This window comes from Flavobacterium procerum, assembly GCF_042431625.1.
GTDB lineage: Bacteria > Bacteroidota > Bacteroidia > Flavobacteriales > Flavobacteriaceae > Flavobacterium > Flavobacterium procerum.
Window position 1 is genome coordinate 398,664 of record NZ_JBHLYW010000007.1, and the last position, 57,671, is coordinate 456,334.

Here is a 57,671-nt window from a genome sequence, read left to right on the forward strand (position 1 = left end):
CTGCTAATGAATTATTCACATTCGTTTCTGAAATGGCACCAACAATTTGAAAATCAGAGATAGATGGAGAAACATTTTGTGTATAATAACTCTTCAAATCTTCTATTGAAATACTATTTACAGAATTTTCAGTTCCTATATTATTGTTGGACAGAATAGATTCTTCTCCATTAATTAATTTTCTGAATTCATTTTCTCCAATACTAGCTGGATTTGCTTTTTGCTGTAGAATTGCGCTTAAAGTGCTTTGTTTGATCAAATCAAATTCCTTTACATCCCAGCGAGGTTCGAGTAATATTTCCTGTACAAGCTGTATTGTTTTTTCATAGTTTTTGGTTAAAGTATTTCCTGTGATAAAAATGGCTTCATCAGTGGCATAAGCGTTTATGTTCGCTCCCAGACTTTCTATAGCATTTTCTAATTGTTCAGGAGTTTTGTTTTTTGTTCCTTTTGTCATTAATTGAGCTAGCATATTAGAAACACCAATTTTATTTGCTGATTCCAGAAGCATTCCGCCTTTGATTTCTAATTGAAACTGCACCAGTGGCACTTCATGATTCTCAATGCCAAAAAGGTTTAAACCAGACGATAATTTCTTTTTCCATACTACAGGCAATTTTACGTCAGGTGCTTGCCCATAAGGAGGTTCTGTACTTCTGTCAAAAGTTGATGGTGTTTTTTTGTAAGTTCCCGCTATGCTGGCATCAAAAGATTCTTCTTTGCCATCAATTATTTTTTCTTCAACAACGGTCGCTAAAGTTGCGCCTTCCAAAGCTAAATTTGCCTCACCTTTTGGAACAAAACTAGTTGCTACAAAATGTTTATCTTTTATATATTTATTATAAACTCGCATAACATCTTCGGGAGTTACCGTAAGAATATTTTTTATATCCTGATTGATATAATCTGGAGTTCCCGCAAAAATCTCGTATTGAGCTAATTGAAATCCTTTTCCAACAACACTTGTCAAACCATTATAAAATGCAGTTTCCTGCTGGGCTTTAATTCTATTTAAATCCTCTTGCGAAATTCCTTGAGCTTCAAAATTTTTAAATGCTTCGCTTATCCCTTTGCTAACCTCATTTAGATTTATTTTGTCGAAAGCAGTAATTTGTAATGTAAACTGACCAGCAATTTCACTGTCATATTGATACATTTCTACCGCATCGGTTAACTTTTTGTTTTCTACAAGTGTTTTGTATAAAGGTGCTTTTTTACCTATTGAAAGATAATTTGCCAAAACTTCTAAGGCATAGCTGTCAGGATGATATTTGTAAACAGTGGGCCAGGTAAAATTTAATTGTGGTACACGGGCAAAATTATCTTCATAATAAAGATTTTTATTTTCTGTTAATGTTACAAGCTGTTTTTCAATATTCGGAATGTCCGCACCGCGTTTTATTTCGCCAAAATATTTTTCTACCCATTTTTTTGCCTGTTTAGTGTCAAAATCTCCAGCAATGGTAAGCGTAACATTATTTGGTACGTACCAGCGGTTGTAGAAAGTTTTCACATCATCAAGTGTTGCATTTTGCAAATCTTCAAGAGAACCAATAACTTCCCAATTATACGGATGTGAAGCAGGATATAAATTTTTATCAATTACAGATAAAGTATGTCCATAAGGTTTATTATCGTAACTCTGTCTTTTTTCATTTTTAACGACCTGTTTTTCTTTGGCAAGAACAGGATCAGTAACGGTATTAATGAAATAGCCCAATTTATCAGCTTCTGCCCAAATCATTTTTTCTAAAGCATCTTTTGGTACCGTTTGATAATAATTCGTTCTATCTCTATTGGTCGAACCATTCGCGCCAGATCCTCCAATTCGGGCACTCATTTTGTCTAGGCCTCCTTTACCTAAATTTTCTGATTCGAGAAAAAGCAAGTGTTCAAACAAATGGGCAAAACCAGTTCGGCCAACAGTTTCTCTGGCTGAGCCAACGTGGCAAGTCAAAGCCACAGCAACAACGGGGTCAGATCGGTCAATATGAAAAATTACATGAAGTCCATTTCCTAATTTGAATTGTTCAAATTCTACTTTAAATTCTTCTGATTTGCCTGTTTTATTTTGAGAATATGAAAATCCAGTATAAAGGATGAACAACAGGACTAAAAGTGAGTTTGGTTTCATGTTTTTTAAATTTGAAGTTGGAGTCGTTTCGAGAATGAATGTTTTTGGACGACAAAACGAAATTAAGAAAATAAAGATTAGAATTATTGAATGTTAATAAGTTAAGGTTTGTTAATATCTGCTTCAAAATTTACATCGATAGTCGATTTGGGAAACCTGAATTTTTAAATTTTAAATAGTAATTTTTTAAAAGCATATTTTATTGTAATTTTCTAAACAAAAGTTACATTTTTAAATTTCCAAAACTAATCTAACTATGAGGTTATTAATACTTTTCTCATTGCTCATTTACAGTCAGTTAATTAGCGCACAAAAAATCGTGACAACAGAAATTAATGAACCAGTAGATTTTGTAAATCCGCTTATTGGAAGCGATTCTAAGCCAAGTCTTTCAAACGGAAATACTTACCCCGCAATAGCACTGCCTTGGGGAATGAATTTCTGGACGCCCCAAACCGGAAAAATGGGAGACGGATGGATTTATACCTATTCGGCAGATAAAATCCGCGGATTCAAGCAAACACACGCACCTTCGCCATGGATGAATGATTACGGCCAGTTTTCTATTATGCCCGTAACCGGAAAACTTGTTTTTAATGAAGACGAAAGAGCAAGCTGGTTTTCGCATAAATCAGAAATTTCAAAACCTTATTATTACAGCGTTTATCTTGCAGATTACGATGTTACAACAGAAATATCTCCAACAGAAAGAGCTGCTTGTTTTCGCTTTAGTTTTCCTGAGACAGATAAATCTTATATAGTTGTCGATGCATTTGATAAAGGATCATATGTAAAGGTTATTCCCAACGAAAGAAAAATAATTGGCTTTACAACCAAAAACAGCAAAGGTGTTCCGTCAAATTTTAAAAACTATTTTGTGATTGAATTCGATGAACCTTTCACAGAAATAAATACTTTTAACGGAAAATCACTTCACAAAAGCAACGAAATGACCAGCGATCATGCAGGTGCGGTTGTGCGATTTAAAACCACTAAAGGAAAGGTTATTATAGCAAAAACGGCTTCGTCATTTATTAGTATTGAACAAGCAGAATTAAACTTAAAAGAACTGGGTTCTGATGGTTTTGAAACAATAAAAAGCAAAGGAAGAGAAATTTGGAATAAGCAACTCAGCAAGATTATTACAGAAGGAGGAACATTAGAACAAAATCGTACTTTTTATTCGTGTTTGTACCGCACAATGCTTTTTCCAAGAAAATTTTTTGAGTATGATGAAAAAGGAAATGTTGTTCATTACAGCCCTTACAACGGAAAAGTTCTTACGGGTTATATGTTTACAGATACAGGTTTTTGGGATACTTTCAGAGCACTTTTTCCATTGTTAAATCTAACGCAGCCTGCTTTGAATGCGCAAATCCAAGAAGGTCTAATAAATGCTTACAAAGAAAGTGGCTGGCTTCCGGAGTGGGGAAGTCCGGGCTTGCGAAATGTTATGGTTGGAAACAATTCGGCTTCGGTAGTGGCAGAAGCTTATCTGAAAAACAAAGAAACCTATAAATATGATATCGAAACCCTGTATCAGGCATTAATTAATGGAGCAAATAACGAAGGCCCTCTGCACGCCGTTGGGAGATATGGTGCAAACTATTACAATAAACTGGGTTATGTTCCTTACGATGTTTCTATAAATGAAAGCGCTGCTCGTACTTTAGAATATGCTTACGATGATTTTTCAATTTATAAACTGGCGAAAGCATTAGGAAAGCCAAAAGATGAAATTGAATTGTACAGAAGAAGAAGTTTGAACTATAAGAACCTTTTTGATCCAGAAACAAAATTGATGCGTGGAAAACTTTCAAATGGAAAATTTATGAGTCCGTTTAATCCTTTTAAATGGGGAGATGCTTTTACAGAAGGAAACAGTTGGCATTATACCTGGTCGGTTTTTCATGACATTGAAGGTTTGATAGATTTGATGGGAGGAAAAAAACAATTTGTAAAGAAACTGGATGAAGTCTTTTTGCTCGAACCTATTTTTGATGAAACGTATTATAAAAGCGTCATTCATGAAATCCGTGAAATGCAGATTGCCAATATGGGGCAGTATGCACAAGGAAACCAACCAATCCAGCATATGATTTATTTGTATGCGCATGCAGGAGCGCCTTGGAAAACGCAGTATTGGGTGCGCGAAACCATGAACAGGATGTACAAGCCAACTCCCGATGGTTATTGCGGAGATGAGGATAATGGACAGACGTCGGCTTGGTATGTTTTTTCGGCTTTAGGTTTTTATCCGGTTTGCCCTTCTTGTAGCGAATATGTTGTTGGAGCTCCGTTGTTTAAAAAGATAACACTCAATCTAGAAAATGGAAAACAGATTGTAATTAATGCTCCAAATAATAATACAGACAATAAATATGTCTCAAATATTTTTATGAATGGACAAGAATATGATAAAAATTATTTTACGCATCAGGATTTAAACAATGGTGCCGTAATTGATTTTGAAATGAACAATACTGAAAATAAAGATCGTGAGAACAGAAAAAACGAAGTTCCGTTTTCACTTTCCAATGAAAAATAATCACATATAAAAAGATGAATAATAAAAACACGACAAAGCGTTTAGAAGCTTGTAAAAAAATTGTGATGTTTGCCGTTTTGCTTGCCAGCAGTTTTCATACCGCTTTTGGGCAACAACGCAAAAACCTGATTCAGTATGTAGATCCAATGATTGGAACGGCAAGAATGGGACACACGTATCCGGGAGCTACAGTTCCGTTTGGGAGCGTTCAATTGAGTCCTGAAACCGATACAATTGCTTATGGCTTGAACGGAAAATACAACGGTGAAGTTTATAAATATTGTGCTGGTTATCAGTATGAAGATAAAACTATTGTTGGTTTCAGTCATACACATTTCAGCGGTACTGGACATTCGGATCCGGGAGATTTTCTAATCATGCCGACGACAGGAAAACTGCAGTTAAATCCTGGAGTTGCCTCAAAGCCCGAATCAGGTTATCGTTCGGTGTTTTCACATAAAACCGAAAAAGCCGAACCTGCTTATTACAGCGTACTATTAGAGGATCATAATATTAAAGCAGAACTTACGGCTACGACCCGTGTTGGAATGCATCAATACACTTTTCCAAAATCTGCTGATGCTCATATCATTTTAGATTTAACAGCCGGAATTTACAATTATGACAAAAAAAATGTTTGGACTTTTGTACGGGTAGAAAATGACACTTTAATTACGGGGTATCGTCAGACCAATGGCTGGGCAAGAACTAGAACGGTTTATTTTACTATGTCTTTTAATAAACCTATAAAAAGTTATGGTCAGGCTGCACAGGAAAAAAATGTTTACGGAGGGTTTTGGAGAAAATTTGACCAGACCAAAAATTTTCCAGAAATGGCTGGGCAAAACTTGAAATTGTTTTTTGATTTTGACACCAATGAAGGCGAAAAAATTAAAATAAAAATGGCGCTGTCTCCCGTTAGTTCTGCAGGAGCTTTAGAAAACATGAAAAAAGAAACGCCAGATTGGGATTTCGAAAAAGTAAAAAAACAAAGTCAGGAAATCTGGAATAACGAATTGAACAAGATTCAGGTAGAAACCATTCAGAAAGAAGATTTAGTTAATTTTTATACGGCAATGTATCATGCATTTCTAGGTCCGACAGAATATATGGATTTAGATAAAAATTATAAAGGTTTGGATATGAATGTCCACAAAGCAGAGAATTTTACAAACTACACTAGCTATTCGCTTTGGGATACATATCGTGCTCTTCATCCTTTTTTCAATATTATACAGCCAAAACGAAATGCCGATATGATAAGTTCTATGATGGCACACGCAGATCAGAGTGTTCATAAAATGCTTCCAGTTTGGTCACATTATGCAAATGAAAACTGGTGCATGATTGGTTATCATTCGGTTTCTGTTGTAGCAGATGCAATTGTAAAAGGAAATATTAGTTTTGATGCCGAAAAAGCACTTCAAGCCTGTGTTAATACCGCAAAAGTTCCTTATTACGATGGTTTGGAGTATTACATGAAAAAAGGCTATGTTCCTGAAGACAAAAACGGTTCATCGGTTTCTAAAACATTAGAGTATGCTTATGATGACTGGGCAATTGCGCAGGCTGCAAAGAAATTGGGCAAAACGGAAACTTATAATGAGTTTATCGAAAGATCTAAAAATTATAAAAACGTTTACGACGAGAAAACAGGTTTTATGCGTCCTAAATTAAACGACAGAACTTTTAAGAAAGAATTTGATCCACTGGATACACACGGGCAAGGTTTTATTGAAGGAAATTCATGGAACTACAGTTTATATGTACCGCATGATCCCGCCGAAATGATTAAAATGATGGGCGGCAATGAGCAGTTTAAAGTTCGTTTAGATTCGTTATTCAATATGCATCTTCCAGATAAATATTTTGAAAATACGGAAGATATTACCAGAGATGGAATCATTGGGAATTATGTTCACGGAAACGAACCGTCGCACCATGTTGTGTATCTGTACAACTGGACAGACGCGCCTTGGAAAGCGCAAGATAAAATCAGAATGATTTTAAAGAAAATGTACCGAAATGGAGCTGATGGTTTAGGAGGAAATGACGATTTCGGACAAATGAGCGCTTGGTATATTTTCAGCAGTTTAGGTTTTTATCCAGTTGCGCCAGGTTCTGATGAATATGCTTTGGGAAGCCCATTGGTTAAAAAAGCTGTTTTTAATCTAGAGAACGGAAAAACTTTTGAAGTCGAAACCGTAAACCAATCCGATAAAAATGTATTCGTGAGCAAAGTTTTATTGAATGGAAAACCATTGGATAAACCTTTCTTAAAACATGCTGATGTAATGAATGGCGGAAAGATTACTTTTTATATGAGTAATAAACCTAACAAAAAGAAATATTAGGTGCCAAGATTCTAAGTTGCTAAGAATATTAAATCAGTATAATTCGTGAATTCTTGGCGAATAACAAAAAAACTTTACGAAATTTGCACATCAAATAAAGAAAACGAAATATGAAAATAAATTTAAAATCAGGAATTGATAAACTGCTTTTCGGAATGAAGCAGAACGATGTTACAGCGGTTTTAGGTAAACCTGATAAAAATTATAAAGACGAAGATGACAACGTAATTTTTGTTTATAATGCATTAAAATCAAGGTTGACATTCTATCAGGAAGAAGATTTGAAATTAGGCTATATCGTAACATCTGGAAGTGATTTAGAAGTTTTCGGTTTCAAATTAATCGGAAGAAATATTGCTGATGTGAAAAAAGATTTTGACGCCAAAGGAATTACAAAATACACTCAGGAAACTTTTGACACTTTTGAAAATTACTTTAACGAAGATAACTGGTTTATTCTTCAAACCGAATTTAATGAAGTGGTAAAATTTGAAATCGGAGCGATAATCAACAGCAAAGACGAATTTGACTGGAAATTTCCTGTAAAGAAATAGTATAAAAAACTTTGACAAAAAGTTTAGAAAGCATAAAAAAACCGACAAATAATTGTCGGTTTTTTTTATGTCGTAAAGGAGAAATTACCCTTTTAGCCATGCATTTTTAAGCTTGTCTTTTGAAGCGTCTACCGCTTTAAAAGTTTCAGATTCTTCAGATGGTAATTTTACAGTTCCTTTAATGGTTTCTTCTTTACCGTTACGTTTAACTTTTAAAGTAATTGGATCATTTTCTTTCCAGTTTTCGCTTTCTGTAATCAAATCGTAGATGTTGTCTAGATTATAAGATTTATTGTTTACAGCTAGAATAATGTCATTACCTTTAAGATTTAAGTTTTTAAAGAAATCATTTATTTCGATTTCAGGACGAACAGCGATTTCCTTCGTAGCTTTGTCCACTTTGATATAAGGAGTTTGTCCTTTCAAGAACGGGTTTCCAGTTTTTTTCTCTTTAGCTTTAGCGACACCCACTTTAGCCAAATAAAAATCGTAAGGAATTGGAGTTGTTCCGGCAACATATTTAGTTAAGAATTCGCCAACTTCAGGATAAGTCAATGAAGTTATTTTTGCAAAAAGCTCCTCGTCGTTAAATGGTTTTTCAACGCCATATTCGTTCGATAATTTATGCATCAAATCAAGGATTCCTTTTTCGCCATTGCTTTTTTCTCTAATGATAATGTCAATGCACATTCCGATTAAAGCGCCTTTCTGATAAACATTCAGATATTGGTCTTTATACGGTTGCTCCAAAACATTTTTACTCATCAAAGTAAACGACATCGTATCATTTAAACCTTTTGCTTGCTCGATTTTATCTGCAATACGAGTATAGAATTCAGCTTCGTCGATCAAACCTTGATTGATTTGGAAAAGATTGGCAAAGTATTCTGTTACACCTTCATACATCCATAAATGCTCAGACATTTTTGGATCATTATAGTCAAAAAATTGAATTTCTTTTGAATGTACTGTTAATGGAGTCACAATATGAAAAAATTCGTGCGAAACAACGTCTTTCATCGATTCAACCAATTTTTCTTTTGGCATTGATTCTGGTAAAACAACCGTTGTAGCTGTAGGATGTTCAAGAGCTCCAAACCCATGTGCATCGTCTTTTGCCATAGTTGAAAGATACAATAAGACTGTATATTTTTTAGTAGAATTAACTTTTCCTAAAAAGTTTTTCTGAGCAGTCATCATAGTTTTCATCTCTGGCGTAATGCTTTCTGCGGTAAATTTTCCAGTCGGAGAATAAACAGCAATAAGGATATCCATTCCGTTTACATTAAAAGTAGTGTAATCTGGTTTAGAATACATGATCGGATTTTCGACCAAAATAGCATAACGTGAAGTTTTAAAAACATCAGAAGTTTTACTGTCATCCTCGTCAGTCATTGATGTTGCGCCCCAAAGTGTTTCTGGATGCGTAATGGTTACGTTATAAGGAACATCTAATTTGTCTTGAAAATAACCTACAAATCCATGCGTATTGACCAAAAAGTTCACACCCGCATTGATGTTTGTTCCAGCAGGAGAAAATACATCATCATTTCCGAATCCTGTTCCTTTTTCAGTATCAAATGTATCGTTTACCAGATACGTTATTTTGCTTAAAGTTTTTGCATTTGAGATAGACCAAGAATTATCATTAATTCGTTTTACAGTCAGAGCATTTCCTTTAGCATCAAAAGCTTTAAAATCTTCTGAATATTTACCGTAATTATCGGTCGAATAAGTTCCTGGAACTGTTTTAGGAATACTGTAAACCACTTCATCAGTCTTAATGGCCGGTGGTGTAACCGTAACTAAGACCTTATCGTCTTTAACATCTGTTAAGTTAATATTGACTTCGACTACTTTGCTTTTTGCAGTACTGGAGCTTCCGGTTTTACAGCTCCAAAAAGTAACTGCTAAAGCCAGGGTGTAAAGTATTTTTTTCATTTGTTTGTGTTTAGATATGTGTATTTGACTATGAAAAAGAAAAAAAGTTACATGAAACTGAAAATAAAAAAACTCCTGAAAACAGGAGCTATAATTTAATCAAATTTATTTTTAATATAATATTTTCCATCCAAATCTTCATCAAAATCATCTATTTTTATTGGTTTTGGTTTTGGTTTATTTGCAACTGCCTTCTTTTTCCACATCTCAAATTTTTCAAGAGGCATTTTCTTTTTCATAATTTCCAGAACTTCTTTTTCTGACAATCCAAATTCTTTTTTGATACTTTCAAATGGATTTTTTTCTTCTAGAGCCAACGAAACAAGTTTTTCAGTTTGCTCCCAAGTTAATTCTTTACGGTTACTCTTTTTCATCTCGTGAAAATTAATTCAAAATAGGGGGTTAATGATTAATAGATTGATTTTCAATTTCTGTATCAATATTAAAAAAAAAAATAATAAGTTGTTTCGGCAGAGTAGCTTTTTTTTACTGATTTTTATTGTTTTTTATGGATTTTGATTTTTGGAACGGAATTTTTAGCAAATTCTTTAATTGATTGTTTTCTTCCGCACGCATATGTGTGTCTACTCCGTATATAAGCTGGTCTTTCGGAAGATAGGTAAAGGTCCCGAAGATTCTGTCCCAAATCGAAAAAATGTTTCCATAATTACTGTCGGTGTAAGGAAGTACATAATGATGATGGACTTTATGCATATTTGGAGAAACGATAAAATAGCTTAAATAAGAGTCCAGCTTTTCTGGAAGCGAAATGTTTGCATGGTTAAATTGCGAAAAAACAACTGATAAAGACTGATACAGAAAAACCATCCACATCGGACTGCCAACAATCAAGACGCCTAGAGCGGTAAATACAAAGCGCATTACACTCTCACCAGGATGGTGCCGGTTTGCGCTTGTAGTGTCAATCCAGGTATCGGTATGATGAATTAAATGAAAACGCCATAAGAACTTCACTTTATGTTCTATTAAATGCACTAAATAGGCACCTATTAAATCCAGCATTAATAAGCCGATTATTGCATAAAGCCAGACTGGCATTTCTGGAAGCAATTGCAGGATTCCAAAATTATTTTTTGTGGTCCATTCTGCAGTAAAAATTAAAATAAAGGCTAAAATAAAATTTACCACAATCGTCGTAAACGTAAAAAAGATATTTATGCCTGCATGATGCCACTTTCTATACTTCATCTGAAACAACGGAAAAGTATTTTCTAGTAACCAGAAAAGTGTAATGCCGCCAATTAGAATAAGGCTTCTATGAGAAGACGGAATAGTACTGAAATAATTTACAATCTCATTCATAATAATGCTGTCTTTTGAATCAAATTTAGGTAATTCAATAAAATGATGTGGTTATTTCTGTTAAAGTTGTAACAAGAAGCGTTATTTGTTATGATTCTTTATTTAAAAAAAAGAGAAAAGTTCAAAATAGACTTTTCTCTTTTTCGGTTATTCATTATTTTGAACTATTTTTTTATTAGACTGATGACAAACAGCAACAACCAAGCTCCTCCAGCGGCAATTAAAATCTGCCAGACAATTCCGCCTCCTCCAATACCTAATTTTCCGGCAATCCATCCGCCAATTACACCGCCGATGATTCCAACAATGATGTTACCAATTAAGCCAAAGCCTGCTCCTTTCCAAATCTGACCTGCTAACCATCCAGAAATTGCTCCAATAAGTAAGAAATATAAAAATCCCATTTTTTTAATTTTTTAAAGGTTGTAAATTATTTAGTTTATTTATTTAAGTTGGTTTTATGCTTCTGCATGATTTTGAAGTAAGGTCTTGTACAGAAATCCTGCAGCGAGAGCACCAAGAATAGGGGCAGTCCAGAAAAGCCAGACTTGCGATAATGGTTCGCCACCAGTAAAAATAGCTTGAGATAAAGATCTTGCAGGATTAACCGACGTATTGGTTATAGGAATACTAATCAGGTGGATTAATGTAAGTCCGAGGCCGATTACAATACCGCAGAAACTGGTATTTGCAAATTTATCTGTTGCACCCAGAATAATTAATAAGAAAAACAATGTTAGTACAAATTCGGCTATAAAAGCTGCTTGTAGACTGTATCCATCAGGAGAAAACGCTCCAAAGCCGTTTGAAGCAAAAGCTCCCGCCTTTGTATTGTCTATAACAAAACCAGCTTTTCCTGAAGCAATTGTGTACAATGTTCCGGCAGCGGCAATTGCGCCTATACATTGCGCAATAATGTACGGAATAAGATCTTTTGCTGGAAATCTGCCTCCTGCCCATAAACCAAATGAAACCGCCGGATTAAAATGTCCGCCAGAAATGTGGCCAACTGCGTAAGCCATTGTAAGAACGGTTAAACCAAAAGCTAAGGCAACGCCGGCAAAACCAATGCCTAATGTAGGATATGCGGCTGCAAAAATAGCGCTTCCACAACCTCCAAAAACGAGCCAATAAGTCCCGAAGAACTCAGCAAACAATTTTTTCATAATAAAATAATTTTATGGTTAGTGTTAGAATGTATAGAGGTACGCCCAATACATCAATATTAATTGTAAAGGCAAACGTACAAATAAAATCCAATTAGGTAATCCAAAACTTACTTTTTTATTTTGAAACATGTATAAATTGGCAGGAAAGACAGCAATTAAAAGTAATATAATTCCCCACGCAGCAAAAGGGCTTGTAAAAGGAAAGACAAGGAGGACACTTAAGATTATTTCGGCTCCTCCGCTTAAGTAGTTTAGTAGTTTAGGGTTTTTAAATACAGGGGGAATGATTTTGATGTACATTCCTGGTTTTCTAAAATGATTAATCCCGGCAAGTAAATAAAGTAACGCCATTAAATACAGATGCCAAGGTAAAAACATGATAATTAATTGTTTAGCACTAAATTATAAAAAAAATACCATTATTTTGTTACAATTTTTATTTTTTGAATGAAGATTTTTAGCGTTGTTTTCTTTTGAAATTTAAATTCATAATAATTATTGCCAAGATAATGAGAACAATTCCAATCCATTGTGATAAAATTACTTTTTCATTAAGAAGAATATAAGCCATCATTACTGAAACAGGAAGTTCAAGAGCAGAAACGATGCTTCCTAAACCGATACCAGTAAGAGGAAAACCAGCATTCATAAGCATTGGTGGAATAATTGTTCCAAACAACGCTAGAACGATTCCCCATTTCATAAAAATGTCAAGATTGAATGGAGCAGTTTGTGTAAAGAATGCAAACGAAAAAACAATAACAGCGCCTCCGGAAAGCATATATAAGCTTCTTTGTGCTGAAGAAATGCCTGTAGCTACACGATTTGCTGTAAACATTGTGGTTGTAAAAGAAGCTGCAGCAAAAAAGCCCCAGACAATACCGCGCCAATCTAATTTTATTTCATTATTAAGAATATTGGTTGCGAGGACTGTTCCAAAAAGAACAATACATACAGCAATAACTTTTTGTTTTGAAGGCAGTTTTTTTTCTAAAATCATTTCTAAGATAACGCCCATCCAAACAGTCTGCATCAATAAAACAATACCAATAGAAACGGGAATATATTTTACCGCCAAATAATAAAACAAGCTGGTCATTCCGAGAGAAGTTCCCGCAAGCATTAGACTGAGAATGTTTTTTGGAGTTGCTTTGGCGCTCGTATTTTTGTTCTTTATTTTCTGAAAAGCATTAATTAGTAAAATTCCAATTAGTCCATAAACAAATTGAGAGGTTGTTACTTCTGCAGTTGTAAATCCTTCAGAATAAGCTATTTTTACAAAAGTAGCCAGCATGCCGTAAGTTGCAGCTCCAATGGCAACCAGAAAAACCCCTTTTAATACATTGTTTTGAGACGTCATAATTTGTTTGTTTTTAAAAAATTTAAGCCGGCAAAGATAGTCTATTTTATTTAGGATTTAATGCGAAATAGATGGCTGTATTGTTTTTATGGGTATTTGGAATGTGTTTTAAAAACTTTTTTTAAGGATTTGACAAATAATGGTAAAATAAAAAACCACCAAAGCAATTTGGTGGTTTTTGATATTTTTTTCAAACGATTATTTTGTTGGTTGTGTTTGATAAGTTTCGATTTCAAAAATTAAAGATGCATTTGGAGGAATTACGCCTCCAGCGCCTCTTTCTCCGTAAGCTAAGTTTGAAGGAAGGAAGAAAATAGCTTTTTCGCCATCAGTCATCATACCTAATGCTTCTATAAAGCCTGGAATCATACCGTCTTTTTTGCCTACTGTAAACGGAAACGCCTGATATCCTTTTTGAGAATCTCTCGCAGCGTTATATTGTCCGTAAATTTTTGCTATGCTTGTTATGCTGGTATCAAACAAATTTCCGTCTTCAAAATATCCTGCATAATGAAAGTAGATAGTAGAGCCTTCAGCACCTTTTACTCCAGTTCCTTTTTGCGTTATTAGATATTTTAATCCTGATGAAGTTGTCGTCGCTTTTGCCTTTGCAGCTGCAAAATAAGCAGCTTTGTCGGTAATGACTTTTTTATCATCATTCAAAACTTTTACAGCATCAAATTTTTTAGCGGCTGAACCTTTACGGGTAATGGTGATTTTTGTCATAACATCATCCTGAACAATTTTATTTACATTGTCCATTCCAGAAACTACATGGCCAAAAATAGTGTGTTTTCCATTCAACCAAGGAGTGTCTTTATGAGTGATGAAAAACTGGCTTCCGTTTGTTCCAGGACCTGAGTTGGCCATTGCCAGCACACCACCTTTGTCAAAATGCAAATCATCAACAAATTCATCTTTAAAAGAATAACCTGGACCTCCAGTTCCATTTCCTTCTGGATCACCTCCCTGAATCATGAAATCATTGATTACACGGTGAAATTTCAATCCATCATAAAATGGTTTTCCTTTTAGTCTTTCTACCTTTACATATGGGTTTTTCCCTTCGGCTAAAGAGATGAAATTAGCCACAGTTATAGGCGCTTTTACATATTCTAATGAAAGAACAATATCTCCTTTAGTAGTAGAGATAGTTGCAAAAATGCCCTCATTTGAATCTGTTTTCACAGCTGCTTTCGTTGCAGCAGGTTTAGGTTTGACAGGAGAAGGTTTTTTAACCTGTGCCTGAATGTTTATAAACGCTAAGCAGAATAAAAATAGAAATTTAAATTTCATCGCTTTCAAATTTAAGTCTTTAATAAATGTGTAAAATTAAGGTTTTTCTAAAAGCTGTACCTCGAAAATAATATTAGCATTTGGCGGAATTACACCTCCAGCTCCTGTTTCTCCATAAGCTAAATGTGATGGAATAAACAAGATTGCTTTATCTCCAAATGAAAGCTGTTCGATTCCTTCGATAAAACCAGGAATCATGCCGTCTTTTTTGCCTGCTTTAAATGGAATTGGCTGATATCCGTTTGCTTCAGCTCTTCGTGGATCATATTTTCCAAATGCTTTTGCGACATCCTGAATGCTGGCATCAAATAATGTTCCGTCTTCTAAGAAACCTGCGTAATGAATGTAAATCTGAGTTCCGATTGCAGGTTTTTTTCCGCTTCCTTTTTCAGTAATTACATATTCTAAACCGCTTGTTGTTTTAGTTGCTTTTGCTCTTTCAGTAGCATAGTAAGCCACTTTTTCTTTTTGAACCGCTGCATTTTTGCTTTGCTCTTTAGCGATGTCAGCAAAATAATCATGAAAAACTTTTACAGCGTCAAATTTTTTAGCAGCCTCGCCATTTCTGATGATAGTTACTGCAACGATATTGTCTCCTTGAATAACACTATTTACAACATCCTGTGTTTTTTGGTCCACAACATGGCCAAAAATAGTATGTTTTCCTTCTAACCACGGAGTTTCTACATGTGTGATAAAAAATTGGCTGCTGTTTGTTCCAGGACCATTGTTTGCCATTGCAAGAACTCCGGCTTTATCAAATTTTAAATCTGAAAATTCATCTTTAAATTTATAGCCAGTATCTCCTGAGCCAGTTCCAAGAGGGTCACCACTCTGAATCATAAAGTCAGCAATAACTCTGTGAAATTTCAGACCGTCAAAAAAAGGTTTCTTTTTAAGACTTTCGTTTGTTACGAATTCATTTTTACCTTCTGCAAGAGTTACAAAATTGGCAACCGTAATAGGTGCTTTTTTATAATCAAGTTCAACGATAATGTGACCTTTGTTGGTTTCAATATCGGCGTATAATCCATCAGGTAAATTGTTGTGGTCGTCTTTACAAGAATAAAAAGAGCTAATGGCTATTAGTACAAGTAAAATAATCTTTTTCATTTTAAAATGCTTTTTTTATGGAGTTAATGTGTCTTTTTTTGCTGTTGTAGCTGGTTTTGTAGTGGGTTTAGCCACTGCTGGTTTTGGATTTTGAACCGCTGGTGCAGTGTTCGCAGCTGGAGCAGTTGTGGCTGCCGGAGCTGTAGTTTGAGAATTTGGATCGGGAACAAAATTTCTTAATGTAACTTTACAAATCAACGACTGATTTGGACCGATTTTTTTATTGTCGCCGTGATATCCGTAAGCCATATGAGACGGAAACAAAAAGGTTACAACCTCATTTTTGTGCATTCTTTTTATACCATCTCGAAGTCCCATCATGATATTTTCTTTGTCGATGTAATAGGTCTGAGGGCCTAAATCGGATTCAGAATAAATGACATTTCCGTCGATATCTTTTATTTCAAGGTTAAAATAGGCAATATCTCCCTTTCTTGGTGATGCGGTTTCGTTCAGATTTCTTTCGTCATAGCAAAACCAGTACCCTTTTGGAGTAGCATAATATTTTACTTTCGGATTGTTTTTGATGATTTTTTTGATAACATCTTCTTCATTTGCAACAAGCTTCTTGTTTCTGTCGATAGATTTTTTCATGAAACTGCCTGAAGAAACATTTTTAGGTCTTCTGGCTTCTTCAGGATGCTTGCAGCTTATTATAAAAACTGTCAGCACAAAAATAGAAATACTAAATTTCAAATAGTTTTTCATTGGGGTTAGATTTTTAGTTTAGTTACTAAATCTTCAAATTTTTTCACAGTTTCTTCCATAGAACTTTCAGATCTTCCTCCTGCGGCATTACTGTGGCCGCCACCGTTAAAATGATCTCTTGCAAACTGGTTTACATCAAAACCACCTTGCGAACGGAAAGAAATCTTAATGATGTTTTCGTCTTTATTTTCAATAAAAATAGCGGTAAAAACAATTCCTTTTATACTTAAGCCATAATTAACAATTCCTTCAGTATCGCCTTTTTCATAATTAAACGAATCTAATTCTTCCTGAGTCAGCGTCATATATGAGGTTTTGTGCTCTTCGAAAATTTTCAGATTTTGTAAAGCGCGACCTAAAAGCTGTAATCTGCTGAATGAACTGTTGTCGAATAATAATACCGGAATTTCAGTGTTTTCTACTCCTAAATCAATCAATTCACCGATAATTCTATGTGTATTTCCAGTAGTTCCTGGAAAACGGAACGAACCTGAATCGGTCAAAATACCTGTATAAATGCAAGTTGCAATGGTTTTATCAATATCTTCTTTTTTGTTTAAGAAATTGATAAAGTTATAGACCATTTCGCAGGTAGATCCATAAGAAGTATCAGAATAAGTGTAAGCTGCATAATCATCAGGTTTTTGATGATGATCAATCATAATAAACGGAGCGGTAAGCTTTTTAAGCGCTTGTTCCATCATTTCGCCTGTACGGTGAAAAGCATTAAAATCGAGTGTAAAAATTAACTCTGCTTGTTCTAGAAGTGTCGTACAGGTTTCAGTGTCTTTTTCGAATATCTTTACCGTTTCTGATCCTGGAAGCCAAGCCAAAAAATTAGGAAAATCATTTGGAGCAATGACAGTTGCCTGATGATTATTTTTTATTAGAAAGTGATATAAGGCTAATGTTGAACCCATCGCATCGCCATCTGGTCCTCTGTGCGGAATGATGACTATTTTCTTTGGGGTTGCGAGTAATAATTGAATCGCTTGAATGTCTTGTATTTTCATAGTGTGCGAATTTACATTTTTTAATGTAATGCTGAAAACATTTTAAAGATTAACACGCTTTTAGGAAACAAGGTTAATTAGTAGCTTTTTATTTGAGTCATGAAATTAATTTGGAGTTTGTGCCTTTTTGATTTTGTGCATTATACTTTGGATTTGAAAATTTAAAGCAACCATTTGCTCATCATATAAAGTGCTTTGTTCTGCTATTTTTTTGTATGCCAACTCATATTGTTTAATTCTTAGTCTGCAATACTCAATCAATTTATTATTGTGTTCATGTATTTCTTTTGGAAGATATAAGTTGTCTAATTCTGTAATTAGGGTAATATTTTCGTTCCAATAGTAAATGCCTCTGTCTTTAATCATATATAAAGCATTATTTCTGCTTTCCTCATCAAAATAACTGGTGTAAGCTTCTAATGCCATTTTTTCCATATCTGTAAATTCTGGAATCCTTTTTTCATATTCCATTACCTGGTAGATGTAAACTTTAGAATTTTTGAAATTTATAAATAAGCCGACTATAATAATTGTGGCGACAGTAGAAATAGATGCTAAGCCATAATCTTTCTTTTTGTTGGCCAAAGAAAGCGCCAGGCCAAAAAGAATTCCTGATGCAAAACTCGCTAACTCAGCTGTACAATTGATTTTATTTATAAAATTATAGCCAAGATTTAGCGCTAATAAAACAACAATAGTGAAGATAATTCTTAAATTGATTTTGGTATTGGTTCTTTTAAATAAAAATGCAATTATGACAATACCGTATAAACCAAAGAAAGCACCCGCTGCACCTGAACTCACAAAATCTTTATTCCAGTACAAACTGCTTAACGATCCAATAATTCCGGATAATAAATAAACAGCGAGAAATGGCCATTTTTTAAGATAAGACTCTAAGAGCAATCCAATGTAAGCTAAGGCCAGAGAATTAATGAGTAAATGTAAAAAACCGTTATGGATAAAACGACAAGAAAGCAATCTCCACCATTCGTTTTCATAAATCATTGGTCCGTAGTTTCCTCCCCAATCAACAATGTCTTGAGGGGCAGGTTTGAAAAAATGAACTCCTGAATAAGTCATAATTATAAAAATCAGAAGATTTAAATAAATTAAGATTGGAGTAAATAAATAATCTTTAGTAGGAATAAAAACGGAAAAAATAGAATAAAATCTCGAGATGTTTGTGGGGCTAAGATTTTCTTTGGATGCGGAATTTTCCTTTACTCTTTTGATTTGTTCTTGAAATTTAATTTCATCCGTTCCAGAATTTGAGATAGATTTTAGTTCTTCAAAATATAAATCTAAAAAAAGTGCGGTATTCTTTTTATTTCTTCCACAATCATAAATTTGATTTCCATTTGAATAACTTGTGATTTTGGCCGTATTTTCATCAAAATCAATCGAAATGGTTTCGTTCCAAGTGTTTTTGTTGTTTTGTGTAATAATTTTTAAAAGATTTTCGTCTACGTTTACAATATGCCAATTTAGTTTTTTGCAAATTGAAATTGCATGTAAAAGGAAAGTGGTATGAGATAGATTATTTAACGGTATTAATTCAGAATACTGCGCAGGAAATCCAAAGGCCATTTGTAGTTATGTTTTAATTTAGGAAAAACAATACTACAAAAAAAGAGGTAATAATTGTAAAATATTTTATTATAGATTCTCGAGTTCTTTTTTATGAAACCTTTGGTACAATTTGTATTTCGCTCCTCGTACAATCTGAGATTTATAAGTACCAACAGAACCCGAAGAAAAATAAGCAATGGTACAGGCAATTGCAATGAAGATTCCAGGAGCAATTCCGAATAATTCCATTCCCATAATGGTGCAGGCGATAGGAGTGTGGGTTGCGCCCGAGAAAACAGCCACAAATCCGATTCCAGCCAAAAGCGCAATCGGCATCGGAATTATGATTGATAATGCGCTTCCTAAAGTTGCTCCAACAAAGAATAAAGGCGTTACTTCTCCGCCTTTAAAACCAGCTCCTAAAGTAAATCCGGTGAAAAGAATTTTAAGCAGAAAATCATACCATTGGTTTGGATTCGAAAAAGAATCGACAATAATCGGAACTCCTAATCCGGAGAATTTTGTAAATCCAAAACCAGCAATTGCGATGGCCAAAACAACTCCTCCAATTACTGGGCGAAGCGGTGGATATTTGATGTTTTTTGAAAAAAGCGAACCCCAAAAATGAGTGCTTCTAGAAAATAACAAAGCCGCAAATCCGGATAAAACACCAACAATTATCGTGAAAATAATATTATTTAAGCTAAGCTCAGGAATTAAGGGAATAGTATAATGTGTATGTTTTATTTCCCAAAATTCTACGGTGAAATACGCCGCATAAGCCACCAAAAATGAAAGAAGAATGCTTTTAAAATTGATTTTGCTGAAATATAAAACTTCCAAAGCGAAGATAGCTCCGGCCAATGGAGTTCCAAAAACAGAAGCAAAACCCGCACTGATTCCGAGAATGATTAAAATTCGGCGTTCAGAATTGTCGAGTTTGAAGATTTTTGTGAATTGATCTGCGATAGCGCCTCCCATTTGCACCGCAGTTCCTTCACGACCTGCAGATCCTCCAAATAAATGAGTGAGAAGAGTTCCTATAAGTACCAAAGGAGCCATTTTAAATGGAATGACTTTCTTGGGCGTTTCGTATTCTTCAAGTAAAAGATTGTTTCCTTTTGTAACTGATTCTCCCCAATAATAATAACTCAAACCAACCAATAATCCGCCGAAAGGCAAAAGCCAGACAATCCAGTCGTGCTCAATTCTAAATTGCGTTACCCATTCTAAAGAAACTAAAAAGAAAGCAGACGCAGAACCTGAAAGTATGCCGATTAAAGCACAAATAAGAATCCATTTTGGAAGAGAAATCAGGAGTTGTTTTGGATTTTGGAAAGTCATTAATGATTACTGAAATAGTTTTGCCACGAATTTCACCAATTTTCACCAATTATTTTCTTTAGCCACAGATTAAATGGATTTAAAAATGATTTTTTTGAAAATTCGTGAATTCGTGGCTGATATAATTATTGCACGACTGCAGTAAATTCGATTTCAACCAAATATTCTGGCGCCACCAATTTACTTATTTCGTAGAATCCTGTTGTTGGTTTTACCTCTTTAAAGAAAGCAGCATGTGCTTTGGCAACTTCTTCGAAAGTAGAAATATCGGTGGTAAAAATTCTCGTTCTAATCACATCTTTCATACCTACGTTCAAATCTTCCAAAACTTTTTCAACTCGCTCCAAAATGTTATAAGTTTGGGCATAAGCATCATCTGCTTTAACTTTTTCGCCGTCAACTATAGCAACAGTTCCAGAAACTTCGATGATATTGCCAATTCTTACCGCACGGCAGTATCCCATTTTGTCTTCCCAAGGAGATCCCGTTAAGATGTTTTCTCTTTTCATTTTTTAGTTTTTGTGAATTTGATTATTGAGTTTTAAAAGCAAATTCAGGTTAATTAAGATGTCGCAATTTAAGAATAATGCTTTTGCCAGCCATTAAAAAAAGCTTGAAATCAAATCGGAAATCAAGCTTTTTTGTGATATTAGTCCCTTTGGTTTTCTTCGTACAAACGAAGTTTATTCTGCGCCGTATTAAGATTTTGCTGTAATGTTTCAATTTTGCTGAGCAAATGCGCAATAGCATCTAGTCCTTCAAAATTTATATTTAAATCATAATGCATTCGAATCATTTTTTCTACTGTTGGGAGCTGTTGCGGTTCAAGATATTCTTCGTTTTCTTCAACAATAATCTGAATCAAGCCGTAATTGTTTAACTCTGTTATAAAAGTGTTTTCAATTTCATGATACACACAAAACTGTTTTATTTGAATTAGATTTTTACTTTTCATGATTTCTTAGTTTTGCCAGTTCCTCAAATAATTCTTTTTCTTTATCCGACAATTTTGTTGGAATTTTTATGGAATAGGTGATGTATAAATCTCCAAACTCATTTTCTTTTTTATAAATAGGAAATCCTTTTCCTTTCAGTTTGACTTTGGTGCCGGGCTGTGTTTCGGCAGGGACCTTAATTTTTACTTTTCCGTCAAAAGTATTAATATGCGTTTCACCGCCCAAAATGGCTGTGTACAAATCAATTGGAGCATCGGCATATAAATTATTTCCTTCGCGTTTAAAATCGGAATTGTTAGAGATTAAAAAAGTGATGTACAAATCACCATTCGGTCCTCCGTTTACTCCAGGACCTCCATGATTCGGAATTTTGATAATTTGCCCGTTTTCAACACCTGCAGGAATCGTGATTCTGATATTTTTACCGTTTACAGTCAGATTTTGTTTGTGCGTAGTGTAAGCGGCTTTAAGATCCAATTCCAATTCGGCGTTAAAATCCTGTCCTCTATATTTAGATTGTGATCGGCTTCTTCCTCCGCCATACATTGAATTGAAAAAATCTGAAAAATCACTTCCAGAAAAATCTTCTCCAAAACCTGAGAAATCGCCTCCAGAATATTGAGAACTGCTTTGCTGTTGGTTCGGATTGTATCCCGTTTTTTCAAATTCGTCAGCGTGTTTCCAGTCTTTTCCGTACTTATCGTATTTTTTTCGGTTTTCGGGATTGCTTAAAACTTCGTTGGCTTCATTGATTTCTTTAAACTTTTTTTCGGCTTCTTTATCATTCGGATTTAAATCTGGATGGTATTTTCGAGCTAATTTTCGATATGCTTTTTTGATTTCTGCTTCAGTAGCAGATTTCGTAACATCTAAGACTTTATAATAATCGATATAATCCATTTTTTCCGGTTTTATAAATGGTAAAATAAAGTCTTGAAGTTAAGAATAAGTTGCTAATTATCAAAATTATGAATTGTTTTTAAAAGCAAAAAATAAAGGATTTAAGGCGAAGTTTTTGACTTTTGAATTTAAAAATTTTTAAATTTATTTTTTGCAAAGTAAAAAATCTTGGCAGGTTTTTTGATTCCAAAAATTACTATAATTTAATGTTATAAAACTCCTAAAGTTGCAGCACCTAACGAAATTATAGTATTTTTGTGTGGTTAGCCAGCCGTTTTTATACAATAAAACAGTCGTTTGATAATACTTTCCAGATGAAGCATTTTTTATTTTTTATGTTGTTTTTTACAACCCTGATGGTGTCAGCTCAAACGGAGCTTGGTACTAAATATAAGCCTATTCCAGCACCTAAATTTGGAGCAAAACCTAAAAAGACGCCAGTTCCAGAAGTTAAAGATCCACAGGCTGAAAGTTTGGACATTCCGAGCATAAAAACACCAAATGTTTTTGAAAACAAAACGATAACCACTCCTTCTAAATTTCAGATTGGAGAAGAGAAAAGCAAATTCAGCATGTCTACAGAAACTGATTTTGCCAATCCAGGCGATCGTTATGTGGATAAAATGGAAAAAGATTTGAATAAAGCTCTAAAAGATGCCGGTTTGACAGAAGATCAGCAACCATTGGTTATGAAAGATGTTAGTTATGGCGATATAAGAACAAAATCGCCTTATTTTGTTATCAAGTGTCGTGACTATGGAGCTATTGATGGAGATTTAATAAAAGCTGTTTTAAATAAAGACGTTATAAAAGAGAGACTTTTGCTAAGAGCAGATTATCAGGAATTCAGGATATATCTTGCTGATGGAATTAATACTTTCGAAATGATTGCACTTAATAAAGGGCAATACGGAGGAAATACGGGGCAGTTCCAAATATATGATGCAGAAGGCAAGTTTATTTTATCTGATTTATGGCAGAATTTTAATACCGGTGTTCAGGCTAAGTTTATTATCGTAAAAGAAGATGATAAAGTAAAGAAGTAAAAGCTAATTTGTAATTTCGTATAAGAATTAAAATCAAGAAAGGTTCAAAGAAACAAAGTTTTACACTCTGTTTCTTTGAACCTTTGTCACTTTGAAGCTTAGAACCTTAAAAAAAATTAAAACGGATCTGCAGTAACTCTAAACTTCATATCTGCTTTTACGGTTACATCTTTGGTCAGCGTTTCTTTTAAAGTAACCTGTGTTCTTATTTTATAGCTATCGGCTTTGATATATTCGTCCAATCTTTTATCTGTGCATATCAAATCAATTTCATTTGAAGAAGAGTTGATGTTTTCCTGATAAGCTAATTCTATTTCGTTTGAATCTGTTGTCGAAATATAAATATGTATCGACTTTAAGAAAGTGAAGGTTTTGTCTGAAGGATCAGAGATTAATAACTTCAATGATCTTATTTTTACATCTTTTACAAGACTAGCCTTTGTTTTGTTGTTTTCAAATTCTGATGATGAATTCGTTGTAACTTCTGGAGTAATAATTTCTGACGGAAGATTAATCGGCGAAGTACTTTTTATTTTTATTGAAGCATTGTTTGAGATTGTAAAGCTCAGCAAATCATCAACAGTATCGCAAGAAGTAAAAGCGAAAGACAATAAAAGCGTAAGTGCAATAAATTTTGATTTCATAGTTTGATTTAATTGGGTTTTTCTTAGATACGAAATAATTTAGTTTTTGGATTTACTTTTTCTAGGTTCAAAGATGCAAAGTTTCAAAGAGACAAAGCAAAAAAAACTTTACGTAAAAGTATAAACCTCTGAACCTTTGTTGCTTTGAGCCTTTGCAACTAAAAATCGAAACGTTGAAAAAAAAAATTTATTTTTTCAACGTTCCGATTTTTCAATTTCGAATATAAAAAGTATTTTTGCGCATGCAACACAACGTACTTATTTTAGATTTCGGATCGCAATATACTCAGCTTATTGCGCGTAGAGTTCGCGAATTAAATATATTCTGCGAAATTTTTCCTTACAATCACATTCCAAGTGATTTATCAAGTTATAAAGCCGTAATTTTAGGAGGAAGCCCTTTCTCTGTTAGAGGAGAAGATGCGCCACATCCTGATTTATCGCAAATTAGAGGTAAAATGCCTTTGCTTGCCGTTTGTTATGGAGCGCAGTATTTAGCGCATTTCAGCGGTGGAGAAGTAGCTGCCTCAAATACAAGAGAATACGGTAGAGCAAACTTATCTTATATTAAAGAAAACGAAACTTTCTTTGAAGGAGTTTCAGAAAACAGCCAAGTTTGGATGAGCCATAGCGATAGTATCAAGGCGATTCCAACAAATGCCGTAAAATTGGCAAGTACACACGATGTAGAGTACGCAGCTTACAAAATTGAAGGCGAAACTACTTATGCAATCCAATACCATCCAGAAGTTTATCACTCTACAGATGGAAAACAGATGTTGGAAAACTTCTTAGTAAAAATTGCTGAAGTTCCTCAAAACTTTACTCCAAATGCTTTCGTTGATGAAATGGTTAGCGAGTTGAAAGAGAAACTAGGAAATGACAAAGTAGTTCTTGGTTTATCTGGAGGAGTAGATTCTACGGTCGCTGCCGTTTTATTAAACAAAGCAATCGGACAAAATTTATACTGTATTTTCGTTAACAACGGACTTTTACGTAAAAATGAATTCCAAAGCGTATTGGATCAATACAAAGGAATGGGATTAAACGTAAAAGGTGTTGATGCTGGAGATCGTTTTCTTGGTGAATTAGCTGGAATTAGCGATCCTGAAACCAAACGTAAAACAATCGGTCGCGTATTTATCGAAGTTTTTGATGATGAATCACATTTATTGGAAGACGTAAAATGGTTAGCGCAAGGAACAATTTATCCGGACGTAATCGAATCTGTTTCGGTAAAAGGGCCATCTGCAACAATTAAATCGCATCATAATGTTGGTGGATTGCCAGATTATATGAAACTGAAAATTGTTGAGCCACTTAGAATGCTTTTCAAAGATGAAGTGAGACGAGTTGGAGCAACATTAGGAATAGATCCAGAATTATTAGGAAGACATCCTTTCCCAGGACCAGGATTATCGATCAGAATTTTAGGGGATATTACTCCAGAGAAGGTTCAAATTTTACAAGATGTAGATTCTGTTTTTATTGAAGGATTAAAATCTTGGGGATTATACGATAAAGTTTGGCAGGCTGGAGCGATTTTGCTTCCAGTAAATTCTGTTGGAGTTATGGGCGATGAGCGTACTTACGAAAAAGTAGTAGCGCTTAGAGCTGTAGAATCAACAGATGGTATGACTGCTGACTGGGTTCATTTGCCATATGATTTCTTGATGAAAGTATCAAACGATATTATCAATAAGGTAAAAGGTGTAAATCGTGTGGTCTACGATATTAGTTCAAAACCACCCGCAACAATTGAGTGGGAATAATCTTGGTAGTCATAAAATTACAATAAAAAAATGCCCGTATTTTACGGGCATTTTTTTGTTTGCATATGACTTTAAGGAGGAATAATTTTTTGAAAGTAGAATGTTTTATGTTCTAAGTTGTAACAAACATGTAACTAATAATAGTACTTTTTTTAAAATTAAGTTACATTTGTGATGCCTTAATTTTTTACAACCTACTTATTTATGAGAGAACTTTTGACGATTTCTCTTGTCTTTGTTTTGTCTTTTAACAAAATAACAGCGCAAGATTCATTTATTGAACACAAAATTCAAAAAGGAGAAACCGCTTATTTTATAGCTCAGAAATACAAGGTTTCTGTTGATGAGATTTTTAAATTTAATCCAGAATCTCAAAACGGCATTAAGGACAATCAGATTATAAAGATTCCGTTGCATTCAGAAAATGCGATCCAAAAACAAAAAATACATGTTGTTGAAGCAAAAGAAACTCTTTTTGGTTTGTCAAAGCAATATCACGTTTCTGTAGAGGCGATTCAAAATGCAAATCAGACGCTTCTTGTGAATGGACTTCAGGTTGGGCAAGAATTGATAATTCCGGATACAGCTTCTAAAACAGAAATTACAGCATCTTCAAAAGTTACGCATCTCGTTGCTCCCAAAGAATCTCTTTTCAGTATTGCGAGACAATATAATGTATCGGTTCAGGATTTAGAAAATCTGAATAAAGATATTTTGATTAACGGATTACAGATAGGGCAGACAATTTCTATTCCGAACAAAAGAAAAACGCTCGATGGAAGAGTTCGCGTTATCAATCAAGAAACGGTTTTTCATGTTGTGGAACCAAAAGAAACTAAATATTCAATAACAAAAAAATACGGAATTTCAATAGAACAACTTGAAAATCAGAATCCTGAAATAGTAAACGGATTGATTGTTGGCAATAAATTAGCCATCAATACAAAAGAAATAAAACCTGCAAATGAAAGCGAAGAATTGATGCTGGCTTTGGCAGAAAAACAAGTAGTAGTCGAAAAAACAAAAGCCAAAACGGTTGAAATTGAAGATTTAAAAGACAGGCTTGTTGTTCAGAAAGAAATGAATCAGAAGATTATTAAAATTAATGATTTGAAAGTGAATTTGAATGATATGAATGGTTCGAAGGAAAACTCAGTAGAAAAACTGCGTTTGGTTTTAGAAGCCAATAAAAATGTTCAGGATATTTTGATGGCAAAATTAGATTCGCTTGTGACTTCAATGCATAATGATTTGAAAGAATTGAAGAAAATGCAGGTCTTGAATGTTGAAGAATCAAAGCGATTAGAAAAACAATCGTATGAAGATATCAATAAGACTAATGAATTGTCGTCTCAATTAAAAAAAGAACTGGCTGAAAACAGAAAATCGTATGCGGGTTTGATGAATAAAGTAGAGCGTATTGCAGTTGAGGAAAATCAGGAGTATAGGAAGAAAATCCGCGAAAACGAAAAAAACAGCAATACAAATCAGCTGCAACGTTTGTCATTAGAAGAAATAAAACGATATAAAACAGAACAAGAAAAAATTGATGGACAAAACCAGCTTTTAATTGCCAAAATAGATTCGCTTGATGTTCAGAAAAAAATAGAAGTAAAAAGGCATATCAGCAAAGCTTCTTATTACAGTATGGAAGCTCGTAAATTTGATGATAAATTGGCTTTGGTTAAACTGAAAAAATATCAGGATGAATCGGTAAAAAAGCAAAAGAAAACAAATTCGGAAGAAAAATCTAAAATACTTTCTCTAGAAGAAATGAAGCAAGAGCTGAAAGACAATCCTTTAAGAAAGGATAAAACAGTAAATGTCGAAGTTTATGATAATCTTAGAGAAGTTTCAAACGGCTATTACTTAGTTTTAGGTATATTTACAGACGCGGTTGAGCGCGACAAGTTAATTATGAAACTGATTGATTCCGGCGATTTTAACGCCAGTTTTTTCTTTAATATCAATAGCCTTTCGTATTATGTTTACACAGACAAGTTCGAAAACATGGAAGAAGTGCTTTATAAATGCAAGAAAAAAGAAGAAGATGAGTTATATAAAGAAATCATTATTGCCAAGGTTGAAATTGATCTGAGGTAATTTTTAACAAAATAAACAAACGGCGCGAATTTTGCTTTTAGGAAAATTTGTAATTAGTTTTTGAATTAGGAATTAAATTATTTTAAGCCATACTATGAAATATTATTTAACATTATTGTCTTTTGTCCTTTTTATAAATTCTGCTGCTTTTTCTCAAGAAAAAGTGGTGAAATATAAAGTTTCGGCAGGAGAGAACATCAATCAAATTGCGCAGAAATTTAAGGTGACGCCTTATGATATTTACCAGCTAAATCCAGATGCAAGAACAGGTTTGGTTCCGAATTCAGTTTTGCTGATTCCAACTAAATCCGGAGAGGTAAAAAAAGAAGTTTCTGAAACCAAAAACGCAGCAGTTTCAGGAAAAGAAACTATTCACGAAGTGCAGCCAAAAGAGACTTTTTACAGTATCGAAAAAAAATACGGCATTTCTGACGAAGCTTTAAAAGCGGCGAATCCGTTTTTAGAAAAAACAGGCGTACAGATTGGTCAGAAACTAGTAATTCCGGCTAAAGGTTCGGCTCCTAAAACGGCATCAAAACCAGTTAAGGAAAAAGGTTCTGAAAAATATGTCTATCATGATGTACAGCCAAAAGAAACGAAGTATTCTATTGCAAAACAATACAATACGACGATTGAGGATTTAGAAAAACGCAATCCTGAAATCGTTTCAAGCCTTCCTGTTGGATATCGTTTGACAATTTCTGGAACGGCTCCAAAAACAGAAGCAGCAGAAACTGGAAAGCCTGCTAAAACGACAGAAACTTCAAAAAAAGCAGTTTCATACATGGAATATCAGGTAAAACCAAAGGAAACTTTGTATAGCTTGTCAAGAACTTTTCATTTGTCTCAAGACGAATTAAGTGCTCTTAATCCAGCTTTGTCTGAAGGTTTGAAGGAAGGAATGGTTTTAAAAGTACCTGCCGGATATGTTGCGCCTCAGCCGATAGTAGCACAACAGCCAGTTGATAAAACAGCAGAAAAAACTGAAGTGCAGTCGAGTGGAAGCGGTGGTGGAATCAGGATTTTAGACAAAGTTAAATCTGAAGAAAACAATGCGGAGGTTGTGGAATTAACAAAGAAAAGAGGTGCGACAGAGCGTAAAAAAGTAGTGTTATTGCTTCCGTTCAATTTGGCTAAAATTCAAAGCGATACAGCAGGAACAGCTTCTAGGCTTAAAACAGATAAATTCTTGAACATGACTTTGGATTTTTATTCAGGAGCTTTGATGGCAATCGATTCAGCAAAAGCGCTTAAACTTCCGATTGATATTTCTATTTATGATTCTCAGGAAACCAAAACAACTTCTAATGTTTCTGGATTAATTAGTAAAATGCAGGATGCAGATGCTGTAATTGGTCCGTTTTATCAAAGTAATGCAGAGGCAACGGCAAATACGCTTCGTATGTACAATGTTCCGGTAATTTCGCCTTTATCAAAAGACACTGCAAATCCGATTGATAATTTGTATCAGACCATTCCATCGAGTGATGTAGTAAGAAATTCAGTTTTTGATTATATGAGAGCCAAAAACGGGAATATTGTTGCGGTAGTAGACAAGAAAAAAGAATCTGTTATAAATTATATTAAGCAAAACCAAAAAGGAGTTGTTTTTGCTTCTTTGACAGAAACAGGAGCTTTGGATGTGGCAAGTTTGAAAAGCCTTTTGATGCCAAACAGAATGAATTATGTAGTGATGGAAACCGCAAATACAGCAATGGTTAAAGCAACAATCAAAGCTTTGCTGGATTCTCAAAAAACATGTCAGGTACAGTTGGTGATTTTAGAACCAAACAGCACTCTCGATACGGATGAGATTAATTTTGAGAATCTGATAAAATTGAAATTAATGTATCCTTCTGTAACTCGTGAAAGTGAGGATGAATCGGTTCTGATTTTTGAAAAAGAATATCGTCTTAAAAATAAAGTAAATCCAAATACTTATGCAACAAGAGGATTTGATGTGACTTTTGACACCATGATGCGTCTTGTTCAAGGAAAAACATTTCCAGAAACGGCAGATTTAATGACTACGCAGCAAGTAGATAATAAATTTCAATATTATAGAAAAGAAGACGGCGGACATGCCAACAAAGGTGTTTACATCTTATATTACGATACAGATTTAACTTTAAAAGAAGCAAATTAATGACATCAAAAGTAACCTATTTAGGCGATTTACGAACAAAATCAATTCATGTGCAATCGGGAAGTGAAATCATTTCTGATGCACCACTTGATAATAATGGAAAAGGAGAGGCATTTTCTCCAACAGATACGGTTGCCAATGCGCTTGCAAGTTGTATGATGACGATAATGGGAATCAAAGCCCGTGATTTGGAAGTGGATTTTACAGGTTCTACTGCAGAAGTAACTAAAATCATGAATGCAGAGCCGAGAAGAATTGGTGCAATCGAAATTGTATTTGAAATGCAAGGTGTTGCTGACGAAAAGAACAAAACTATTTTGGAGCGTGCAGCAATGACATGTCCGGTATTTTTGAGTTTGAGCTCTGAGATTGAAAAACGAATTACTTTCAACTGGAAATAATTTTTCGAAATAATTTTTGAAGGCGTCTAATTTTTTAGACGCCTTTTTTATTTGTTGTCACCAAAACAGCTTTTTCTGAAAAATAAAGAGTCATTAAAAAATAGTCATGTTTGTTTTTGGATTGCAAAAAATTAACAAAATTTTCATACCAGATTTAGAAATTGATGAAAATTAATGCATTACTTTTGTTTTGCAAAAAAAATGCAGATATTTGCATAAAATACGCATTTAATTCTTTTGAGTATTGAATTGAAGAAGCAGTACGAGTTCATTATCAATAAATGTCGTATATTTATATGTTGTTGGCTATTATTAGTTTATAATGGTATTTGTTAGATAGAGACAATTCAAAAAAATAAAAGTTGCTCTTTTTGACAAGAGTGCTGTTAAAAAGGATAGAATTTGCAAAAAAAATGCAAAAGAATAAAATTGAACAAAAAATAAAACTATATCATGTTAAAAAGTAAAATTGACAAAGCGACGGGTTTCGAAAAACGTTTCGAAAACATAAATACTGTTGTGTTTGAAAACTCGACAGATGCTTCAAAAGAAGTTGCGCAGGAAATTGCAGCTTTAATCAGAGAAAAACAAAATGAAGGTAAGCCTTGTGTTTTAGGTTTGGCGACAGGTTCTTCTCCAAAAGGATTGTATGCTGAATTGGTGCGTCTTCATAAAGAAGAAGGTTTGAGTTTTAAAAATGTAATCAGTTTCAATTTGGATGAATATTATCCGATGGAACCGAACTCAATCAACAGTTATGTTCGTTTTATGAAAGAACTTTTGTTTGATCACGTTGATATTCTACCTGAAAACGCTCATGTGCCAGATGGACTTTTGACGAAAGAGCAAATTGCGGATTACTGTGCAGAATATGAGGCAAAAATTGAAGCTTTAGGCGGAATTGATCTTCAGATTCTTGGGATTGGAGGAAACGGACATATCGGTTTTAATGAATCTGGTTCGCTTCAAAACTCAAAAACGCGTTTGGTTGCTTTAGATCATATTACAAGAGTTGCTGCAAGTAAAGATTTCTTTGGTTTGAATAATACGCCAAGAACAGCAATTACGCTGGGAGTAAAAAAAATCATGGAGGCCAAAAGAGTGATTTTACTGGCTTGGGGAGAAGGAAAAGCAAATGTTGTTAAAAAATCGGTTGAAGACGAAATTACCAACAGAGTTCCGGCTTCATTCCTACAGGAACATGATGATGCTGTTTTTGTTTTAGACAAGGAAGCTTCTTCAAAACTGACAAGAGTAAACAGCCCTTGGTTGGTAGAAAAAGTGGTTTGGACAGACAAACTAACAAGAAAAGCGGTTTTAGGTTTGGCACTTAAGCTTAAAAAACCAATTTTGATGCTTACCGATGCCGATTATATCGAAAACGGTATGAGCGACTTGTTGGCAGATTCTGGACCAGCTTACGATATTAATATTAAGATATTCAATAAATTACAAAATACGATTACAGGATGGCCAGGTGGAAAGCCAAATGCAGATGACGCCAATCGTCCGGAAAGAGCTGAACCGGCTAAAAAACGTGTTCTTATTTTCAGTCCGCACCCAGATGACGATATTATCAGTATGGGTGGTACGTTTATGCGTCTGCAAGAACAAGGGCATGAGGTGCATGTAGCGTATCAGACTTCTGGAAATATTGCTGTTGCAGATGATGAAGCGCTTCGTTTTGCGAGTTTCGTAATTGATTACAACGAAAAATTCGGAATCAAAAGCCCTGAAGCTGATGCTATTTACGAAAAAGCAGTTGATTTCTTGAAAAATAAAAAGAACAGCGAAATTGATATTCCTGAAGTTCGTTACATAAAAGGACTTATTAGAAAAGGAGAAGCAAGAGCAACAAGTCATTTTGTTGGTCTTCCAGATGAGCAGATTCATTTTATGGAATTGCCGTTTTACGAAACTGGAACAATTGAGAAAAAACCAATCGGTGCAGAAGATATTCGGTTGACTGTTGATTTGATTGAAAAAATCAAACCACATCAGATTTATGCGGCTGGAGATTTAGCAGACCCTCACGGAACTCACAAAGTTTGTTTGGATGCGATTTTTGAAGCAGTTAAGGTGTTGAAACCAAAAGAATTTATGAACGACTGCTGGTTGTGGCTGTACAGAGGAGCTTGGCAGGAATGGGGAATTGACGAAGTTGAAATGGCAGTTCCAATGAGTCCTGATCAGGTTTTGGCAAAACGTCACGGAATCTTCAAGCACCAGTCTCAAAAAGACGGAGTTGTTTTCCAAGGAACAGACGCAAGAGAGTTCTGGCAAAGAGCCGAAGACCGAAACAGAGAAACTGCAGCTTTGTATCAGCAGTTAGGTTTGGCTACTTATGCAGCGATGGAAGCATTTGTGAGATGGCATTATTAAGATGCTGAGATTCTGAGGTACTAAGATTATAAGTTTTTATTCGCCGCAAATTCATGAATTATTTTGTGAATTTGCGGCGAAATCATTTTGTTCTGAACGGAAAAATAATTTGTGAATTTGTGGCAAAAAAAAATCATTTAAATCCATTTAATCTGTGGCAAAAAGAAAAAAATAAAATAGCTTTGTAAACAATAAGAAGCAGGAGGAAGAAGTCTATATTCTTTCCTCTTGCTTCTTTTTTCTTAAAAAAAAATGGAACAAGATAAAAAACAGCTCATAAAATTAGCACATGCCAAAATGCCTTTCGGAAAGTACGAAGGAAAATATCTAATTGATCTTCCGGAATATTATGTCGTTTGGTATCATAATAAAGGATTTCCGAAAGGGGAATTAGGTCAGCAGTTGCAATTGATTTATGAATTGAAATTGAATGGATTAGAAGAGTTGATTCGGAATATTAAGAAGCAATATCCAAAACCTTAAAATAAAATCTTAGTTTAGCACGCGAATTAATTTTAATGAATGCTTTCAAATTAACGACCAAATTCTAAATGGATAAAAAAACATATTCTTCAAACGCAGGAATCAGCTGGGGAACAGCATCTTTGATATTCGGAATTACAGCCTTAATTCTCTCATTTATTCCCTGTGTTGGTTTTTTGGCAGTTATTTTGGATGCACCCGCAATTTTTTTTGCGATAATTGGGCTTTCGAAAGCAAAAGCCGAAAATGCGCCAACCGGTTTGGTTAAAGCTGCTTTGGTGGTAAGTATTGCGGCGGCGTTAATAATTATGGTCAATATAATGCTTGTGTTTGGTATTTACGGACTTTTAGTATTTTGGGACTAAAAGCCACATACTATATAAGTTCGTACAAAAAAATAAATTTTGTATTTGCGATTCTAATTAGTAGCATCTTTATCTATTGCTATTTCTCAGTTTCCTTAAATTTCGGATTTCGTTCTGCATGCGAGGGCATGCCTCTGCAATATTGCAAAAGCCGCGGACTCACACGTGCTTTTTCTCGTATTCTTCATTTTGATTTTAAAGAAGCTTTAGCATTAAATCCGTATAGCGTAAAGATTTTTTTGTTTTTTCTGTTTCAGTTCTTTGCACGTTTGATAATCAATGCATTTGTTCAGGTTTCTAATTTTAAAGCGATTGTGAATCTGGATGTTTTATTGAGTTTAATTTTCTTTCTCTATTCATTCTGTAATCTCATTTATACGTTTTGATTTATGATGAAATGCATTTGAGGATTTTTAAGAATAATAAAAAAGCATTGTCTAAATCTTTAATAACAGATTTTTAAATTAATAATGAACGAGATTATTAGTTGCGAATTTTTAGCTAAAAATCCAAAATCCTTTCGTTTTGTAAAGTTATAGCTCCAACTGGACATTTAAATTGAAACTACTCTAAAAATTTGAAAAATTATCTCATTGACGAATTGATAAATTGTCTAATTAAATTTGTACTTTTGCCAAGTTTTTTACACAACTACTTACAAACAACAACAGAATGAATCAAACAAAATATATTTTTGTTACAGGAGGTGTGACCTCTTCATTAGGAAAAGGAATTATAGCGGCATCTTTGGCAAAATTGTTACAAGGAAGAGGATATCGTACAACTATTCAGAAATTTGATCCATACATTAATGTTGACCCAGGAACTTTGAATCCTTATGAGCATGGAGAATGTTATGTGACAGATGATGGAGCTGAAACTGACTTAGACTTAGGACACTACGAGCGTTTCTTAAACGTTCCTACTTCTCAGGCTAATAACGTTACTACAGGAAGAGTTTATCTTTCGGTTATTGAAAAAGAAAGAAGAGGAGAATTTTTAGGAAAAACAGTTCAGGTTGTTCCTCACATCACAAACGAAATCAAAGACAGAATGCAATTGCTAGGTAAATCTGGCGATTATGATATTGTAATTACTGAAATTGGTGGAACTGTAGGTGATATCGAATCACTACCTTATATAGAATCTGTTCGTCAGTTGGTTTGGGAGTTGGGAGAAAATAACGGAATTGTTATTCATTTAACTTTAGTTCCTTATTTGGCTGCTGCTGGTGAGTTGAAAACAAAACCAACACAGCACTCTGTTAAAACTTTAATGGAAAGCGGTATTAAAGCCGATATTTTGGTTTGTAGAACGGAGCACGAATTGTCTCAGGAATTGCGCCAGAAATTAGCTTTATTCTGTAATGTTAAAAAAGAAGCAGTTATTCAGTCAATTGATGCTTCTACGATATATGAAGTTCCAAATTTAATGCTTGAAGAAGGATTAGATGTTGTGGCTTTAAAGAAATTAGATTTACCTAAAAAAGCATCTCCGGATCTTAAAAACTGGAATACTTTCTTAAAAAGATTAAAAAACCCAAAACAAACTGTAAACATTGGTTTGGTTGGAAAATATGTAGAAATGCAAGATTGTTACAAATCTATTTTAGAGGCGTTCATTCACGCAGGTGCTGCAAACGAAACTAAAGTAAACGTAATTTCAATTCACTCAGAGCATATCAATGCTGAGAATGTGGAAGAGAAATTAGGAACGCTTGACGGAGTTTTAGTCGCTCCAGGTTTTGGTGAAAGAGGTATTGAAGGAAAAATTGAAGCAGTTCGTTACGTTCGTGAAAACAATATTCCTTTCTTCGGAATTTGTTTAGGAATGCAGATGTCTGTTATCGAATATTCTAGAAATATTTTAGGTTATAAAGAAGCGAATTCTACAGAGATGAACGATAAAACGCCTCATCCGGTTGTGAATTTAATGGAAGAGCAGAAAAATGTAACCGATAAAGGAGGAACAATGCGTTTGGGTGCTTGGAAATGTGATATTAAACCAGACACTTTAGCGTACAAAATTTACGGAGAAAAAACTATTTCGGAGCGTCACCGCCACCGTTATGAGTACAACAATAAATACGCAGATGAATTACAGAAAGCTGGTTTAAAAGCTTCTGGAGTAAATCCGGACACAGGGTTGGTAGAAATTGTAGAATTAGAGAATCACCCATTCTTTATTGGTGTACAATACCATCCTGAATATAAGAGTACGGTAGCCAATCCGCATCCTATATTTGTAAACTTTGTAGCAGCAGCTGTAAATACACATAAAAAATAATAATAATATTCGAAGAGGTTGTAACTTTTAGGCTAAAGACATAACTAATAACTTCTAACGAGTAACTTTTTTAAATTAATAATGGAAGAAAAAAAATTAGACCTTAATTCAATCATTGGTTTTGTATTGATATTCGGAATTTTGCTTTGGATCATGTATCAAAATCAACCTTCTGAGAAAGAAATTGCTGCTGAAAAAGCCAAGAAAGAATTAGTAGCTAAACAAGAAGCACAAGCTAAAGCAGATAAAACAAAAACAGCGCAAGCACCAGTTGCAGCAACACCTGGAGATACTGCTCAAATCGCAGAATTGCAAAAAACTTTAGGAGGATTTGCTTATTCTGCAACACTTCCTTCTGCAAAAGAAGCTTTCACTACAATCGAAAATGAAAAATTAAGATTAAAGATTGCTAATAAAGGTGGTTATATTGTTGAAGCAACTTTAAAAGAATTCGAGAGATTAAAAAAAGGTTCAGGACAATTAGTTGAGTTAATCAAAAACAATAATTCGAACTTAAATTTACAGCTTCTTACAACAGACAACAGAACTTTAAACTCTAAAGATTTGTATTTCGAGCCAACATTGGAGAAAATTGGTGCCGACCAAGTTTTGTCTATGCGTTTAAAAGCGGGTGCAAACGAATTTTTGGAGTATAAATATATCTTGAAACCAAACGATTATTTACTAGGTTTTGACATTCGTTCTCAAGGTCTGAATAAAGTATTAAACTCTGCGAAACCAGTTGATTTACAGTGGGATTTAAAAACATATAGAAACGAAAAAAGCGTTTCTTATGAAAATCGTTTTGCTCAAATTGATTATAAATACGAAGAATCGAAATACAATAACGTAAGCCCGAATGGTCAAGGTAAAGAAGAAACGCCTACTAAAGTAAGTTATGTAGCTTTTAAACAACATTTCTTTACGACAATTTTGTCTACAGAAAAACCGTTTGAAACTTCAAAATTACAGTCGGATAATTTAGTTAAAGACGAAAAAATTGACACAGTCTTTACAAAACAGTTTAGAGCTAATTTGCCTTTAGCGTTTACAAACGGAGAGATCGATTACAAAATGAATTTGTATATGGGTCCTGCAGATTATAAAACATTAAAGTCTTACGATAAGAATTTTGATAAAATCATTCCATTAGGGTGGGGGATTTTTGGATGGATTAACAAATTTATCTTCGTTCCGTTATTCGGATTCTTAAGTTCAACAATCGGATTATCGTTAGGAATTGCAATCATTATTTTTACGATTATCATCAAATTGGCCATGTCGCCGATTACGTATAAGTCATTCCTGTCTCAGGCTAAAATGAAAGTTTTAAGACCTGATATTGCAGAGTTGGGAGAGAAATACAAAAAAGATGCAATGAAGAAACAGCAGGAAACTATGAAGCTGTACAACAAAGCAGGGGTAAACCCAATGGCGGGATGTATTCCGGCATTGATTCAGCTTCCTTTTATGTATGCTTCGTTTCAGTTTTTCCCAGCAGCGTTTGAGTTGAGACAAAAAGGTTTCCTTTGGGCAGACGATTTATCATCTTTTGACTCAATTGCAAAATTGCCTTTCAGCATTCCGTTGTACGGAGATCACATTTCTTTGTTCCCAATTTTGGCAGCAATTGCAATTTTCTTCTACATGAAAATGACTTCTGGAGATCAACAAATGGCAGCGCCTCAACAAGAAGGTATGCCAGATATGGCAAAGATGATGAAAATCATGATTTATGTTTCGCCTTTGATGATGTTGATTTTCTTCAACAGTTACGGAGCCGGATTGAGCTTGTATAACTTTATCTCAAACTTAATTACAATCGGAATTATGTTTGTTATAAAGAATTACATTGTTGACAGCGAGAAAATTCACGCTCAGATTCAGGAAAACAAACAAAGAGAGCCTAAAAAGCCAAGCAAATTCCAACAACGTCTTCAGGAAGTTATGGAACAGCAGGAAGCGGCTAAAAAAACTCAGAACAGAAAAAAATAATTTTCATAAAAAAATCTCGATTTATCGAGATTTTTTTATATCATTATAATTTACGTTTCAGATTTTCGTTAAGATTAAAAACAAAATATTCTATGATATCTAAAAAAATCATACTTGGATTACTTTTTATTCAAACTTTATTTTTAAGTGCACAAACAGCTGATAACAAAGTAGATTCTGAAGGCAAAAAAGATGGACTTTGGAAAGGAACTTATGCCGAATCTAAACGCCCACGTTACGAAGGTACTTTCAACCACGGAAAAGAAACGGGTATTTTTAAATTCTTTGATGACACTAAAAAGGGAGATGTAATTGCTACTCGCGATTTTAGCGCAAATGACGGAAGTTCGTATACTATTTTTTACGATCAGAATAAAAATATAGTAAGCGAAGGCAAAGAAATTGGAAAAGCAAGAGAAGGAGAATGGAAATACTACCATAAAGCTTCTAAAGTCTTGATGTCTGTTGAAAATTATAAAAACGGAGTTTTGCATGGGGTAAAAATTATTTATTATCCAAATGCGAAAGTTGCTGAAGAAATGAATTTTGTAAACGGTATAAAATATGGGGTTTATAAAAAATTAGGACAAGAAGGAACATTGCTTGAAAAAGCAGTTTACAAAAATAATGAATACGACGGCGATGCAGTATTTTATGATTCTGACGGAACTATTGCTTCTAAGGGAAAATTTGTTAAAGGAAAAAAAGCCGGAATTTGGCAGTTTTACCAGAAAGGCAAATTATTTAAAGAGGTCAATATGAGTGATCCGAAAAGCGCAAATAAAGCAGCTGAAAAAGCTGAAAAGAAAAAATCATAACTAAAAGGCTGTCGATAAAGACAGCCTTTTTTATTTGTCACGAATTGCAAAAAAAGTACTGATTAATTTTCGCTTCAGTTTACTAAGTAATAATTTGTGTGAATTTGCGAGAGCGTTTTTTCAGGTATTAATTTGATTTTTTCGACCATAATTAACGGAGTGATTTCTCTATAGTATTTGAATTTAATCAATTGGAAATGTATTGTCAGAATTTGATCTTTTTTTGTGTTTCCATTTAACAAATAATGACTATTGAAGTTTTTTTTTAGTCAGTAAACATTTATATTCGTTGTTAAATTTCTGATAATTTAAATTCTAATCAAAGAAGCATCTTCAAAGACATCTTCTTCATACCAAAAGAAAAATACATGAAAAAAAACTACATTTTTTTATTACTCTTAGTGTTTATTGTTTTTTTTAATAATGTGGCTGTTTCTCAGACTTCCTTAGGGAAATGCAACAGTTTTATAAATAAATTGAAGAAAGAGCTTAATGTTTCTACTGGAAAAAAAGCGATTAAGAACATTGAGCTTAAAATTTCAGATTCAAAAAGTTTTAGCGGAAAAATAAATTACAAAGAATCGAGTGTTTCGAGTGAGTATTTGATAGGTGAGATCAATAATGTTTCTGAATCGTCTTTTTACCTTAAAGTAATGGAGCAATCGCTTGAAGGACATATCATTCTTAAAAAATCAAAAGAAGCATACAAATATTCCTCAGATGCTAATGGAAATGCGTATGTATCAAAAGTTGACATTAATTCATTAATCTGTGTGGATTATGCTACTTTATCACAGAAGGAAGCTAAAGCTGCAAAAGTTAGTTCCACCGCGGCAATTAGTCCAGAGCTGTTAAAGTTAGAAAGTTTGCCAGGTGGAATAGGTTGTATATTATTGGATTTTGATGGATATAATATGCCTGCTGGAAATCTGTGGAACAATGGAGGTAGGATTTATGCTGATCCATCAGGAATGAGTGATGCCAATATACTCCAATGTTTTGAGATAGTTTCAGAAGATTTCAGGCCTTTTAATTTAAATATTACCACAAATGAGGCTGTTTTTAATACCTATCCAAAAACAAAAAGAAAACGTATTGTAATAACTCCTACAGATACCGCGCAACCAGGAGTTGGAGGTATAGCTTTTATTGGGGCTTTTACTGCGAATAATGATGTGCCGGCTTGGTGTTTTAATGTCAGTACTGGTAAGGCTGCAGGAGATACTTCTTCTCACGAGATAGGGCATCTCTTTTCATTACAGCACGATGGAAGACGTACTTCTCCAAGCGAAGAATATTTTGCAGGTTTAAGCGGAACCTCTTGGGGCCCAATTATGGGAATGGCTGTTTTAAGACCCGTTGTTCAATGGAGCAAAGGAGAATATACTGGCGCCAATAATACCGAAGATGATGTTGCGATAATTTCTAATATAAGCAATGGAATAGGTTATAGAGCTGATGATTATGGAAATGATACAACTTCAGCATTTAATCTGACTGTGAACAGTCAGGGAGATGTCATGCAAAGAGAAGGTGTTATAGAAAAAGAAACCGATAAAGATTTTTTTGCTTTTACTACTCGTGGAGGAAGTATAAGGATTGCAGCAAATACAATAGTCGGAGATGGAAGTGGTAATCTTCACATTTTTATGCAGTTATACAATTCTGCTGGTGTCGAAATCGAGAAACATTGGTATGCTGATCCGTCCTCTCTAAATGCGGTAATTTATGCAGATGATATTCCGGCTGGTAAATATTTTGTCAGTATTAGTGGGGTTGGGGCAGGAGATAAAGCTAATGGAGGATATTCGGCGTATGGTTCTATAGGAAGTTATACTATTTCCGGATTTGTTCCTCCTTCTGAGGATATTTTTATTTCGGGATCTCAAACTAATGTAAGCTGTTATGGAGCATCAGATGGATCGATAACAATCAGCGCTTCAGGAGGTGATGGCAATTTTACCTATGCATGGTCGCCATCAGGAGGAACAGGAGCTACAGCGTCGGGTTTAAAAGCTGGTAACTATACAGTGATCGTGACAGATAAAAACGGAGTTTTTGCAAAACAAAGCTTCACTATAACTGAGCCTGCAATGCTTGATTCAAGCGTAACAGTAGGGAGTGATAAATTGACAGCTAATCAATCTGGAGCAATTTATCAATGGATAGAATGTCCAGCTTCGCTACTAGTAGGCGAAACAAATCAGTCTTTTAAGCCTAAAAAAGCAGGCTCTTATAAGGTTTTGGTAAGTACAGATAAATGTAATGTTTTCTCAGAGTGTGTGAATTTTAATAATCTTAATACACCGTCATTTGAGCAGGGCTTAAAATTTAAGCTATATCCGAATCCTTCTAGTAAAGTCATCACTATAAGATCTGATTATGATGCAGATTTTAAATTCATCAATGCTTTAGGAGAAACTGTTAAAACAGTTAAAGTATTGGCTGATACAAATAATGAGATAGACATTGAAAATTTGTCAAGTGGTATTTATTTTATTTGTGAAATAAAGGAAGGGAAGTTAATCAGTCACAAGTTTATTAAAAATTAGTGTTTTTAAAAGCTTTTTTTGAACTTATAACCCTAGTTGACTTTCACAGGCTGTCGATAAGACAGCCTTTTTTATGTTCATAGGAAAATTAATCAGAATTAGTGAAAATTGTTTTGGGCAATTTTTTAAATTTGATTTGCTAATTCTCTTACTAAATGGATTTAAACGAACTTTCGGCGCGCTTTTTACTACTTTTTTTTTCGATTCTGATTTTGTATTTTTTTTCCAACAGAAAAGATAACGAAACCATAAATCCCCTTATGGTGATTGTTGGACTTTGTACTTTTTCGCTTTGTTATTTGTTTACAAAAATTGAAATCGGAGTAGGAATCGGTTTTGGATTGTTCGCTATTTTTTCAATTTTAAGATTTAGAACACAGTCTTTCACAGTAAATGCAATCATTTTTCTTTTTGCAACAATCACACTTTCGATTCTTGATATCATGTATCCTTTTGAAAAAATAGAAATACTGTTGTTTTTTCAAATAATAATTATTGGTTTTTATATTCTAGCATCAATCATAGTCAATAAAAAAGCATCAAAATACCTGAATACTGTCGATGTAAAAATCCCGATTGTAAGTACGTTTTCATTAGATAATCAAAATATCCGAAAAGCAGTTCAAGAAAAAATAAATATACAGGATTTTGATTTTAAGATTGTTTTGGTCAATACGGTTTCAAACGAAATTGATTTGCAGGTTTTTTATTGATTATTCATTAAACGGCCTGACTTGTTTGATGTAAAGGTCTCTTTTCTCGCCTACGATTTTAAATTCAATGTCTACCGGATGGTTCTGGTTTTTTCGCCAGTAGCGATGCATTTTTTCTTCAATTTTTTTGCAGACATTAGATAGATTGCTCATTTCGCTGCGAGTCAGTAAAGGCTCGTTATTGTTCAGATTTGAATTTGAGGTATAATCGATATCAAAATCGCTGTCGTCTTTTCTTTCATTAAAATGATAGGCAACAAACTGCTCACAGATTTCTCCTTTTGCTGGTTTTACAACCGAATTTTCTCCTTTCTGAATGTTTACGGTAATTCCGGGAAAATCTTTTCTAAAAATGTTTTGGGTGATTACCACGCCATTTGCGAGTTCATCAGGAAATGAACGATGCACCAAAACTCCCATGGCAACTTGCTGCTGATCGATTCCAAAAAGCGCTCTTTCGTTATAAGAGGCTTCATTCCATGAACTAGCCCAAACTTGTTTGATGGCTTTTTCAAATGTTTTGATGCTGTCGCCTAAAATTCCGGTTTTTGAATCGTATAATCCGGCACCGTTAAAATCATCTAAATCTTCAGCATTTGTTGAAGAACGAAACCTGAAATTTTTAAATTTAGCGTCTTTAAAAACAAAGTTTAGTTTTGAGAGTAAATCTGAATCGACAGGTTCTTTTTTTATGGCGTCTCTAATTTTTTTCAATTGCTTATTGATCCAAATCGTTGAATCTTTATGCGGATAAGCGATAAGTTCTGCAATTAAAGGAGAAATCGAGTTTTTCTGAATATGTCTGCTGTAAAAGTAAAATGGAATTGCGTACGCATCTTCTGGAGTTTTGAACGGAATTTCTTTTGATGCAGCAATCAGATAAGCCATATTTTGAGCCTTAGAGCCAATATAATTGACTCCTTTTTTTGGGATTTTAGATAAATCGACAAGATCAGCGACCGAATTGTCGATTATTAGTTTTTTCTTTTTGGTATTGGTTTTAAAAACGATTTTTTTATTGGTTTCTTTTATGAAAAAAGTGTCTTTTTCTATTTTGAGCTCCACTTTTTTTGAAAGAAGTTTTTTAATTGTAATGTCTTCAAATGCCAATGTATAAGCCATAATCGGAATTTTTCTGTTTTTGCCTAAAAGCACCAAATGGCTTAATGGTGTCTGCAATTCATTCACAATAATTCCTCTTACATCTGGCAGAATATCGGGAGTTCCATCCAAAACAATAATTTCGTCGGAATTTGGTTTTGTTTTTTCTAAATCTTTGATTTTATACTGTTTCAAAATTCCGATATTGGTTCCCGAAACGACTTCTTGATATTTCAATTCATCAAAAATAAAGTCAGATTTGACACAAGGAATTTTAAATTTATCCAGTCTAAACCATTCCATTTTTTCGGAATTGTTCAAATAGAATTTAAGGTCTTTTCCAATAAAAGTCGATTTCACTACCAAATTAAAAAAACGTTCAATCAGTTCAATCGGCATATGATCAGATGCGGCGAGTTCAAAAATCCATTTGTTGGTTCCTTTAATGTGGTTTAAATTTCCGAGTAAAAAATCACGGTCTTTGGCGGTATTGCTGTAATTTTTATTGTTAAAAACTTCTAAATCATCGGCATAATTCAAATAATTGACAACAAAGTCAAAATGAAGTGGAACAAGCTTGCTGTTGAAATAGTACATTTTTTGTGTTCTTAAATCGTAAACCAATTTTACAGATTCGATATTCGAAAATTTATCAGATAAAGGTTTTCCTCTAAAGGCTTTGTATGCTTGATAATTGTCTAAAGAAGCAGTAAAACGCTGGGCGTTTAGAGTTGTTAGGGATAACAAAAAAAATAATATTAAGAGGTATTTTTTCATGTCTTAATTTGTGATGATTAAATGTAATCAAAAAAGAAATAAGTTTTATTTACTGTGGCATTACTTAAACTAATCAAAACGGTAATGCGATTTTCTATAATTTGGCTTACCTTTGCACCCTTGTAAAAATTAATTATTTCAAAATGAAACGAGTAGTAGTTGGACTTTCTGGCGGAGTAGATTCTAGTGTTGCGGCCTATTTATTACAGCAGCAAGGTTACGAAGTGATAGGTCTTTTTATGAAAAATTGGCACGATGATTCGGTTACAATTTCTAATGAATGTCCATGGCTGGAAGACAGCAATGACGCTTTGTTGGTAGCCGAAAAACTCGGAATACCGTTTCAGACCGTTGATTTGAGCGAAGAATACAAAGAGAGAATCGTTGATTATATGTTTAACGAATATGAAAAAGGGAGAACGCCAAATCCAGATGTACTTTGTAACCGCGAAATCAAATTTGATGTTTTTATGAAAATCGCTTTAAGTCTTGGAGCAGATTATGTTGCGACGGGACATTATTGCCAGAAAAGCGAAGTCGAAATCGACGGAAAAACGGTTTATCAATTGATTGCAGGAAATGACGTCAACAAAGATCAATCGTATTTTTTATGCCAATTATCACAGGAACAGCTTTCAAAAGCATTGTTTCCAATTGGTGCTTTGACTAAACCAGAAGTGCGTGAAATTGCTGCAGAAATGGAATTGGTAACTGCCGAAAAGAAAGATTCGCAAGGATTGTGTTTTATCGGAAAAGTTCGTCTGCCTGAATTTTTACAACAGAAATTGCAACCAAAAGACGGTCAAATCATTCAGATTGATAAAAATGATCCGATTTTCGATAAAGAAAAACCTGCTGGTCTTTCAGTAGAAGAAGAATTAAAGGCAGAAGCTCAAAAACTGAACTATCTTCCGACAATGGGAAAAGTAGTTGGGAAACATCAAGGTGCACATTATTTTACAGTTGGGCAAAGAAAAGGGCTTAATGTCGGAGGTACGACAGATCCATTGTTTGTAATAGCTACAGATGTTGAAACCAATACGATTTATACAGGTTTAACAAGCAATCATCCTGGATTGTTTAAAAAAGCTTTATTTGTTGAAAAGTCTGAAGTGCACTGGATTCGCGAAGATTTGACACTAAAACCGGGTGAAAAAATGGAAGTGATGGCGAGAATTCGTTATCGTCAGCCTTTGCAGAAAGCGGTTTTGCATCAGTTTGAAGACGGAATGTATGTTGAGTTCGAAGAACCTCAATCGGCCATTACCGAAGGGCAATTTACAGCTTGGTATTTAGAAAATGAATTAGTTGGTTCGGGAGTAATTTCTTAGCTTTATACTTTCTTAAAGAATTATTTCTTTTAAAAAGTATACTATGAAATATAACTTTACTTTTTTGTTCCTGTTGCTTTCTTTTACGGTTTTTTCGCAAGAAGAAGCTTGGGTTTATTTTAACAATAAACCCAATTCACAGGCTTTTTTTGATAATCCGCTGAGTGTGCTTTCGCAACGCGCTTTAGATAGAAGAACTACCCAAAATATTGCATTGGATATTACGGATGCTCCTTTGGAAACTTCGTTTGTGGATCAAATTAAGGCGAGCGCAGGAATATCCGTAATGGCGCAGTCAAAATGGCTGAATGCGCTTCACATTCGTGGAACTCAATCTAATATTACAGCTTTAAAAACTTTAGGATTTGTAGACAAGGTTGTATTTGCCAATAAAGCTCTTAATACAACAGCTAAAACTGTTTCTCAAGCTCAGATAGCTCAGGTTGCAAATAAACTTAAAACGGCAGTAGATTATTCATACGGCAATTCTGCCAATCAGATTCAGATGCTGAATGGACAAGTTTTGCATCAGCAGAATTATACCGGAGAAGGAAAAATTATTGCAGTTTTAGACGGAGGATTTCCGGGAGTCAATACAGCACAGCCCTTTCAAAATCTTATAAACAATAACCGAATTTTAGGAGGTTATGATTATACGACTCGAAATAGTAATTTCTATACGGGAGATGATCACGGAACTTTAGTTCTTTCTACAATGGGTGGTTACAAAGAAAATTCGCTAGTAGGAACGGCTCCAAATGCATCTTATTACCTTTTTATAACAGAAATAGCAGCAGAAGAAAATCCGTTAGAGGAATCTTTATGGGTTGAGGCTGCAGAACAAGCAGACGCCTTGGGAGTTGATATCATAACTTCTTCATTAGGATATTTTGCAGATCGAGATAATGCAAATTACAATCACACCTACAGCGATATGAACGGAACAACCAATTTTGTTTCCATTGGTGCTGAAATTGCATTTAGTAAAGGAATTTTGGTTTTGGCTTCAGCAGGTAATGAAGGGGGAGAGGTAGAAAAACATATTGGCTCTCCGGCTGATGCAGTTTCAGTTTTGGCGATCGGGTCTGTAAATGCTACTAAAGCGAGGTCGAGTTTCAGTTCAATCGGTCCAAGTTACGACGGGAGAATAAAACCCGATATTATGGCGCAAGGAACTTCATCTGTGGTTTCATCTGCTAACGGAACTATTGGTACAGCAAACGGAACTTCATTTTCATGTCCGATTATGGCAGGAATGGCCGCTTGTTTGTGGCAAGCTTTTCCAACTAAAACCAACAGGGAAATCAGACAGATGATTTTGTCGTCATCTGACAAATATACTACGCCGAATAATAATTATGGTTACGGAATTCCAAATTTTGGAATAGCGTTAAGTGTCGATTCTTTTATTGCCGAAACAGCATTTGCAGTTTATCCGAATCCAGTAAAGACCAATGTTTCTTTTTCTTTTTTGAATGAAAACAGTACAGCAATGGTTGCTATTTATTCTGTTTTAGGACAAAAGATGCTTCAAAAAGAAATTACTAAATTAGAGTCAGATATTTCTTTGCAGTCTCTTCAAAGCGGACTCTATTTTTATACTTTTGATTCCGAGAATCTGCACAAAAGCGGCAAAATAATCAAACAATAATTTTGATGAATAAAATCACTCAGCTTTTCAATATAAAATACCCGATTGTTCAAGGAGGAATGATTTGGAACAGCGGTTATAAACTGGCTTCTGCGGTAAGCAATGCGGGAGGATTGGGCTTGATAGGCGCTGGTTCTATGTATCCAGAGGTTTTAAGAGAACACATTCAAAAATGTAAAAAAGCTACAGATAAACCTTTTGGTGTCAATATTCCGATGTTATATCCTAATATTGAAGAAATTATGAGTATCGTAGTAGAAGAAGGCGTAAAAATCGTTTTTACTTCTGCTGGAAATCCAAAAACATGGACTTCATTTTTAAAGGAAAAAGGCATAACTGTAGTTCATGTAGTCAGCAGCAGTGTTTTTGCTCTTAAAGCGCAGGAAGCTGGAGTAGATGCAGTCGTTGCAGAAGGTTTTGAAGCGGGAGGACACAACGGCCGCGAAGAAACTACAACAATGACGCTACTTCCGATGGTGAAAGAAAAAATAAAAATTCCGCTTATTGCTGCGGGGGGAATTGCGACAGGAAGAGGGATGCTTGCTGCAATGATTTTAGGAGCAGACGGAGTACAGGTTGGAAGCCGTTTTGCAGCTTCTGTAGAATCTTCTGCACACAATAATTTTAAAGAACTGATAGTTACTACTAATGAGGGAGGTACGCAATTGACATTAAAGGAGTTAGCTCCTGTGAGGTTAGTCAAAAATAAGTTTTTTGAAGAGGTGCAGGCTTTGTATGAAAAATGTCCTTCTAAAGATGACCTTGTAAAGCTTTTAGGCCGAGCTAGAGCCAAAAAAGGAATGTTTGAAGGTGATTTGGAGGAAGGAGAATTGGAAATAGGTCAGATTTCTGGATTGATTCATGAAATTCTGCCCGTAGAACAAATTATTCAAGAAATGATATCTGATTTTGAGACTGCTCAAAAAGAAAAGGCTTCATTTGAATTTTAATCGCTTTAACGAAATATGATTTATTTTATCCGCATATTATTTATATTATTTTTTCTAGGTTTTGGGCATCAAAAAGCTCATTCGCAATCGTATCGTTTTAAAGCTTCTGGATTTAGCGTTTTAGAAAAAAATGAAAGAGGAAAATGGGGCGAATGGTCCAATCTTGATCTTGTAGACCTTTCGGTTGTTCTAGATACAGACAAGCATAGAATAGTAGTTTATTCTCAAGAATTGCAGCTTTTTAATATTCTTGATTATATCGAAAGAGAAGAAAATGATACCGATATAGTATATTCTTTTATCTGCAAAGACAACGATGGAAGAGATTGTAAATTATCGATTATTACGCGTAAGAAACAAGATTACCGCAAACAGCTTTACATCAATTACAGCGACCATATTATTGTGTACAATATTTTTATGGTTTAAAAACTAAAGTAAATTCCAAAAAGCAAATTCCAAATTCCAAAAAATTAAATCTTAAAATATATAAATTCCAAATTCCAAACTTTTATGAGCTTTAGAATTTGGAATTTTTTAGTTTCGATTTCTATAAAAAAACAAATTCCAAACCTCAAGAGATTTGGAATTTGGAATTTCTTATTTGGAATTTAATAAAAACTATTGCGTAACAATAACCACAATTTTATTAAAATCGGCAGCGGCATTAATTACGGCTTTGTATTGCTCAAAACTCGATAATGGATAATTGATGATGTTGTAAAACTCTGTATTTTCAATTACCACTTCGTTTTTGTTTTGTGTATAGTTGCTAGTAAAAGCTGCTTCGGTTTTACCGTTCAAGTCTGTTTTGAAATTCATTACAAACTTGTCTAAGTTTTTAATTGTAGCGCCCTCAGGAAGCAAAATTTTGATTTTTCTGGTGTAGTAATGCGGATAATCAATTTCGATTGGCAGCATACGTTTATTCTCCTGATAAAATTCCATTTGACGACCAATTGTCTGACCTACAGAAAATAAGTAATTATTTCCAGCTTTCTGAATCATTTCTTTTCCGTCAAAAGTCAAATTCATTATATATGGTTTTTTACCAATAAATTCGGTTCCATCATTTTCAGTAGAAAGTGTTTTATACTCATTTTGAAGTGTATAATTCTCAGAAATTGATTTCAGCATCGTTTTGTATTGTTCTGCTGAAACAAAATCTTTTAAGGGCTGAAAATTCATTCCAGAATAACCGCCGTAAGTCATTTTGCTGCTAACTAACGGATTTTCGATGTCTTTAGTAAAATCGACCGTAATATCCATGTAATCGTGCGTGATTTCGGTTCCAGGAATTTCGATAAAATTAATTTCTCCAATTCCCATAGAAACTCCTCCAAACATTTTTTCTTTGATGAAAAGTCCATTGTTATTGCCTAAATTATTAGGGAAAAGCGGCAGACGGTATTCGATTTCTGTTGGAGTAATATATTTTTTGATAGCCGGGAAATAGAATAAAAATTCGCTTAAATTTTCATGGCTTTCAAAATCTTTGTCAAAAGGAATTTTATAACGGCTTGAAGTAAATACAAGGTTTTGTTCTATTTTAAAATACTTAAAAACCGCAATATACAATTTAACAATATCGGGACTGTTTGCTTGTTTAGACGAAATTACTTCGCTTAAAGAGGCTTTAGAATCAATATATTGATCGTAAATGATTGTTTTTTTGATTTTGTTTTCAATGTTCCAGATTTGCTCCTGAACATCTTTTGACTGCGGAATATTGCTGCAGAAAGAGGCCAAAGCTTTTTCTTGTTTTTTATCTAAAACCGGATTAACTAGTTCGTAAGTATTGGTTGCATATTCTTTAAAATTATTTAAATTTTTGGTACCTGTAATCAGGTTGGCATCCAATTTATAACGGAAAAGTTTTAGTTTCACATCCCAGTTTGAATAAGCTTCGTCATCTTTCAGGGCTGGAATATCTTTTTCAACAATAGACAATATTTTTTTTTGTTCTAATGTTTTATCGTCTAATACTGGTTCGCTTAAACCGTTGTAAGATTTGGTTTTAAAGATAAGATGCTCAGGTGCAATCAAGGCAAAATTGTATTCTGCAATAGGATATTCGTCTTGCATTTTGATTGTATTTCCTTTCAAGTTCGGAAGTTCTTCAAAAACATATAATTTTTCGATAACAGCACCTTTTTCAAGACCGTTTACCGCAAAAAAGTTGTATTTAACGCCTTTTTCCTGATCTACTTCTTCCTTGATGTCTTTTTTATCAAGCGTGATTACTTTTCCGTTTTTCAGAATAACGCGTGCTCTAGTTACCAGAATATTGGCCTGATCACCAAACGGAATGTAGATTTTATTGTTTCGCTCAATTGCATCATCAGAATTAATGTATTTTTTTTCGTGAATTAAACGATATTGTGCAGATGAGTTTTTGTCTACAACCAATTCAATTTTTACAATACGATTTAAAATAACTTCTTTCTCGTTTTCGTAATTTTTTGGAACATCTACTTTGGTTTCAGAAGACCATTCGTATTTTTTGAAACTGTAGTCCTGTGCAAAAAACACCGTAGTGCTGAGCAGGGCAACAAAGGTTAGGAGAGTTTTGAATAATTGTTTCTTCATTATTTTTCTTGTAAGATTATGGTTTCGTTATAGTTGGTCTTCAATTTTTTGATTGTTTCATTCCAAGGCTCAAAATCAGGTTTATTGAGCAGTAATTTTTTCTGAGATAAATCTATGTTTAAAGACAAAATATTGTTTTTGAGTACATATGAAAATTTAGCATTCATATAATCATTATTAAGTTCAAAATTTTTCGGAAGATATTTTATTGAAAATTTCTCTGGAATTTTTAAACTGTATTGGGTCGAAAACTCGGTAAGATATTCATATTCGAATTGAGCAACTCTGTCTTTTTCTAAAGTTGCTTTTTCAAAAAATTTATCCAAAAACAGATTCACATAAATTTCTTTATCCACATTTAAAATGTAACTGTCTAATTCAAAATTGTAATCAACCACATACGGAAGTTCCTTTTCTGTAAGGTTGGCTTCTTTAAAATCGATAAGGTTGAATTTGTTATTGCCTTTTAAAACCAGTGATTTAACCATTTCCTTACGTTCTTTGTTTGATGCATCGCCAATCTGCATCAAGATATGGCTTCGGTTGTAACCTGATCTTTCCATTCTTGCAGATCCTAACAATTTGCTTCCAGAAATACTAAGGTTTACATTCTCCTTTACTTTATTTTCAGAGGCTGGAACAATCGGCACTGGGTAAATTTTGTATTGGTCATTTTCGCTGAACAATACTTCTTTTCCTTGAATAAAAGCAGTCGGAATTCCGTAACGCGTTTCTTTATCTGTACCGTCCAAAAACACATAATCGTTGTCTTTTTTTAAGATTGCAATCATATGATTGTCGACAGAAGGCGTCGCGAGGTCTTTGTACGTGTACGGAATACTGCGCGTACCAATCCAGGCAAGAGTTACATTTTTGATACCGGCATATTGCGACATACAGGTAATGATGCTTGCCATATCTTTACAGTCTCCAAATTTTCGGTGAAAAACCAAACTGGCTTCACGAGGTATAAAACCTTCATAGCCATTCTCAAAAGCAATGTATTTGATGTTCTGTTTTACCCAGTAAAAAATGCTTTTTACCTTTTCTTCTTCGGTAGTTTTATCTTTTGTAAGCTCTAAGGCAAGTGCTTTTAATTCTGGATCTTCGGTTTTATTTAGGTCTTTTACGAATTGTTTGTAATAATTAAACAGTTCGGCAACATCTCCTAAAACCGGAACCATTTTGTTGTTTGCCTTATATTCCTTGATATAAAAATCAATGTGAGGAACCTGATACAAATAGCCTGGAGCACCAGCTTCAAATTTGATCGGTTTGCTTTCGGTTATGGCCCATCTGTAAACCCATTTTCCTTTTTTTTCTGTTTTCGAAAAAGAGATAGTGTTGTTAGGATCGTTAAAAATCTTATAATCAATCACTACGTTTTTATCTGTTTTTACTTCAAGAGCCGCATTTTGTATCGGCATGTGGCTGCCAAATATAAATTTATGAAGTAGGTGAGGGTCTATAAATTGTGTTTGATAATTGTACACTTTTACAGCTCCTGGTTCCATGTTTGGAAAAATAAGCTGACGCTCTTTTACATCATTATAAAAGATAGAGCTTTGCTGTGATTGCTTTTCCAGCGATTGTGTCACTTTTATTTTTTTGTCTTTTCCGTTTTCATTCAGCAATGTGTATGCATCATAGCTTTTAAGACGGATAAGATCAGAATAAGAAAACGATTCTTTATTGCTGATAATACCGTTCTGCGTTAGAATCATCGCTTCATAATGATTGTCCTGAATAACTTTTAAGGAATTATTTTCAATAGAAATATCGTAAGACTCTGAGTTATCGAGTATGATTTCATTATAATCAGGATATAAGTTTTTTATATCCTGATATGATTTTTGTGCCGAAACTGAAATTGAACCTAAAACAAAAAAAAGTAATAAAAGTGCTTGTTTACCTGATGACATCGACCAATTCATCTGAATCATATTTTCTAGTTTCTATAAGTTTTCCTCCGTTGTAAATCAGAGCATTTCCATGTAATTCGTCATTTTTGAAAGGAATGGTCGCCCAAAGTTGGCCATTTTCTTTAAAATATTCCTGATTACCATCGTATTCATTGTGATTGAAATGTTCTTTTTTGTAGATTTTTCCACTTGGATAATATTCAATTCGATCTCCGTGAAGGACATTTGCGGCATAAGAACTTTCAAAATCCGGTTTTCCTTCAATGTTGTAAATCATGAATTTTCCTTCCATACTTCCTTTTTCCATTTTGAATTGGATTGCAGTTTTTCCATTCGGATAAGCAGAAGAAATCTGAGCAGTCTGTTTTTCGATAACTATTTTATCTGTCAATTCTCCTGTTTTGTTTTTCTTGATGTAGAATTTAGCTACACCATTTTCATAACCCACAATTAACACAGGCTCACCTTTCTGATTATAGAAAGTAGTATTTCCATCTTTTACATCATTCACGTAAGTGGTTTCAGATAGTTTCGTATTGTTGTTGTAATAACGAATAGTTTTACCATTTTCTACTCCAAATGTATATTCTAAACTCAATTTTAAGTTTCCTACATAATCGTAGTATTTGTTCAATCCGTTTAATTTACCAATGTAATAGTTGTTTTCGTTAAGGATAGCGCCAGTCGGACCGTATTTTTTATACAAATTATGAAGTGAGCCATTGAAATACTCAGTTTCGGATATTTTAGTTTTAAACTTGTCCAATGTTACAACTTTGCCATCTAAAATTCCGTTTTTGTAATTGAAGTTTTTCGTATAAGCTCCTTTGTTGTATGAAATTAAAAATTGTCCGTTTTTGTTTTTAAAATCAATTTCGTTTTCCAGTTTTTCATCATTGCTAAAAGTTTTAGCAGTCGTTGCATAACCAGAAATATAATAGTCGATACGCGAAATTTTTCCATTTTGCGTATAAGTAATTTTGTTGTTGGTTACATCATTATTTACCAAAACTCCTTCAGTACTGATTTTTCCATCAGAATAAAAAGTAGTAAACGGACCGCTCTGTTCTCCTTTGTCATAATGATATATCTGGCTTACCTTGTTGTCTGAGTACACTTCGTAAAGTCCGTTTAAATCACCATCAGTTAGATGATAAACACTAGAAAGATTGCCGCTTTCCTCGTAATTTTTAGTCACACCGTTTGCTTGACCGTTTTTATAGAATTCTTTAAGTCTTATAACTCCAGATGGGTATAGATAATTCCATTCTCCTGCTTTTTTGCCTTTTTCAAAAGCTCCTGAAACTTTTAAAGTCCCATCGTAATTTTTTACTTCAAAACCTTTTTTAGAAAGACTAACATCTGTTCCTTTAGGAGTTGTGGCTGTATATTGAACTCCAGATTTTATCTCTCCCGATTTGTATTTTTCTTCAAAATATTTGTTTCCGTCGATGTCAAAACAGAGATACGATTCCATTTCTTCTTTATCATTATAGATGGTTTCATATGTTTTTTTACCATTTTCGGCATAATCAGTTGTAGTCTTGATTTTTCCGCCAACATAGGTATTTTCCTTTTTCAAGGATTTATTCGGATAATAAGATTTGTAAGAACCTTCTATATTTCCGTTTTTATAATTAGCTTCTGCTTTTAGTATTTTACCGTCATAGTATTCAACATACGGACCTTCAATATTGTCGTTTACACAGCTGTAAGTTTCTGTGATAGCTCCAGCTTCGTTGTAAACGGTATATTTCCCATTGACTTTATTTGCAGTAAATTGCGCTTCTCTTTTCTTCTTTCCATTTTCGAATAAGCAAATCAGCAATCCATTTTTTTCTCCGTTTGTAAAATTAACTTCACAGTTTTTACCGCCGTTTGGATAGTAAGAAGCACTGATTCCCTCTAAAACGTCGTTTTTGTAATTTTCAACTATAGAAATGTTTCCGTTTTCATAATAAGCGGTTCTCGTTCCGTTTAGTTTTCCGTCTGTAAAGAATTTCTCCTCGGTTAAAATTCCTTTGTCACTATAATATTTCTGTTGTCCATCAAGTTTTCCATTCTTAAAGTTCAGGTCGCCTGCTAGATTTCCAAATGAATTTAGGTATTTGCATCTACCTTCGAATAATTTATTTATTTGTTTACCAATTATGTAAGGTCTTTCGTTGTCAATAGAAACAATAACTTCTTCTGTCTGGCCAAACATGTCAAGTTTCCTTTTTCCAAAAGCTGACCAAAAATCAGCCTGAAGATAGTCGCTAACAAAAGCTAGAATTTTCTTTTTTTGTTTGTTTAATTCTTTTGAAAGCTGTTCTTCCATAGAAAGAAGACTGTAGTACGAAAAAGCCTCGAGTTGGTTTTTTTCTACCATTTGTTTTACCCATGGAATATAAGTAGTCTCAAAAAAACCGTCTTCCATTTTGTGTTCTACAGCATATTCTGCAACAGCCTGAATCTGACGTGTTATTTTATCGTCGATGGTTGATTTGATTTTATATGCTTTATTTAATGGAAGCTGATTTCGAAGAATGGTTTCTATTTCTTCAAAGTTGTCTCCCGATTTAGAAAAAACCAGCTTGTTTTCTGCAATATATTGCTGTCCGTAATTGGCATTTAATTGTACAATGGCTTGATTAGCGTACTGTCCTGTAGGAGAAAGTACCAAATAGCTCATTAAAGCAAGTGTTCCCTCGGCTATTTTACCATTTTCGAAAGCACAGATGCCCAGCAAATAATGCGAAGAAGCATGATTTGGATTGTTTGTAATGATACTTTTTAGGATATCTACCGCTTTTTGTTGCTCACCTTTGCGAACATAAAGCAAAGCCAGATTATATTGAAAAGAAGAGGAATTGCTTAAATATTTATTTCCTTCTGTAAAGATTTTTTCTGATGCCTCGTACTCTTTTTCATTGCTTAAGAAAATTCCGTACAATTGATAAAGCTCTGGATTTTCGGCCATTTTGCCTTTGTTGTATAAATCTTCCAGAAATTTTTTAAGTTCTGCTTTTTTTTCTTGTGCGCTTAGCGTAAGGGCAATTTCGTACTGTGCAGTTAGATATTTGGGATCTATTGTGCTGATTTTTTGGTATTCTTTAATTGCTTCGTCGTATTTTTTATTGTTGTGAAGCGTAATACCTTTTTTGATGATTGAATCGTTATTGTAAACGAAAGCATAATCGGTTTGAGAGTAGTTTTTTGAAAATGAAACTAAAAAAAACACAAGCAAAATTTTTTTCATTGCACAGATTTAGGTTTTTTCAAATATAGAAATTTTAATGAAATCTATGCCTGTTATAGGTATTTCTTTATTAATTTTTTGTATATTATAAAATCCTTTGTGTAATTGCTACAAAAATGTAAGTTTATTTGTGTTATTGCTAATTTGATGTAATTGCAACTTGTTGTTAGTTAAAGTATTAAGATTTTGTTGTTTTTTAACCAGCTTATTCAATGTCTTTTATGAATTCATCATATTCAAGATAAAACATTTCTAGAGCATTCATTTTTTCAAAAAAGAAATCAAATATAGCATCCCAATTATTTCTGTTGCTAAAGCCAACGCCCAATTTTTCAACCCAGATGCGACTGATTGTTTTGCCGCTTTCAAGCGTAAAGTTTTTCTCAAAAACCAGGTCTTTTATAAATTCTTCTTCAAGTATAGTTTTTAGCGCTTCGATTTTTTCAAAATAAGCAATTCTTTTCTCTTCGCTTCGTTGTTCAATGTCAATTAAAACCTGCGCTTTTTTATTGTCTACAAAAAACTTAAAAGAGAAATCTTTTATTTTGGTATCATAAAGAACCCATTTGCGTGGATATTTTTCGGCAAAAGCCACCCAAAATTCTCTTTTTATCCTCTGAGATTCTTCTCTGCTGTACATTTTTAAGGTTTTAATTTTAGAAAACTTGCGACACCGCGTTTTCTAAAGTATATTTATATTTTATTTGAAAGTACAAAAATAAACTTTGATTATGAATTTTCAAGACTTTTTAGAGTATGTTCCTAACATTGTCCAAACAGCGCTTCCTGCTGTTGAGGCTCATTTAAAAATGGCACCCAAGGAACGTATTGAATCATTAAGAAATCTTGTTATTGAAGACCTGAATGCGAGAAAGGCAGCTGTGATGATGCTTTTGTATCCCAAAAAAGGGGAAACAAATTTAGTGCTGATAGTACGAAATACGTATAAAGGCATACATTCTGCGCAAATTGCTTTTCCGGGCGGTAAATTTGAGGAATCCGATTTTAACTTTGAAGCTACTGCGCTGCGTGAAACCCATGAAGAAATTGGAGTTGCGCCTGAATTTATAGAAATTGTAAAGCATTTTACGCCGATGTACATTCCGCCGAGTAATTTTCTGGTGCATCCTTTTTTAGGAATTGCAAAAAACGAACTTACTTTTTTTCCTGATTTACGTGAAGTGGCGAATATTATAGAACTGCCATTGAATGTTTTTCTGGATGATGAAATTATGATAGAGACCGAATTGTCAACTTCTTATGCTGCTGATGTTTTAGTTCCCGCATTTAAGATTCAGAATCAAATAGTGTGGGGGGCAACGGCAATGATTTTAAGTGAGCTGCGTGATGTTCTGCAACTCGCTTTTGCAGAAAATAAGCAGGCATAAAAAATTAACAATTTGATATTGTTTTGAATAACAGTAAATAGGAGGAAAATGTTAAGAAATATTCCTTAAAGAATAATTTTTGTATGTTTGCGAACCTAACAAAAAATAAGACAAAGTAGTTATGGGATTGTTTAAACGAAATCCTTTTGGGCATATATTATTCATCAAGAAATGGTTAATCAGAATTCTGGGGGCCATGACGCACCGAAGATACAGGGGTTTTAATGAATTGCAGATTGAAGGCTCGGAAATCATTAAAACATTACCGGATACTAATGTCTTGTTTATATCCAATCACCAAACTTATTTTGCTGACGTTGTAGCCATGTTTCATGTGTTTAACGCAAGTTTATCTGGACGTCAAGATACTATTAAGAATATTGGTTATCTGTGGCAACCCAAAATGAATATTTACTACGTTGCGGCCAAAGAAACCATGCAGGCAGGATTGTTGCCAAGAATTTTAGCTTATGTTGGCGCAATTACCGTAGAGCGCACTTGGCGTGCAAAAGGGGTAGATGTAACCGAAAAACGTGATGTGAACCCAAATGATACAGAAAACATCAAGATTGCTCTTGCAGACGGTTGGGTAATTACTTTTCCGCAAGGAACTACAAAATCTTTTAAACCTGTACGAAAAGGAACAGCCCATATAATCAAACAGCATAAGCCAATCGTAATTCCGATCGTAATTGACGGTTTCCGTCGTTCTTTTGATAAAAAAGGACTT

Annotated in this window: 46 protein-coding genes (2 of these 46 cut by a window edge); 23 read left to right on the forward strand and 23 right to left on the reverse strand. The window is 34.1% G+C overall.

Going from position 1 to position 57,671, the window contains the following annotated elements:
• Positions 1 to 2,134, reverse strand: partial view of a M16 family metallopeptidase gene (locus ACFFLS_RS07370; RefSeq protein ID WP_379685887.1) — the 5' portion only. It extends 707 nt beyond the left edge of the window; the window shows 2,134 of its 2,841 coding nt (coding positions 1–2,134); the start codon lies at positions 2,132 to 2,134; the stop codon falls past the left edge of the window.
• A gap of 235 nt (positions 2,135 to 2,369) precedes the next feature.
• Between ACFFLS_RS07370 and ACFFLS_RS07375 the strand changes: the two genes are divergently transcribed.
• The 3 genes from ACFFLS_RS07375 to ACFFLS_RS07385 all read left to right on the forward strand — a co-directional run bounded on the left by ACFFLS_RS07375 (position 2,370) and on the right by ACFFLS_RS07385 (position 7,590).
• Positions 2,370 to 4,682, forward strand: a complete 2,313-nt coding sequence (locus ACFFLS_RS07375) for a GH92 family glycosyl hydrolase (protein ID WP_379686384.1) — start codon at positions 2,370 to 2,372, stop codon at positions 4,680 to 4,682.
• Between the two features lie 14 nt (positions 4,683 to 4,696).
• Complete coding sequence (locus ACFFLS_RS07380; protein WP_379685888.1) at positions 4,697 to 7,036, forward strand: GH92 family glycosyl hydrolase; 2,340 nt, start codon at positions 4,697 to 4,699, stop codon at positions 7,034 to 7,036.
• Between the two features lie 110 nt (positions 7,037 to 7,146).
• Positions 7,147 to 7,590 (forward strand): hypothetical protein, encoded by a 444-nt coding sequence (locus ACFFLS_RS07385; RefSeq protein ID WP_379685889.1) that lies wholly within the window; start codon positions 7,147 to 7,149, stop codon positions 7,588 to 7,590.
• 84 nt (positions 7,591 to 7,674) lie between these two features.
• Here the strand turns inward: ACFFLS_RS07385 and ACFFLS_RS07390 are convergent, their stop codons facing one another.
• The 16 genes from ACFFLS_RS07390 to ACFFLS_RS07465 form a co-directional block, all read right to left on the reverse strand.
• A complete protein-coding gene (locus ACFFLS_RS07390) occupies positions 7,675 to 9,531 on the reverse strand; it encodes a M61 family metallopeptidase (protein ID WP_379685890.1) in 1,857 nt (618 codons plus the stop codon).
• Positions 9,532 to 9,626: 95 nt separating this feature from the next.
• Positions 9,627 to 9,905, reverse strand: a complete 279-nt coding sequence (locus tag ACFFLS_RS07395) for a DUF2805 domain-containing protein (protein ID WP_379685891.1) — start codon at positions 9,903 to 9,905, stop codon at positions 9,627 to 9,629.
• A 112-nt stretch (positions 9,906 to 10,017) separates the two neighbouring features.
• On the reverse strand, positions 10,018 to 10,854 hold the full coding sequence (locus ACFFLS_RS07400; protein WP_379685892.1) for a sterol desaturase family protein: 837 nt from the start codon (positions 10,852 to 10,854) through the stop codon (positions 10,018 to 10,020).
• 164 nt (positions 10,855 to 11,018) lie between these two features.
• Positions 11,019 to 11,258 carry a GlsB/YeaQ/YmgE family stress response membrane protein gene (locus tag ACFFLS_RS07405; RefSeq protein ID WP_379685893.1) on the reverse strand — a complete coding sequence of 80 codons (240 nt, stop codon included), beginning with the start codon at positions 11,256 to 11,258 and terminating at the stop codon, positions 11,019 to 11,021.
• A gap of 54 nt (positions 11,259 to 11,312) precedes the next feature.
• A complete protein-coding gene (gene aqpZ / locus ACFFLS_RS07410; RefSeq protein WP_379685894.1) occupies positions 11,313 to 12,020 on the reverse strand; it encodes an aquaporin Z in 708 nt (235 codons plus the stop codon).
• A 24-nt stretch (positions 12,021 to 12,044) separates the two neighbouring features.
• A complete protein-coding gene (locus ACFFLS_RS07415) occupies positions 12,045 to 12,401 on the reverse strand; it encodes a DoxX family protein (RefSeq protein WP_379685895.1) in 357 nt (118 codons plus the stop codon).
• Positions 12,402 to 12,480: 79 nt separating this feature from the next.
• The gene (locus tag ACFFLS_RS07420; RefSeq protein ID WP_379685896.1) at positions 12,481 to 13,383 is read right to left on the reverse strand and encodes an EamA family transporter; all 903 of its coding nucleotides are present in this window, start codon (positions 13,381 to 13,383) and stop codon (positions 12,481 to 12,483) included.
• A 198-nt stretch (positions 13,384 to 13,581) separates the two neighbouring features.
• Positions 13,582 to 14,679, reverse strand: coding sequence for a peptidylprolyl isomerase (locus tag ACFFLS_RS07425; RefSeq protein WP_379685897.1), 1,098 nt, complete (start codon positions 14,677 to 14,679; stop codon positions 13,582 to 13,584).
• A 36-nt stretch (positions 14,680 to 14,715) separates the two neighbouring features.
• Positions 14,716 to 15,792 carry a peptidylprolyl isomerase gene (locus ACFFLS_RS07430; protein WP_379685898.1) on the reverse strand — a complete coding sequence of 359 codons (1,077 nt, stop codon included), beginning with the start codon at positions 15,790 to 15,792 and terminating at the stop codon, positions 14,716 to 14,718.
• Between the two features lie 15 nt (positions 15,793 to 15,807).
• Positions 15,808 to 16,500, reverse strand: coding sequence for a gliding motility-associated peptidyl-prolyl isomerase GldI (gene gldI / locus ACFFLS_RS07435; RefSeq protein WP_379685899.1), 693 nt, complete (start codon positions 16,498 to 16,500; stop codon positions 15,808 to 15,810).
• A gap of 5 nt (positions 16,501 to 16,505) precedes the next feature.
• On the reverse strand, positions 16,506 to 17,513 hold the full coding sequence (locus ACFFLS_RS07440; protein WP_379685900.1) for a DHH family phosphoesterase: 1,008 nt from the start codon (positions 17,511 to 17,513) through the stop codon (positions 16,506 to 16,508).
• 105 nt (positions 17,514 to 17,618) lie between these two features.
• Positions 17,619 to 19,103, reverse strand: a complete 1,485-nt coding sequence (locus ACFFLS_RS07445) for a rhomboid family intramembrane serine protease (RefSeq protein ID WP_379685901.1) — start codon at positions 19,101 to 19,103, stop codon at positions 17,619 to 17,621.
• A 69-nt stretch (positions 19,104 to 19,172) separates the two neighbouring features.
• Entirely contained in the window at positions 19,173 to 20,429 is a 1,257-nt protein-coding gene (locus tag ACFFLS_RS07450) for a voltage-gated chloride channel family protein (protein ID WP_379685902.1), read from the reverse strand.
• A 125-nt stretch (positions 20,430 to 20,554) separates the two neighbouring features.
• A complete protein-coding gene (locus ACFFLS_RS07455; RefSeq protein WP_379685903.1) occupies positions 20,555 to 20,938 on the reverse strand; it encodes a RidA family protein in 384 nt (127 codons plus the stop codon).
• Positions 20,939 to 21,078: 140 nt separating this feature from the next.
• Positions 21,079 to 21,384: a chaperone modulator CbpM gene (locus ACFFLS_RS07460; RefSeq protein WP_379685904.1), complete on the reverse strand. Its 306-nt coding sequence runs from the start codon at positions 21,382 to 21,384 to the stop codon at positions 21,079 to 21,081.
• Complete coding sequence (locus ACFFLS_RS07465; protein ID WP_379685905.1) at positions 21,374 to 22,285, reverse strand: DnaJ C-terminal domain-containing protein; 912 nt, start codon at positions 22,283 to 22,285, stop codon at positions 21,374 to 21,376. The genes ACFFLS_RS07460 and ACFFLS_RS07465 overlap by 11 nt, the downstream gene beginning before the upstream one ends.
• Positions 22,286 to 22,599: 314 nt before the next feature.
• Between ACFFLS_RS07465 and ACFFLS_RS07470 the strand changes: the two genes are divergently transcribed.
• The gene (locus tag ACFFLS_RS07470; protein WP_379685906.1) at positions 22,600 to 23,331 is read left to right on the forward strand and encodes a hypothetical protein; all 732 of its coding nucleotides are present in this window, start codon (positions 22,600 to 22,602) and stop codon (positions 23,329 to 23,331) included.
• 116 nt (positions 23,332 to 23,447) lie between these two features.
• On the opposite strand, the gene ACFFLS_RS07475 is transcribed toward ACFFLS_RS07470, so the two are convergent.
• Positions 23,448 to 23,975: a hypothetical protein gene (locus ACFFLS_RS07475; protein ID WP_379685907.1), complete on the reverse strand. Its 528-nt coding sequence runs from the start codon at positions 23,973 to 23,975 to the stop codon at positions 23,448 to 23,450.
• 242 nt (positions 23,976 to 24,217) lie between these two features.
• Here ACFFLS_RS07475 and guaA point away from each other — a divergent pair, with 242 nt between their 5' ends.
• The 13 genes from guaA (at position 24,218) to ACFFLS_RS07540 (ending at position 41,991) form a co-directional block, all read left to right on the forward strand.
• Entirely contained in the window at positions 24,218 to 25,747 is a 1,530-nt protein-coding gene (gene guaA, locus ACFFLS_RS07480) for a glutamine-hydrolyzing GMP synthase (RefSeq protein ID WP_379685908.1), read from the forward strand.
• A 204-nt stretch (positions 25,748 to 25,951) separates the two neighbouring features.
• A complete protein-coding gene (locus tag ACFFLS_RS07485; protein ID WP_379685909.1) occupies positions 25,952 to 27,850 on the forward strand; it encodes a LysM peptidoglycan-binding domain-containing protein in 1,899 nt (632 codons plus the stop codon).
• Between the two features lie 94 nt (positions 27,851 to 27,944).
• A complete protein-coding gene (locus tag ACFFLS_RS07490) occupies positions 27,945 to 29,996 on the forward strand; it encodes a LysM peptidoglycan-binding domain-containing protein (protein WP_379685910.1) in 2,052 nt (683 codons plus the stop codon).
• On the forward strand, positions 29,996 to 30,397 hold the full coding sequence (locus tag ACFFLS_RS07495; RefSeq protein WP_379685911.1) for an OsmC family protein: 402 nt from the start codon (positions 29,996 to 29,998) through the stop codon (positions 30,395 to 30,397). Before ACFFLS_RS07490 ends, ACFFLS_RS07495 begins: the two co-directional genes overlap by 1 nt.
• Positions 30,398 to 30,850: 453 nt before the next feature.
• The gene (gene nagB, locus ACFFLS_RS07500; RefSeq protein WP_379685912.1) at positions 30,851 to 32,779 is read left to right on the forward strand and encodes a glucosamine-6-phosphate deaminase; all 1,929 of its coding nucleotides are present in this window, start codon (positions 30,851 to 30,853) and stop codon (positions 32,777 to 32,779) included.
• 252 nt (positions 32,780 to 33,031) lie between these two features.
• The gene (locus ACFFLS_RS07505; protein WP_379685913.1) at positions 33,032 to 33,262 is read left to right on the forward strand and encodes a DUF3820 family protein; all 231 of its coding nucleotides are present in this window, start codon (positions 33,032 to 33,034) and stop codon (positions 33,260 to 33,262) included.
• A 68-nt stretch (positions 33,263 to 33,330) separates the two neighbouring features.
• Positions 33,331 to 33,627 carry a hypothetical protein gene (locus tag ACFFLS_RS07510; RefSeq protein WP_379685914.1) on the forward strand — a complete coding sequence of 99 codons (297 nt, stop codon included), beginning with the start codon at positions 33,331 to 33,333 and terminating at the stop codon, positions 33,625 to 33,627.
• Positions 33,628 to 33,755: 128 nt separating this feature from the next.
• Positions 33,756 to 34,013, forward strand: coding sequence for a DUF2752 domain-containing protein (locus tag ACFFLS_RS07515; protein WP_379685915.1), 258 nt, complete (start codon positions 33,756 to 33,758; stop codon positions 34,011 to 34,013).
• A gap of 286 nt (positions 34,014 to 34,299) precedes the next feature.
• A complete protein-coding gene (gene pyrG / locus ACFFLS_RS07520; protein ID WP_379685916.1) occupies positions 34,300 to 35,913 on the forward strand; it encodes a CTP synthase in 1,614 nt (537 codons plus the stop codon).
• An 81-nt stretch (positions 35,914 to 35,994) separates the two neighbouring features.
• Positions 35,995 to 37,908, forward strand: a complete 1,914-nt coding sequence (gene yidC, locus ACFFLS_RS07525) for a membrane protein insertase YidC (RefSeq protein WP_379685917.1) — start codon at positions 35,995 to 35,997, stop codon at positions 37,906 to 37,908.
• A 92-nt stretch (positions 37,909 to 38,000) separates the two neighbouring features.
• Positions 38,001 to 38,726 (forward strand): toxin-antitoxin system YwqK family antitoxin, encoded by a 726-nt coding sequence (locus ACFFLS_RS07530; RefSeq protein ID WP_379685918.1) that lies wholly within the window; start codon positions 38,001 to 38,003, stop codon positions 38,724 to 38,726.
• A 368-nt stretch (positions 38,727 to 39,094) separates the two neighbouring features.
• Complete coding sequence (locus tag ACFFLS_RS07535; RefSeq protein WP_379685919.1) at positions 39,095 to 41,278, forward strand: T9SS type A sorting domain-containing protein; 2,184 nt, start codon at positions 39,095 to 39,097, stop codon at positions 41,276 to 41,278.
• A gap of 155 nt (positions 41,279 to 41,433) precedes the next feature.
• Complete coding sequence (locus ACFFLS_RS07540) at positions 41,434 to 41,991, forward strand: DUF4956 domain-containing protein (protein ID WP_379685920.1); 558 nt, start codon at positions 41,434 to 41,436, stop codon at positions 41,989 to 41,991.
• Here ACFFLS_RS07540 and ACFFLS_RS07545 read toward each other — a convergent pair whose 3' ends face one another.
• Positions 41,992 to 43,869 carry a PEP/pyruvate-binding domain-containing protein gene (locus ACFFLS_RS07545; RefSeq protein ID WP_379689264.1) on the reverse strand — a complete coding sequence of 626 codons (1,878 nt, stop codon included), beginning with the start codon at positions 43,867 to 43,869 and terminating at the stop codon, positions 41,992 to 41,994.
• Between the two features lie 143 nt (positions 43,870 to 44,012).
• On the opposite strand from ACFFLS_RS07545, the gene mnmA reads away from it, so the two are divergent.
• Genes mnmA through ACFFLS_RS07565 form a run of 4 tightly spaced genes read left to right on the forward strand, consistent with a single transcriptional unit; the run spans position 44,013 to position 48,230 of the window.
• Positions 44,013 to 45,200, forward strand: a complete 1,188-nt coding sequence (gene mnmA / locus ACFFLS_RS07550; RefSeq protein WP_379685922.1) for a tRNA 2-thiouridine(34) synthase MnmA — start codon at positions 44,013 to 44,015, stop codon at positions 45,198 to 45,200.
• A 43-nt stretch (positions 45,201 to 45,243) separates the two neighbouring features.
• On the forward strand, positions 45,244 to 46,851 hold the full coding sequence (locus ACFFLS_RS07555) for a S8 family serine peptidase (protein ID WP_379685923.1): 1,608 nt from the start codon (positions 45,244 to 45,246) through the stop codon (positions 46,849 to 46,851).
• Between the two features lie 5 nt (positions 46,852 to 46,856).
• Entirely contained in the window at positions 46,857 to 47,801 is a 945-nt protein-coding gene (locus tag ACFFLS_RS07560; protein ID WP_379685924.1) for an NAD(P)H-dependent flavin oxidoreductase, read from the forward strand.
• Positions 47,802 to 47,816: 15 nt separating this feature from the next.
• Entirely contained in the window at positions 47,817 to 48,230 is a 414-nt protein-coding gene (locus tag ACFFLS_RS07565) for a hypothetical protein (RefSeq protein WP_379685925.1), read from the forward strand.
• 192 nt (positions 48,231 to 48,422) lie between these two features.
• Here ACFFLS_RS07565 and ACFFLS_RS07570 read toward each other — a convergent pair whose 3' ends face one another.
• From ACFFLS_RS07570 to ACFFLS_RS07585, 4 genes are all read right to left on the reverse strand, one after another.
• Positions 48,423 to 50,390, reverse strand: a complete 1,968-nt coding sequence (locus tag ACFFLS_RS07570; RefSeq protein ID WP_379685926.1) for a DUF3857 domain-containing protein — start codon at positions 50,388 to 50,390, stop codon at positions 48,423 to 48,425.
• Entirely contained in the window at positions 50,390 to 52,333 is a 1,944-nt protein-coding gene (locus ACFFLS_RS07575) for a DUF3857 domain-containing protein (protein ID WP_379685927.1), read from the reverse strand. Before ACFFLS_RS07575 ends, ACFFLS_RS07570 begins: the two co-directional genes overlap by 1 nt.
• On the reverse strand, positions 52,299 to 55,553 hold the full coding sequence (locus ACFFLS_RS07580) for a CDC27 family protein (RefSeq protein ID WP_379685928.1): 3,255 nt from the start codon (positions 55,551 to 55,553) through the stop codon (positions 52,299 to 52,301). The genes ACFFLS_RS07575 and ACFFLS_RS07580 overlap by 35 nt, the downstream gene beginning before the upstream one ends.
• A 205-nt stretch (positions 55,554 to 55,758) precedes the next feature.
• Entirely contained in the window at positions 55,759 to 56,193 is a 435-nt protein-coding gene (locus ACFFLS_RS07585; protein ID WP_379685929.1) for a DUF4268 domain-containing protein, read from the reverse strand.
• A 91-nt stretch (positions 56,194 to 56,284) separates the two neighbouring features.
• Here ACFFLS_RS07585 and ACFFLS_RS07590 point away from each other — a divergent pair, with 91 nt between their 5' ends.
• Both ACFFLS_RS07590 and ACFFLS_RS07595 read left to right on the forward strand, forming a co-directional pair.
• On the forward strand, positions 56,285 to 56,941 hold the full coding sequence (locus tag ACFFLS_RS07590; protein WP_379689266.1) for an NUDIX hydrolase: 657 nt from the start codon (positions 56,285 to 56,287) through the stop codon (positions 56,939 to 56,941).
• A gap of 121 nt (positions 56,942 to 57,062) precedes the next feature.
• Positions 57,063 to 57,671, forward strand: partial view of a lysophospholipid acyltransferase family protein gene (locus tag ACFFLS_RS07595; protein ID WP_379685931.1) — the 5' portion only. The gene runs 201 nt beyond the window's last position; 609 of the gene's 810 nt are visible here — the first part of the coding sequence; its start codon is at positions 57,063 to 57,065; its stop codon lies off the right edge, out of view.

Coding starts and splice junctions, on each gene's coding strand:
- ACFFLS_RS07565 (WP_379685925.1), top strand. CDS start 47,817: ATGATTTATTTTATCCGCATATTATTTATATTATTTTTTCTAGGTTTT.
- ACFFLS_RS07455 (WP_379685903.1), bottom strand. CDS start 20,938: ATGAAAAGAGAAAACATCTTAACGGGATCTCCTTGGGAAGACAAAATG.
- ACFFLS_RS07485 (WP_379685909.1), top strand. CDS start 25,952: ATGAGAGAACTTTTGACGATTTCTCTTGTCTTTGTTTTGTCTTTTAAC.
- ACFFLS_RS07540 (WP_379685920.1), top strand. CDS start 41,434: ATGGATTTAAACGAACTTTCGGCGCGCTTTTTACTACTTTTTTTTTCG.
- ACFFLS_RS07400 (WP_379685892.1), bottom strand. CDS start 10,854: ATGAATGAGATTGTAAATTATTTCAGTACTATTCCGTCTTCTCATAGA.
- nagB (WP_379685912.1), top strand. CDS start 30,851: ATGTTAAAAAGTAAAATTGACAAAGCGACGGGTTTCGAAAAACGTTTC.
- ACFFLS_RS07430 (WP_379685898.1), bottom strand. CDS start 15,792: ATGAAAAAGATTATTTTACTTGTACTAATAGCCATTAGCTCTTTTTAT.
- ACFFLS_RS07555 (WP_379685923.1), top strand. CDS start 45,244: ATGAAATATAACTTTACTTTTTTGTTCCTGTTGCTTTCTTTTACGGTT.
- yidC (WP_379685917.1), top strand. CDS start 35,995: ATGGAAGAAAAAAAATTAGACCTTAATTCAATCATTGGTTTTGTATTG.
- ACFFLS_RS07505 (WP_379685913.1), top strand. CDS start 33,032: ATGGAACAAGATAAAAAACAGCTCATAAAATTAGCACATGCCAAAATG.
- ACFFLS_RS07465 (WP_379685905.1), bottom strand. CDS start 22,285: ATGGATTATATCGATTATTATAAAGTCTTAGATGTTACGAAATCTGCT.
- ACFFLS_RS07590 (WP_379689266.1), top strand. CDS start 56,285: ATGAATTTTCAAGACTTTTTAGAGTATGTTCCTAACATTGTCCAAACA.
- ACFFLS_RS07445 (WP_379685901.1), bottom strand. CDS start 19,103: ATGGCCTTTGGATTTCCTGCGCAGTATTCTGAATTAATACCGTTAAAT.
- ACFFLS_RS07395 (WP_379685891.1), bottom strand. CDS start 9,905: ATGAAAAAGAGTAACCGTAAAGAATTAACTTGGGAGCAAACTGAAAAA.
- ACFFLS_RS07385 (WP_379685889.1), top strand. CDS start 7,147: ATGAAAATAAATTTAAAATCAGGAATTGATAAACTGCTTTTCGGAATG.
- ACFFLS_RS07420 (WP_379685896.1), bottom strand. CDS start 13,383: ATGACGTCTCAAAACAATGTATTAAAAGGGGTTTTTCTGGTTGCCATT.
- ACFFLS_RS07585 (WP_379685929.1), bottom strand. CDS start 56,193: ATGTACAGCAGAGAAGAATCTCAGAGGATAAAAAGAGAATTTTGGGTG.
- ACFFLS_RS07425 (WP_379685897.1), bottom strand. CDS start 14,679: ATGAAATTTAAATTTCTATTTTTATTCTGCTTAGCGTTTATAAACATT.
- ACFFLS_RS07535 (WP_379685919.1), top strand. CDS start 39,095: ATGAAAAAAAACTACATTTTTTTATTACTCTTAGTGTTTATTGTTTTT.
- ACFFLS_RS07495 (WP_379685911.1), top strand. CDS start 29,996: ATGACATCAAAAGTAACCTATTTAGGCGATTTACGAACAAAATCAATT.
- ACFFLS_RS07490 (WP_379685910.1), top strand. CDS start 27,945: ATGAAATATTATTTAACATTATTGTCTTTTGTCCTTTTTATAAATTCT.
- ACFFLS_RS07580 (WP_379685928.1), bottom strand. CDS start 55,553: ATGAAAAAAATTTTGCTTGTGTTTTTTTTAGTTTCATTTTCAAAAAAC.
- ACFFLS_RS07515 (WP_379685915.1), top strand. CDS start 33,756: ATGCCTCTGCAATATTGCAAAAGCCGCGGACTCACACGTGCTTTTTCT.
- ACFFLS_RS07545 (WP_379689264.1), bottom strand. CDS start 43,869: ATGAAAAAATACCTCTTAATATTATTTTTTTTGTTATCCCTAACAACT.
- ACFFLS_RS07415 (WP_379685895.1), bottom strand. CDS start 12,401: ATGTTTTTACCTTGGCATCTGTATTTAATGGCGTTACTTTATTTACTT.
- ACFFLS_RS07405 (WP_379685893.1), bottom strand. CDS start 11,258: ATGGGATTTTTATATTTCTTACTTATTGGAGCAATTTCTGGATGGTTA.
- guaA (WP_379685908.1), top strand. CDS start 24,218: ATGCAACACAACGTACTTATTTTAGATTTCGGATCGCAATATACTCAG.
- ACFFLS_RS07530 (WP_379685918.1), top strand. CDS start 38,001: ATGATATCTAAAAAAATCATACTTGGATTACTTTTTATTCAAACTTTA.
- ACFFLS_RS07560 (WP_379685924.1), top strand. CDS start 46,857: ATGAATAAAATCACTCAGCTTTTCAATATAAAATACCCGATTGTTCAA.
- aqpZ (WP_379685894.1), bottom strand. CDS start 12,020: ATGAAAAAATTGTTTGCTGAGTTCTTCGGGACTTATTGGCTCGTTTTT.
- mnmA (WP_379685922.1), top strand. CDS start 44,013: ATGAAACGAGTAGTAGTTGGACTTTCTGGCGGAGTAGATTCTAGTGTT.
- ACFFLS_RS07450 (WP_379685902.1), bottom strand. CDS start 20,429: ATGACTTTCCAAAATCCAAAACAACTCCTGATTTCTCTTCCAAAATGG.
- gldI (WP_379685899.1), bottom strand. CDS start 16,500: ATGAAAAACTATTTGAAATTTAGTATTTCTATTTTTGTGCTGACAGTT.
- ACFFLS_RS07475 (WP_379685907.1), bottom strand. CDS start 23,975: ATGAAATCAAAATTTATTGCACTTACGCTTTTATTGTCTTTCGCTTTT.
- ACFFLS_RS07440 (WP_379685900.1), bottom strand. CDS start 17,513: ATGAAAATACAAGACATTCAAGCGATTCAATTATTACTCGCAACCCCA.
- ACFFLS_RS07570 (WP_379685926.1), bottom strand. CDS start 50,390: ATGAAGAAACAATTATTCAAAACTCTCCTAACCTTTGTTGCCCTGCTC.
- ACFFLS_RS07390 (WP_379685890.1), bottom strand. CDS start 9,531: ATGAAAAAAATACTTTACACCCTGGCTTTAGCAGTTACTTTTTGGAGC.
- ACFFLS_RS07575 (WP_379685927.1), bottom strand. CDS start 52,333: ATGATTCAGATGAATTGGTCGATGTCATCAGGTAAACAAGCACTTTTA.
- pyrG (WP_379685916.1), top strand. CDS start 34,300: ATGAATCAAACAAAATATATTTTTGTTACAGGAGGTGTGACCTCTTCA.
- ACFFLS_RS07470 (WP_379685906.1), top strand. CDS start 22,600: ATGAAGCATTTTTTATTTTTTATGTTGTTTTTTACAACCCTGATGGTG.
- ACFFLS_RS07510 (WP_379685914.1), top strand. CDS start 33,331: ATGGATAAAAAAACATATTCTTCAAACGCAGGAATCAGCTGGGGAACA.
- ACFFLS_RS07380 (WP_379685888.1), top strand. CDS start 4,697: ATGAATAATAAAAACACGACAAAGCGTTTAGAAGCTTGTAAAAAAATT.
- ACFFLS_RS07460 (WP_379685904.1), bottom strand. CDS start 21,384: ATGAAAAGTAAAAATCTAATTCAAATAAAACAGTTTTGTGTGTATCAT.